General features: G+C 73.2%; 21 protein-coding genes (1 of these 21 running past the window's edge). 13 read left to right on the top strand and 8 right to left on the bottom strand.

Annotated features, from left to right (window positions below):
- Together ACWGKT_RS23190 and ACWGKT_RS23185 are read right to left on the bottom strand one after the other, a co-directional pair.
- Nucleotides 1-930: Gfo/Idh/MocA family protein (locus ACWGKT_RS23190; RefSeq protein WP_453275180.1), on the bottom strand; the 930-nt coding region annotated here is incomplete at its 3' end.
- Between the two features lie 61 nt (nucleotides 931-991).
- Nucleotides 992-2086, bottom strand: coding sequence for a baeRF3 domain-containing protein (locus ACWGKT_RS23185; RefSeq protein ID WP_453275179.1), 1095 nt, complete (start codon nucleotides 2084-2086; stop codon nucleotides 992-994).
- Nucleotides 2087-2520: 434 nt separating this feature from the next.
- On the opposite strand from ACWGKT_RS23185, the gene ACWGKT_RS23180 reads away from it, so the two are divergent.
- From ACWGKT_RS23180 to asnB, 6 genes are all read left to right on the top strand, one after another.
- Nucleotides 2521-4245, top strand: coding sequence for a fatty acyl-AMP ligase (locus tag ACWGKT_RS23180; RefSeq protein WP_453275178.1), 1725 nt, complete (start codon nucleotides 2521-2523; stop codon nucleotides 4243-4245).
- A gap of 174 nt (nucleotides 4246-4419) precedes the next feature.
- Complete coding sequence (locus tag ACWGKT_RS23175) at nucleotides 4420-18621, top strand: SDR family NAD(P)-dependent oxidoreductase (RefSeq protein ID WP_453275177.1); 14202 nt, start codon at nucleotides 4420-4422, stop codon at nucleotides 18619-18621.
- Between the two features lie 60 nt (nucleotides 18622-18681).
- Nucleotides 18682-21228, top strand: coding sequence for a thioester reductase domain-containing protein (locus ACWGKT_RS23170; RefSeq protein ID WP_453275176.1), 2547 nt, complete (start codon nucleotides 18682-18684; stop codon nucleotides 21226-21228).
- Nucleotides 21225-22367, top strand: a complete 1143-nt coding sequence (locus tag ACWGKT_RS23165) for an alpha/beta hydrolase (protein WP_453275175.1) — start codon at nucleotides 21225-21227, stop codon at nucleotides 22365-22367. The genes ACWGKT_RS23170 and ACWGKT_RS23165 overlap by 4 nt, the downstream gene beginning before the upstream one ends.
- 63 nt (nucleotides 22368-22430) lie before the next feature.
- Nucleotides 22431-23210, top strand: a complete 780-nt coding sequence (locus tag ACWGKT_RS23160) for an alpha/beta fold hydrolase (RefSeq protein WP_356153178.1) — start codon at nucleotides 22431-22433, stop codon at nucleotides 23208-23210.
- A 288-nt stretch (nucleotides 23211-23498) separates the two neighbouring features.
- Nucleotides 23499-25340: an asparagine synthase (glutamine-hydrolyzing) gene (asnB, locus tag ACWGKT_RS23155; protein ID WP_453275174.1), complete on the top strand. Its 1842-nt coding sequence runs from the start codon at nucleotides 23499-23501 to the stop codon at nucleotides 25338-25340.
- A gap of 44 nt (nucleotides 25341-25384) precedes the next feature.
- Here asnB and ACWGKT_RS23150 read toward each other — a convergent pair whose 3' ends face one another.
- Entirely contained in the window at nucleotides 25385-26989 is a 1605-nt protein-coding gene (locus tag ACWGKT_RS23150) for an alpha/beta hydrolase (protein ID WP_453275173.1), read from the bottom strand.
- Nucleotides 26990-27255: 266 nt separating this feature from the next.
- Between ACWGKT_RS23150 and ACWGKT_RS23145 the strand changes: the two genes are divergently transcribed.
- Nucleotides 27256-27936 carry a chaplin family protein gene (locus tag ACWGKT_RS23145; RefSeq protein ID WP_453275172.1) on the top strand — a complete coding sequence of 227 codons (681 nt, stop codon included), beginning with the start codon at nucleotides 27256-27258 and terminating at the stop codon, nucleotides 27934-27936.
- Nucleotides 27937-28138: 202 nt separating this feature from the next.
- Complete coding sequence (locus ACWGKT_RS23140) at nucleotides 28139-28993, top strand: GNAT family N-acetyltransferase (protein WP_453275171.1); 855 nt, start codon at nucleotides 28139-28141, stop codon at nucleotides 28991-28993.
- 211 nt (nucleotides 28994-29204) lie between these two features.
- On the opposite strand, the gene ACWGKT_RS23135 is transcribed toward ACWGKT_RS23140, so the two are convergent.
- Entirely contained in the window at nucleotides 29205-30524 is a 1320-nt protein-coding gene (locus tag ACWGKT_RS23135; RefSeq protein ID WP_453275170.1) for an MFS transporter, read from the bottom strand.
- 59 nt (nucleotides 30525-30583) lie between these two features.
- Here ACWGKT_RS23135 and ACWGKT_RS23130 point away from each other — a divergent pair, with 59 nt between their 5' ends.
- Complete coding sequence (locus tag ACWGKT_RS23130) at nucleotides 30584-30970, top strand: MerR family transcriptional regulator (protein ID WP_453275169.1); 387 nt, start codon at nucleotides 30584-30586, stop codon at nucleotides 30968-30970.
- 40 nt (nucleotides 30971-31010) lie between these two features.
- On the top strand, nucleotides 31011-31787 hold the full coding sequence (locus ACWGKT_RS23125) for a GNAT family N-acetyltransferase (protein ID WP_453275168.1): 777 nt from the start codon (nucleotides 31011-31013) through the stop codon (nucleotides 31785-31787).
- Between the two features lie 265 nt (nucleotides 31788-32052).
- Here ACWGKT_RS23125 and ACWGKT_RS23120 read toward each other — a convergent pair whose 3' ends face one another.
- Nucleotides 32053-32316: a GlsB/YeaQ/YmgE family stress response membrane protein gene (locus ACWGKT_RS23120; RefSeq protein ID WP_235458245.1), complete on the bottom strand. Its 264-nt coding sequence runs from the start codon at nucleotides 32314-32316 to the stop codon at nucleotides 32053-32055.
- A gap of 217 nt (nucleotides 32317-32533) precedes the next feature.
- Here ACWGKT_RS23120 and ACWGKT_RS23115 point away from each other — a divergent pair, with 217 nt between their 5' ends.
- Nucleotides 32534-33982, top strand: a complete 1449-nt coding sequence (locus ACWGKT_RS23115; protein ID WP_453275167.1) for a hydrolase — start codon at nucleotides 32534-32536, stop codon at nucleotides 33980-33982.
- A 40-nt stretch (nucleotides 33983-34022) separates the two neighbouring features.
- Here the strand turns inward: ACWGKT_RS23115 and ACWGKT_RS23110 are convergent, their stop codons facing one another.
- Both ACWGKT_RS23110 and ACWGKT_RS23105 read right to left on the bottom strand, forming a co-directional pair.
- Nucleotides 34023-36755 (bottom strand): glycoside hydrolase family 2 protein, encoded by a 2733-nt coding sequence (locus ACWGKT_RS23110; RefSeq protein WP_453275166.1) that lies wholly within the window; start codon nucleotides 36753-36755, stop codon nucleotides 34023-34025.
- A gap of 101 nt (nucleotides 36756-36856) precedes the next feature.
- Nucleotides 36857-38041 carry an ROK family protein gene (locus tag ACWGKT_RS23105; protein WP_453275165.1) on the bottom strand — a complete coding sequence of 395 codons (1185 nt, stop codon included), beginning with the start codon at nucleotides 38039-38041 and terminating at the stop codon, nucleotides 36857-36859.
- A gap of 118 nt (nucleotides 38042-38159) precedes the next feature.
- Between ACWGKT_RS23105 and ACWGKT_RS23100 the strand changes: the two genes are divergently transcribed.
- Together ACWGKT_RS23100 and ACWGKT_RS23095 are read left to right on the top strand one after the other, a co-directional pair.
- The gene (locus tag ACWGKT_RS23100; protein WP_453275164.1) at nucleotides 38160-39614 is read left to right on the top strand and encodes an APC family permease; all 1455 of its coding nucleotides are present in this window, start codon (nucleotides 38160-38162) and stop codon (nucleotides 39612-39614) included.
- Nucleotides 39615-39776: 162 nt separating this feature from the next.
- The gene (locus ACWGKT_RS23095) at nucleotides 39777-40544 is read left to right on the top strand and encodes an ArsR/SmtB family transcription factor (RefSeq protein WP_453275185.1); all 768 of its coding nucleotides are present in this window, start codon (nucleotides 39777-39779) and stop codon (nucleotides 40542-40544) included.
- A gap of 127 nt (nucleotides 40545-40671) precedes the next feature.
- Here ACWGKT_RS23095 and ACWGKT_RS23090 read toward each other — a convergent pair whose 3' ends face one another.
- Nucleotides 40672-40758 carry the end of an SPW repeat protein gene (locus ACWGKT_RS23090; protein WP_453275163.1) on the bottom strand. 360 nt of this gene lie beyond the right edge of the window, so only the last 87 of its 447 coding nucleotides appear in the window; its start codon lies beyond the right edge, outside the window — the gene reads right to left on this strand; it ends in the stop codon at nucleotides 40672-40674.

Here is a 40758-nt window from a genome sequence, read left to right as displayed (position 1 = left end):
CACCGACGCCGCGTAGCCGTCCCAGGCGCCCGGCCCGGTGACGCGGCCCTGCCGGGTGGCGTCGACCCAGGCCTGCACCTCGCGGTCGTAGGCGTCGGCGAACCGGACGAGGTAGTCCTGCGCGACCTCCTCGCGCGCACTGCCCCGCGCGGTCACCACCATGGTGTGCTCCTCGCCGATCCGGGCGCTGCCTGCCTCGCAGACGGCCTCGCACCGGACCTGGTAGCCGAAGCCGCAGTTGACGAACACCTCCACGTCCACCAGGGCGCCCCGCTCGGTCTCGAACAGCACGAACTGCGGGTCGATCAGCCCCGCCGGGGCGCCCCCCGAGGACGCCGGACGCAGCACGGTCACGGCGGTCAGCTCCTGCCCGAGCAGCCAGCGGGCCGCGTCGATCTCGTGCGCGACGGAGCTGTTGACCAGCATGGCGCTGGTGAAGTCGGGCGGCGAGGAGACGTTGCGGTGGGTGCAGTGCAACATCAGCGGCCGCCCCAGCGCGCCGCCGTCCAGCAGGGCCTTCAGACGCCGGTACTCGGCGTCGTAGCGGCGCATGAACCCGATCTGCGCCAGCCGCCGTCCCAGCCGGGCCTCTGCCTCCACCACCCGCAGCGCGCCCGTGGAGTCCGGCACCATGGGCTTCTCGCACAGCACCGGCAGCCCGCGCGTGAACGCGGCGAGCAGGGCCTCCTCGTGCGCGGGACCGGGCGAGGCGATCAGGACGGCCTCGACACCGGGCGCGTCGAGCGCGGACACCGCCTCCGTGTGCACCGAGACCCCGTCCAGACCCGCGACCGCCTCCTCGGCGCGTGCGGCATCGGGATCGGCCACCGCCGCGACCCTGGCACCGTTCACCACGCGATCGATACGTCGTATGTGGTCCGCGCCCATGTGTCCGGCACCCAGTACCGCGACGCCCAGCAGGTCACCCACCCGCGCACTCCCTCCCGGTCGACGATCACGCCGTAGCGTACGCCGACCGGAAGGGGCGTTCTCAGTAGCGCAGCACCCCCGCGATCCCGCGCGCGTCGTCCAGGGTGCCGTCGGGTACGAAGCGCACGGCGGCGCCGGTCTCCAGGCACTGCTCGACGATCTCGTCGACGATGTCCTCGCGGGCGTCGAGGTCGCCGCTCACGGCCGGAATCAGGTGGTCGCCGTCGTCGCGGACCGTCATCCGGTAGTTCTCCTCGACGGCGAGCAGCCGGACCCGGCCCTCGCGGGCGTTCTGCCAGACCTCGTCCAGGCCGGCGGCGAACGTCTTGCGGCCCCGGGCCGAGTCCAGCTCGCGGGCCACGGTGGCGGTGTCCCTGCGGGCCTCCTCGTCGAGCGGCGGCCGCAGGGCCTGCCACACGGCCTCGGGGGTGCCGTTCGCCAGACCGCCGTGCGGGACGTGCACGGCGTCCCGGACGACGCTGCCGACCTCGTCCAGCGCGGACAGGGCGGCCTGCTCACCGGTGACGTACAGCGGCCGCGGGTCGTCGCGCAGGACCGCCGCGAGCGCCGTGTCCGCCTCGCGCAGGAAGTGCCGGGTGTCCTCGTCGCGGAACGTGCTCGGGTTGTCGCCGATCTGCATCCGGCGCTCCGCGTCGAAATTCGTACGGCTGCGGGCCCGCGGGAAGCCGCCGACACGCGCCTCGGTGACCCGCTCGGGACCGCCGTTCCACAGGGTGACGTGGTCGGCGGAGACCGAGAGCGCCCAGAACGGTCGCTCGGCGGCCTGCGCGGAGACCAGGTTGCGGGTCAGGAAGGTGTCCGACAGCACCACGCGCTCGGGCACGGAACGGGGCAGGGACCACACCTGGTGCTCGCCCGGCGCGGCGAAGATCACCAGGCCGTCCTCGGCGTGCGCCAGGTCCACCTCGGTGAGGGCCCTGTCGAGCTGGTCGGCGACGTCGACGCGTCGCTCCCGGGTGACCGAGGGATCGGCCTCCAGCTGCTTCTTGGCCTCCGCCACGACATTGCGCAGCCGGACCGGATCCTGGGTGTTCTCCGGCTCACGTCGGTGCGTGGGCGTCAGCACGGACACCGCGGGATAGGGACGGGGGCGGCGCAGCTCGGCGAGGATCGCGGGACTCAGTGCGTGCTCCATAACAGAACGATAGGACTGATTCACGGATCGGGCATTTGGGGTAGTCCTCCGCATGCCGCGAGGGTGGCCGTGCCGCGCGCGGCAGGGGCCGGCACCGCGGGCGCGGCACGGCGGCGCGCGCCGGTGAGGGAATGATCCACCCACCCTGTTCATCCGGCTGTCACGGGCCGTCAGATCGGGTCGCTTTTCGGACACGCAGCGTTTACATGCGTTCGGCATTTCGATCAATCAGGCTTGCTATGGTGTTACTTGTCGGTAGCAAGCTGCGGCGGGGGAGCACGTGGAGTCGCCGGACGCGCGACGTCCATGACGGGGAGCCGTGTCGAACAGCCGGGCAAGGGGGCCGGGTTGGACACGACACGCACGCGCACACGAGCCGCGACCCTCGAACTCGGTTTCCTCGCCCACCTATTCAGACAGGTGAGACTCGTCACATGGCACGTTCCCTGGTCGACTTACTGACCACGCACGCCTCGAACCACCCTGATCGGACCGCCTACCGCTACCTCGTCACCGGCGACAGCGACGCACAGACCCAGTCGCTCACCTACGCCCGTCTCGCCGTCCGCTCCCGGGCCGTCGCCGCCTGGCTGCAGGAACGCGGCCTGGCCGGCTCCCGCGCCATGCTGCTGTACCCGCCCGGCCTGGACTTCATCTGCGGCTACCTGGGCTGCCTGTCCGCCGGAGTCGTCGCCGTCCCGGGCGTGCCCCCGCAGGGCCGGGCGCAGAACCACCGCGCCCTGACCCGGATGAAGCGCCTGATCGCCGACGCGGACGCCAAGGTCATACTGGGCGGCCGCGACGTGATCGCCGCCCTCGACGCCATGGCGGAGCACCTGCCCGAACTCGACGGGATCGCCCGCGTCGCCACCGAGGACATCCCCGACGAGACGGCCGCCGCCTGGCGCGAACCCGATCTCACCGCCGACTCCGTCGCCTTCCTCCAGTACACCTCCGGCTCCACCTCCGCCCCGCGCGGCGTGATGGTCACCCACGGGAACCTGCTGGACAACGAGCGGGTCATCACGGAGCGGATGGGCCACACCCCGGACACGCTGGCCGCGTACGACCACGAGATGTTCGTCAGCTGGCTGCCCGTGTACCACGACATGGGCCTCATCGGGCCGGTCCTCAACACCGTCTACCTCGGCGCCACGGCCACCCTCTTCTCGCCGCTGCACTTCCTCCAGCAGCCGGCCCGCTGGCTGACCGCCGTCAGCCGCTACCGCCCGCACACCAGCGGCGGCCCCAACTTCGCCTACGAGCTGTGCCTCAAGCACGCCGGCCCGGACCTGCTCGACGGCCTCGACCTGAGCAGCTGGAAGGTCGCCTTCAACGGCGCCGAACCCGTCCGCGCGGCAACCCTGCGCCGCTTCGCCGAGACCTTCGGCGAGGCCGGTTTCCGCCGCGAGGCCCTCTACCCCTGCTACGGCCTGGCCGAGGCCACGCTGATGGTCACCGGCGGCACGGTGGACACCCCGCCGACCCTGCTGGAAGCCGCCGCGACCGGCCCGCACGCGGGCGAGGCGGACGCGGCCGCCGTGAGTTCCGGCCGCCCCGGCCCCGGCACGACCGTGGCGATCGCCGACCCCGAGCGGCAGGAGGAAGTGCCCGAGGGCGAGGTCGGCGAGATCTGGGTCGGCGGCGAGAGCGTCGCCAAGGGCTACTGGCGCAACGCCCTCGCCACCCGCGAGACGTTCCGCGCCACGCTCACCGGTCACGAGGGCCGCTTCCTGCGCACCGGCGACCTCGGATTCCTGCGCGGCGGCGAGCTGTTCGTCACCGGCCGGCTGAAGGACCTGATCGTCATCGACGGCCGCAACCACTACCCGCAGGACCTGGAGCTGTCCGCCGAACTGTCCCACCCGGCCCTGCGGCCCGGCTGCACCGCCGCGTTCTCCGTGGACTCGGGTGTGGAGGGCGAACAGGTCGTCGTGGTCGCCGAGGTGGCGCCCGACGCGGCCGGTGACTCCGAGAAGATCACCGATCTGATCCGCAGCGCGATCGGCGAGTCCCACGTGCTGTCGGTCCGCGACGTCGTGCTGGTCCACCCCGGCACCATCCCGAAGACGTCCAGCGGGAAGATCCAGCGCCGCGCCACCCGGGCGGCGTACCTCGACGGGATCCTCTCCCCGATCGGCGCGTCCGTCGCCGGATGACCGCCCGCCGCCGGCGCGCCACCAGCGCGCCGGCGGGGTGCGGCCCGTCGCGCCTTCCCCTTTGGTTCCGCGTACGGCGGTCCGTGCTGCCCGTACGCCGCCTTCGCCTTCGCCGTACCGCGCGCCGCCGTACGGAATCCGCCTGAGCCCGAGTTCACGAGGACACCTGCCCCGATGCCTGCGAACGAGTCCCCGAAGCAGTCCCCCGAGCCGTCCCCGGTGACCCCCGAGGACATACGGGCCTGGCTGACATCGGCCGTCGCCGAGGCGGCCGGGATCGACCCGACGGCCGTCGACCCGGGCCGCCCGATCGCCGAATTCGGCATCGGATCACGCCAGTTGGTGACGCTCGCCGCCGAGCTGTCCGAGCGGATCGGCCGGACGCTCGAACCGTCCCTGGTCTTCAACCACCCCACGATCGCGGCGATCTCCGAAGCGGTCCTGGACGAACGGCCCGCCCCGACGGCACCGACGGCCTCCGCGCCGGAGCGCGGCACGGTCCGGCCGGACGACGACGTGGCGATCATCTCCATGGCCTGTCGGTTCCCCGGCGGCGCCGAGGACCCCGAGGCGCTGTGGCGGCTGCTGGCCGCGGGCGAGGACGCCGTCCGCGAGGTGCCCGCGGGCCGTTGGGACACCCACGGGCTGCACGACCCCGACCCGGAGGCCACCGGCAAGGCCTACACCCTGCGCGGCGGCTTCCTCGACACCATCGACCGCTTCGACGCCTCCTTCTTCGGGATCTCCCCGCGCGAGGCGGCCGCGATGGACCCGCAGCAGCGGCTCCTGCTGCAGACCACGTGGGAGACGTTCGAACGCGCCGGGATCGTCCCCGGGACGCTGAACGGCAGTTCCACGGGCGTCTACATCGGCCTGTACGACAGCGGATACCTCGCCGCGGCCTCGCTCGGCCAACTCGACGGACACGTCGGCACCGGCTCGGCCGCCAGCGTCGCCTCCGGGCGCATCGCCTACACCCTCGGCCTCCAGGGTCCGGCCGTGACCGTCGACACCGCCTGCTCGTCCTCCCTGGTCGCGCTGCACCTGGCGGCGCGGGCGCTGGCGAGCGGCGAGTGCGACCTCGCGCTGGCGGGCGGCGCGACGCTGCTCGTCACGCCGCGCGGACACGTCGAGTTCAGCCGGCTGCGCGGGCTGTCGCCGTCCGGGCGGTGCAGCCCGTTCTCGGCCGACGCCGACGGTGTGGTGTGGGCCGAGGGCTGCGGCCTGGTCCTGCTCAAGCGGCTCGCGGACGCCCGCCGCGACGGCGACCGGGTGTTGGCCGTCGTCAAGGGCTCGGCGATCAACCAGGACGGCCGCAGCCAGGGGCTGAGCGCTCCCAACGGCCCGGCGCAGGAACGGGTGCTGCGCGCCGCCCTCGACGCCGCCGGGCTGCGTCCGGACGACCTGGACTACGTGGAGACGCACGGCACGGGCACCCGCCTCGGCGACCCGATCGAGGGCCGCGCGCTGGCCAACGTGTTCGGGCCGGGACGGCCCGCCGAGCGGCCGCTCGGGATCGGCTCCCTGAAGTCCAACATCGGTCACACCCAGGCCGCGGCGGGCATCGGCGGCGTCATCAAGACGGTGCTGGCCCTCGGCCACGAGCGGATACCGGCCTCCCTGCACGTCGAGACCCTCACCGAGCACATCGACTGGACGGACAGCGGTCTGCGCGTCGCGGACTCCGCGCAGGCGTGGCCGCGGGACCCGGACCGGGTACGGCGGGCCGGCGTGAGCGCGTTCGGCATCAGCGGCACCAACGCCCACGTGGTGCTGGAGGAGGCGCCGACCGAGCCGATCCGGGAGAACGATGCGGGGGAGCCGTCGCCGACGGACGTCGCCGGGGAATCCTCCCGTACGAGCCCCACCGAGGGATCGCCTCGTACGAGCCCCGCCGGGGATTCGCCCCGGGCGACCCTCTTCCCGCTCTCCGCCCGCAGCCTCCCCGCCCTCCGGGGACAGGCCGGACGGCTCCTCGCGGCGCTCGAAGCGCGGCCGGACCTGCCGCTGCCCGCCCTGGCCGGCTCGCTCGCCCACCACCGCACCCACTTCGAGCAGCGCGCCGTCGTCCAGGCCGCCGACCGCGAGGAGTTGGTCACCGCCCTGCGTGAACTCGCGGGGGGAGAGCCGGACCGCGACCGCACCGTCGGCCCCCAGGAGACCCTCCCCGCGGGCAAGGTGGCGTTCGTGTTCCCCGGGCAGGGTGCCCAGTGGTCCGGCATGGCCCGTGACCTGCTCGACCGGGACCCGGTGTTCGCCGACGAACTCGACCGCTGCGACGCCGCCCTGCGCCCCTTCACCGAGTGGTCGGTGACGGCGGTGCTGCGTGGTGACGCCGGCGCCCCGTCCCTCGACCGGGTGGACGTCGTCCAGCCGGTGCTGTTCGCCGTGATGGTGTCCCTGGCGGCCGTGTGGCGGGCCCGCGGCGTGCGCCCGGACGCCGTGATCGGGCACAGCCAGGGCGAGGTCGCCGCCGCCTGTGTCGCCGGGGCGCTCAGCCTCAACGACGCGGCCGCCGTGGTCGCCCTGCGCAGCCAGGCCCTGACCGAGGTGTCCGGCACCGGCACCATGGGCGTCGTCGCCCTGCCCCACACCGAGGTCGAGGCACTGCTCCCCGAAGGCGTCTTTGTCGCGGCGGTGAACAGCGGCCGGTCCACGGTGATCGCCGGTGCCGTGGCGCCCCTGGAGACCGTGCTCGCCGACCTCGAAGCACGCCAGGTCTTCGTCCGCCGCCTCGACGTCGACTACGCCTCCCACAGCGACCGCGTCGAACCGGTCCGTACGACGATCCTCGACGACCTCGACGGCGTCGTCACCTGCCCGACGTCCGTCGCCTGGTACTCCACCGTCACCGGCGAACCGGTCACCACGGAGCTGGCGGCCGACTACTGGTACACCAACCTCCGCGAGACCGTACGCTTCGCGCCGACCGTGGAGCGCATGGCGGCCGACGGCTACCGCCACTTCGTCGAACTCTCCCCCCACCCCTCCCTGCTCACCGCCGTGCGCACCATCGGCGAGGACGCCGGAAACGACCTGCTCGCGGTCGGCTCGCTGCGCCGCGACGAGGACGGCCCCGCCTGCCTGGACCGCGCCGCCGCCGAACTCCACGTCCACGGCCGGGACATCGACTGGCGCCGCCTGGTCGCCGGCACCGCTCCGGTGGAGCTGCCGACGTACGCCTGGGACCTGCAGCGCCACTGGACCGAGCCCGATTCCGGCACCGGCGGACCCGGCCTGTTCGACCGTGCCGCGCACCCGTTCCTCGGCATCCAGCTCCAGTCGGCGGACGAGACCCGCTGGACCTTCCGGGGCGAGTGGTCCCCGGCCACCGCCGATTGGCTGCCCGACCACGCCGTGTTCGGCCGCACCGTGGTCTCCGGCACCACCCTGATGGAGCTGTGCCGCGCCGCCCTCGACGTGGCCCGCCCGGACACCCCCGCCGACGTCACCGACCTGCTTCTGCTCAGCCCCCTCGTGCTGCCGGCCGCCGGCACGGTCGAGGTGTCCGTCGAGGTCGTCACCGCCGGTCCCGTACCGGAGATCACCGTGCACAGCCGGCCGCGCGGCCGGGGCGCCGACGGCTGGGCCCTGCACGCCACCGCGTCCGCCGCCGAGTCCACGCCGATCGCGGCGGGGCAGCCGCCCGTGTGGCCGGAGACGGCCGAAGAGGCCTGGAACCCCGGGACGTACGAGCGGCTCACCGCGCTCGGCCTGGGCTACGGCCCCGCCTTCCAGGGGGTGCGCTCGGCGGTCGTGACCGGCGACGGCGCCCTGCTGGCCCGCCTGTCGCTGCCGTCCGTGGCCCACGACGTGACCGACCCGTACCCGGTCCACCCGGCCCTGCTGGACGCCGCGTTGCACGTGGCCGCGGCCCTCGAAGGGGGCGCCGCCGACGGTGGCCGGGTGCTGCTGCCCGTCGCGGTGGGCCGCTGTGTCCTGCCGCCCGGCGGCGCCGCGGACCTGATCGCGTCGGTGCGGCGCACCGGCCGGTCCGCCACGGACCTCACGCTGGACGTGACCCTGTGGGACACCGACGGGCTCCCCGCCGGGCGCCTGGAGGGCGTACGTCTGCGGGCCGCCGACCCGGCCGACCTCGACGCCGGCTCGGAGAACGGGCGGCACCTGTACGAGGTGGCGTGGACGGCCGTGACGCAGGAGCCCGCCGCCGCTCCCGGCACTCGGTGGGCGGTCGTCGGCGACCGGACGGACCCGCGGGTCGAGGCGGCCCTGCGTGGCCTTGACGTGGCGGAGAGCGAGGCCGAGAACGGGACGGAGAAGGGGGCGGGTGCCGACGTCGTCCTGCGGTTCTGGCCCCGTCCGTCACTGGACGCCGAACCCGCCGCATCGGCCCGGGAGTTGGCGGTCGCCGCGCTGGACGAGCTGCACACCCTGATCGCCCTGCCCGCCGAACAGACGCCCGCACGGACCGTCTGGGTGACCCGGGGCGCCGTGGCCGCCGCCAGCGGGGACACGGTGCCCGGCCTGGCACAGTCGGTGCTGTGGGGCCTGGCGCGCAGCGCCCGCGCCGAGCACCCGGACCTCGGGCTGACCCTGCTCGACCTCGACGACTCCGACGGCGCGGGGGTGCCGGCCGCCGCCGTCGGTCACGCCGACGAACCCGAACTCGCCCTGCGATCCGGTGCGTTGCTCGCTCCGCGGCTGATCCGTGCCCGGCCCGCGGACACGCTGCGCGTCCCGTCCGGCGACCACTACGAGCTGTCCGCGACCGAGCCCGTCCTCAGGACCGCCGAGCGTCGGCCCCTGGCCCCCGGACAGGTCCGGATCCAGGTGCACGCCCTCGCGCTCCCGGCGCCCGACGGCGACGCCACGGCCGGCACGGTGTGCGCCGGTGTGCTCACCGAGGTCGCGGCCGACGTCGAGGGGCTCGCCCCCGGCCTGCGGGTGGCCGCCACCGCCGACACCGCGCCCGGTTCCGAGGCGACGGTCGACGCGGCACGGGTCACGGTGCTCGCCGACGAGATGCCGTTCACCGCGGCCGTCGCCGACAACCCCCGTGTCCTCCCCGTCACCGCCGCGCGCGAGGCGCTGCGCCGCCGCGCCGCCTTCGCCGGGCCCGTGGTCCTCGACCTGGCCGGCACCCCCACCCTGGTTCCCGCCGACGGCACGGTCCTGATCACCGGTGGACTGGGTGCCGTGGGCCGGCAGATCGCCCGGCTGCTCGCGGAACACGGCGTCCCTCGACTGCTCCTGACCTCACGTCAGGGCCCGGACGATCCCCGGTCCGCCGAGTTCGCCGCCGAACTGGCCGCGCTGGGCACCGAGGTCGAGGTGGCGGCCTGCGACGTCGCCGACGCGTCGGCCCTGGCCGACGTGCTTGCCATGGTCGATGACGCGGTGCCGCTGCGGGGTGTCGTGCACTGCGCCGGTGTCCTGGACGACGGGGTGGTCGCGGAGCTCACGTCCGAGCGCCTCGCGCGGGTGCTGGGGCCGAAGCTGGACGGCGCCGCCCATCTGCACCGGCTCACCGCGGACGCGCCCCTCGACCTGTTCCTGCTGGTCTCCTCGGCCGCCGGTGTCGTCGGCAACGCGGGCCAGGGCAACTACGCCGCGGCCAACGTCTTCCTGGACCAACTGGCCCACCACCGCAGGGCGCTGGGCCTGCCCGGCGTCTCCGTCTCCTTCGGCGCCTGGGCGGGCGAGGGCCTCGCCGCCGCCCACGCCGACCTCGACCGCATGGCCCGCCTCGGCCACCGCCCCCTCACCGCCGACCAGGGCCGCGACCTGGTGGCGCTGTCCCTGCGGCGCGGCGCCCCGCACCTGGTCGCCTGGGCCCTGGACCTGCCCCGTCTGCGCGACGGCGGCGCGGCCGACACCGCGCTGTGGCGCTCCCTGCTGCCCGCGCCCCGCCCCGGCCGGGACGGCGCCGACGGCCGGGGCCTGGCCGACCGCCTGGCCCGGCTGCCCGAGGCCGAACGCACCGACCGCGTCCGGGCGTTGGTGCGCGACGAGGTCTCCCGCGCTCTCGGCCTGCGCTCGGCCGAGTCCGTCCGCCCCGACCAGCCGCTGCGCGACCTCGGCATGGACTCGGTGACCGCGGTCGAGCTCCGCAACCGCATCGGCACCCGCATCGGAGCCCGGCTCCCCGCCACCCTCCTCTTCGACCACCCCACCGTGGACCGGCTGGCCGGCTACCTCCTGACCCACGTCCTCACGACGGACGGCCGCCCGACGCGGCAGGCCGCCCCCGCCCCGGCCGCCACGAGCACCGCCGCGACCGACGAGCCCATCGCCGTGGTCGCCATGGCCTGCCGGCTGCCCGGCGGGGCCGACGACCCGGAGGGCCTGTGGCGCCTGGTCGCCGAGGGCCGGGACGCGGTCGGCCCGTTCCCGGCGGACCGCTGGGACGTGGAGTCGCTGTACGACCCCGACCCGGACGCCCCCGGCAAGTCCTACGCCCGTGAGGGCGGCTTCCTCGACGACATCGAGTCCTTCGACGCGGGCTTCTTCGGCATCACCCCTAAGGAGGCCGCCGCCATGGACCCGCAGCAGCGGCTGCTCCTGGAGACGGCCTGGGAGGCGCTGGAGCGCGCCGCGATCGTGCCCGCGCGGCTGGCGGGCAGCACCACCGGCGTGTACGTCGGCATGTTCGGCAGCGACTACCTGTCCGGCTCCCGGCTCGACCAGCTCGACGGATACGTGGGTACGGGCTCGGCGTTGAGCGTGGCCTCGGGGCGCCTCGCCTACGCGCTGGGGCTGCACGGACCGGCGATGACCGTGGACACGGCCTGCTCGTCGTCGCTCGTCGCCACCCACCTGGCCACGCAGGCGCTGCGCTCCGGCGAGTGCGACCTGGCGCTGGCCGGCGGTGTGACGCTGATGGTGACGCCGCAGACCTTCGTCGAGTTCAGCCGGCTGCGCGGACTGTCCCCGACCGGCCGCTGCCGCTCCTTCTCCGACGACGCCGACGGCGCGATCTGGGCCGAGGGCGCCGGCATGCTCGTACTGAAGCGACTCGGTGACGCGCGCCGCGACGGCGACGAGGTGCTCGCCGTGCTGCGCGGCACGGCCGTCAACCAGGACGGCCGCAGCCAGGGGCTGTCCGCGCCGAACGGCCCGGCCCAGGAGCAGGTGATCCGCCGGGCGCTGGAGGTGTCAGGACTCCGGCCCGGCGACATCGACTACGTGGAGGCCCACGGCACCGGTACGACGCTGGGCGACCCGATCGAGGCGAACGCGCTGTCCGAGGTCTTCGCCGACTCGCGCCCCCAGGACCGCCCCCTGTATCTGGGTTCCCTCAAGTCCAACATCGGGCATGTGCAGGCGGCTTCGGGCGTGGCCGGGCTGATCAAGGTCGTCCAGTCGCTGCGGCACCGGACCCTGCCGCGCACCCTGCACGCCGGTACGCCCAGCCGGCACGTCGAGTGGCAGGACAGCGGGCTGCGGCTGCTCCAGGAGGACGTGGACTGGCCGTCCTCGGGGGAGCGGGTCCGGCGCGCCGGGGTCAGCGCCTTCGGGATCAGCGGCACCAACGCCCATGTGATCGTCGAGGAGGCGCCCCCGCCCGTCGCGACCGAATCGCCGCGGGAACTCCCGCCGGGCAAGCGGCTGTTCGTCCTGTCCGGGCGCAGCGAGAGTGCCCTGCGCGGTCAGGCGGCCCGACTGGCCCACCACGTGACCGCCGAGACCCCCTTCCCGGACCTCGCCCACACCCTGGCCCGCCACCGCAGCCACTTCGAGTGGCGCACGGCGGTCCTGGCGGGCGACCGGGACGAACTCCTCACCTCCCTCAAGGTGCTGGGCAACGGGCGCAAGCCGCTGACCCCGCCCCGCGAGGAGCAGTCCGGCAAGGTGGCCTTCGTGTTCGCCGGGCACGGCGGCCAGTGGACCGGCATGGGCCTGGAGCTGATGTCCCACTCGGAGGCCTTCCGGCAGGAGCTGACGCGGATCGACGAGGCCGTCCAGCGGCACGCCGGCTGGTCGGTGCTCAACGTGCTGCGCGCACCGGAGGAGTTCTCCCCGCTCGACCGCACGGAGTACCTCCAGCCCGTCCTGTTCGCGATCAACGCCTCCCTCGCCGCCGCCTGGCGCGAGCTCGGCGTCACCCCGGACGCGGTCGTCGGACACAGCCTCGGCGAGATCGCCGCCGCCTACAGCGCGGGCGCCCTCACCCTGGACGAGGCCGTGACCGTGGTGACCGGACGCGCCCAGGCGGTCGTGCCGCTGGTCGGCCGGGGCGGCATGCTGTCCGTGGAACTGCCGCGCGCGCAGGTCGAGCGGCTGCTCGAACCGTACGCCGGGCGGCTGTTCGTCGGGGCCGTCAACAGCGCCCGGGCCACCGCCGTTTCCGGCGAGTCCGAGGCGCTGGCCGAGCTGCGGGAGCTCCTCGACGGGCGGGGCACCCCCGCCCGCGTCCTGTCGACACCGTTCGCCTCGCACACCCCGCTCATGGACCCGCTCCGCGACGAACTCCTCGACCGCTTCCGTGGCGTCCGGGGCACCGCCACGCCCACCCCGCTGTACTCGTCGGTGCTGGCCGAACCCGTCGCCGGGGACCGGCTGGACGCCGCGTACTGGTTCGCCAACCTCGGGCAGCCGGTCCGCTTCGCGGACACCGTCCGGCGGATGCTGGACGACGGCTACCGCTACTTCGTCGAGCTGAGCCCGCACCCCTCGCTCCTCTCGTCCGTCGAGGCGGTGGCGGCCGAGGCCGGCATCGACGCGGTCGGTGTCGGCTCGCTGCGCAGGCAGCGCGACGGACAGGACGTACTGCCGGGCAGGCTGGGCGAGTTGTACACAGCCGGGTACACGCCCGACTGGACGGCGCTGTTCCCGCGGGGCCGCAGGCTCGACCTGCCCACCTACGCCTTCGCCCGCGAACGCCACTGGCTCGCCCCCGTCCAGCAGACCGCTACCGGCACCTCCCCGCTCCTCGGCACCCATGTCGAGGCCAGCGACGAGCCGGACAAGGACATCTTCCAGAGCGAGATCGACCTGCGCGACGCCCGCTTCGCCTACCTGACCGACCATCAGGTCACCGGTGAGGTGTGGCTGCCGGGTGCCGCCTTCCTCGACATGGTCATCGAGGCCGCGTCCACACTGGCCGACGGCGCCGGGGCGCGCCTGGCCGACATCGCCTTCGTCCGGCCGCTGCGGCTGACCGAGGACCGGCCCGTGCGCCTCCAACTGGTCCTGCGGCCCGCCGAGAACGGCTTCCGGGACTTCACCATCGCCTCCGCCCCCGCCGGTGAGCGCTGGGAGCAGCACGCCACCGGCCGGATCGCCGTCACCGACGAGAACGAGCACGAGAACGAGCCCGACGCCGGGCGGGGCGAGGGCCTCGCCGCGCTGCGCGAGCGGTGCGCCGAGCGGGTCGACGTGCCCTCGGTGTACGCGGGGCTCGCCGCCCTCGGCATCGAGTACGGCCCGTTCTTCCGGGGCCTGGAGGAGGGGCACCGCGCGGATTCCGCGGCGGTCGGCCGACTCGCCGCCAGGCCCGCCGCCGGTCATCTCCTGCACCCCGCCGTCCTGGACGCGGCCTTCCACGCCGCCGCGCTGCCCGCAAGCGCCCCCGAGGGACGGGCGTTCGTGCCCGCGGGCGCCGCACAGGTGCGCTTCACCGGGCTGCGCTCCACGCCGGCCTGGGTGACCTGCGCCCTGCGGTCCGTCGACGGCGACACCGCCACCCTGGACCTGCGGCTGTGGGACGAGGACGAGCAACTCGTCCTGGAGATGCGGGAGTTCCGGCTGGCCGCGCTGTCCCCGCTGGACGGCGCGCTGTTCGAGACCCGCTGGCAGCCGCGCCCCGAGGCCGCGGAGCCGCCCGACGGGGGCAGCTGGCTGATCCTCGCCGACGAGACCGGGGTCGGCGACGAACTCACCCGCCGCTTGGCCGAGTCGGCGCCGTGCGTGATCGCGCGCAGGGGCGGGACGTACGGCGTCGAGGGGCCCGGCCGGTACGTCCTCGACCCGGCCGATCCGGCGCAGCTGGCCCGTCTGCTGGACGAGGCCTACCCGGACGCGCTGCCCGAGCGGGTGGTTCAGCTGTCCGCGCTCGACGCCCCGGCCATCGGCGACACCCGGACGGCCGAGGAGGCGGCCCGGCTGGGCTGCCTGAGCACCCTGCACCTGGTGCGGGCCCTGGCCGAGCGCCCGAGGGGCCGCTCGCCCCGGCTGTTCGTGGTCGTCCGCGGCAGCCAGGCCGCCGGTGACAGCGCCCGGGTCGTCCACCCTGAGCAGGCGCTCGCCTGGGGCTTCGGACTCGCCGTCGCGCAGGAGCACCCCGAGCTTGCCACCACGCTGATCGACCTGCCGCCGAGCGGCGGCGGCGAGGAGCTGTGGACGCAGCTGTGGCACGCGGACGACGAACGCCTGGTCGCCCTGCGCGAGTCGGGCCGGCTGGTGCCCCGCCTGGCCCGCACCCGCCCGGACGACACCGAGCCCGTCCACACCGACGGCGTGCACCTGATCACCGGTGGCCTCGGCGGCCTCGGCCGGGTCGTCGCCGAACGCCTCGTGCGCCGCGGTGCCCGCACCCTGGCCCTGATGAGCCGCGGCACGCCCGACGCGGACGCCGCCGCCTGGATCCGCGGACTTGAGGAGCGCGGCGTCACCGTGCACCTCGCCCGCGCCGACGTCGCCGACCGCGCCGGTCTCACGGCCGCCCTGGACGCCGTACGTCACACGGCGGGCCCGATCACCACGGTGGTGCACGCGGCCGGTGTCCTCGACGACGCCACCGTCGCGAACCTGACCGACGAACGCGTCCTGCGCGTCCTCGGCCCCAAGGTGCTGGGCACCGCCCTGCTCACCGAACTGGTCCCTCAGGCGCGGAACCTGGTGCTGTTCGCCTCGGTGGCCGGTCTGCTCGGCTCGGCCGGACAGAGCCCGTACTCGGCGGCCAACGCCTTCCTCGACGCCTGGGCCCACCACCTCTCCCGCACCGAGCGGCGGGCGCTCAGCCTGGACTGGGGCGCCTGGGCCGGGGTCGGTATGGTCGCCGAGTCCGGCACCAGGGCCGCCGAGACCAGCCGCACCGGACTGGTCGCCTTCTCCCCGCAGGACGGCGGCGAGCTGTTCGAGCGGGTACTGACCACCGCCCGCCGCCAGCTCGCGCCCGTCGCCCTCGACTGGGACCTGCTCGCCCTCGACCCGGACGCCGTGCGCAGCCGCCCGATCCTGGGCGACCTGATCACCCTGCCGACCGGCGGCGCGGACACCGACGACCTGGTCAAGAAGGTGTTCGCCGCGACCACGGACGAGGACCGCGCCGAGTGGCTGGAGGCGTACGTACGTGCCCGGGTCGGCGAGGTCTCCGGCGGCGCCGTGGACGTGTTCGCGACCACGGCCCTGAAGGAACTGGGCCTCGACTCCCTGATGCTGGTCCGGCTGCGCAACGCCTTCGCCCGCGAGTTGGGCGTCGAACTCCCGGCCGCCGACGTGTTCTCCGCCGCCGACATCCGCGGCCTCGCCCGCGCGCTGGGCGCGGTCCTGCCCGAACGGGACGTAGCGGTGCGGCCGGAGCGGGCGGAGCCCGCGGCGGAGGTACCCGCGACCGAGCTGCTGCCGGTCACCCGGGACGTCGTACGGCTGCTGCGCAGTGCCCAGCCGGGCATGCCCGACGCGGCCCACGGCGTCGGCCTCGCCGTCCGGCTCACCGAGCCGACCACCCGCGAGACCCTCACCGCCGTCCTCGACCGGCTCGCCGCCCGGCACGCGGCCCTGCGTACGGCGATCGTGACCGGGGACGAGGGCCGGCGGCAGCTGCGCGTGGACCGGGAACCGCCCCGGCCTCTGCTGCGCTGGACGGCCGACGCCGAACCGGACGCGGCCGACCGGCTGCGCCTGCTGCTGGAGCCGCCGTTCGACCTGACGAGCCCGTCACTGTGGCGGTTCGAACTGCTCGACGCCGGGCCGCGCGGCCAGATCCTGGTCTTCGGCGCGCACCACGCGGTGAGCGACCTGCAGTCCCTGCTGCTCGTCGCCGGGGAGATCGACGCCGAACTGTCCGGCACCCCGCTCGACGCCACCGTCACCAATCGGGACGTCCACCTGCTGATCGAGGCCCAGGAAGGCGGCGAGGGAGCCGACGCCGAGTGGCGCGAGAGCTTCCACGGCTGCGAACGCCTGGACCTGACCCTCGCCCGGCCGCGCCCCGAGACCCGCTCGTACCGGGCGGGCAGCGTCACCGTCGCCCTGCCCGAGGGGCTGATGCGGCGGGTCTCGGCGGCCGCGAGCCGGCTCGCCGTCACCCCGGCCGCCTTCTGCCTCGGCACCCTGACCGTGCTGCTGGCCAGGAAGCGGGAGCGCGAGCGGTTCGCGCTCGCCGTGCCCGTGGACACCCGTATCCACGCCGACGCGTTCGGCGCGGTGGGCTTCTTCGGGGTGCCCGTGCCGTTCCCGGCGCAGGCCGCCGCGGGCGAGACGGTCGAGGAGGTGCTGCGCCGCACCGACGGCCGCCTGGAGCGGATCCTCGCGAAGGGCGCCATGTTCTCGGACGTCCTGGCCACCCTGGCCAAGCAGGGGCTGCACCGGTCGAACGCGCCGCTCGTCGAGGTGTACTTCAACTTCGTCCGTTTCTCGGGCCGGTTGAACACCCTGGAGGTGCTGCCCGCCGGGATCGGCTACTCCGACCTCGACCTGATGGTCACCATGACCCCGGACGCCGGAACGCTCCGGCTCGACCACAACCTCGACATCCTGGACGCGGACACCGCCACCGCACTGGGGGAGGAGTTCCTGCGGCTGCTCGCCGAGACGGCCGAGGACGCCACGGCGGTGGCACTTCAAGCGTCCCGCACCCCGGTCGCCGAGGCGCCCGTCGAGGTACGGCGCTCCAGCCTCGCCCTCGCCGCGACCTTCGCCCTCGGCAACCTGCCGCTGCTGTGCGAGGCGGCACTGAACCAGGGCGGGGCGGACGGCGTGAGCGTCGCCGAGGCGCCGTACCACCAGGTGCTCGCCGCCCTCCAGGACCCGTCCGGCGTCTTCGCCGACCCGGCCACGACGGTCGGCGCGGTGCTGCTGCGCGCGGCCGACCTGGAACGCTTCGGCCCGGTCGACGACGCGCTGCTGGCCGAGCTGCGCACCGCCTACCCGGCCGCGCTGCGGACCTTGGCCGAACGGACCGGAAAGCCGCTGCTCGTCGGCTTCCTGCCGGCCGCCCGCGAGGCGGAGCGGTTCACCGAGTGGGAACGCGGGATTACCGCCGAACTGGCCGAAGCGCCCGGCATCGCGGTCCTCGGCCCCGACGACTGGACCCGGTACCACGCCGTCGCCGACCTCTTCGACGCGCGCACCGAACGGCTGGCCCACCTGCCCTTCACCCCGGCCTTCCAGGCGGCCGTGGCCCTGACGCTGGCCGAGGTGGTACGAACCGTGCGGCGCCCCGCGCCCAAGGTGATCGCCGTCGACGGCGACGAGACCCTGTGGGGCGGCGTGGCGGGGGAGGCCGGACCGGAGGCGGTGGACCTCACCGGGCCGCGGGCGCTGCTCGCGCGCAGGCTGCTGCAGTGGCGGCAGGCGGGTGCCCTGCTGGCCCTGGTCAGCAACAACGACGAGGCCACCGTCCGGGCCGTCCTGGACCGCCCGGACAGCCTCCTGAAGGCCGAGCACTTCAGCGTGCTCTCCGCCGCCTGGGGCCCCAAGCCGGCCCGGATCGCCGAGGCGGCGCGCACGCTCAACCTCGGCGTGGACAGCTTCCTGTTCCTCGACGACAACCCGGCCGAGATCGCCAAGATGCGCGCGGCGCTGCCGCAGGTGCTCTCGGTGACCTGCCCGCCCGCCCCCGAACTCGACGCGTTCCTGGCCCGGTTGTGGCCGCTGGTCCCGGCGGCGGTGACCGCCGAGGACGCGCTGCGGGCCCGGTTCTACGAGCAGGAGCGCGAGCGGGAGGCGGTTCGCGAGCAGGGCGGGTTCGAGGAGTTCCTGGCCCAGCTGGAGCTGAAGGTCGACATCCGGGCCCTGGTCGAGGGCGACGTCCAGCGGGCGGAGCAACTCGTACGCCGTACCAACCAGTTCACCCTGCGCGCCCGCTCCGCCGACGGCGGCGACCTCGACCGGTGGCGCGAGCGCGGCGAGGTGTGGACGGCGGCGGCCCGGGACCGGTTCGGCGACTACGGCCAGATCGCGCTGCTCGCCTTCCGGGCCGAGGCCGGCCAACTCGACGTACTCGCCTGGATGATGAGCTGCCGCGCGCTCGGCCGGGGCGTCGAGGAGCGCCTGCTGGGGTGGCTCGCCGACCGTGCCGAGGAACTGGGCTGCGCCAAGGTCCGGTTGTCGGCCGAGCGCACACCGCGCAACGTACCCGCCCGGCGGCTGCTCGCCGCGCTCGGCGGCGCCGACCCGGACGACGAGCGGCTGGACGTCGTGGTCACGCCCGACCATCTGCGGGCGTTCCGGTCCTGGGAGCAGCAGTGACTCAGACAGAGCGAGGGACAGCAGTGAGGGAGAGGACAGTGCACAAGGTGAAGGGCTCTCATGCGTGATCTGAACGACGACGCCGTCCGGCGGTCGACCGCCGAGTCCATCGAACGGGGCGGCGGCGCGCTGAGCGTGACCGACCTGCTGGCCAAGGTGGCGGTGGGCGCCGTAGCGGAGCCCGCCGCCGCGGCCCGGACGTGGGACGTGGACGCTCTGGCCGCCACCGTCGCCGACGCGGCGGGCCGCTACCTGCCAACCGGCACCCTGGCGCCGGACACCGACTTCTTCGACGCGGGCGGTACGTCCGTGCACGCCGTGGAACTCGTCGCCGAGCTGGAGGGCGAACTGGGCATCGAGGTCGACCTCGACGACGTCTTCGCCGACGCGAGGCCGATCAGCCTGGCCCGCCGGTGGCTTCCGGAGGTGACGGGTACGACCGCGACGCCGGCGGCGACCACGACGGCCGCCTCGGCCGGCCCGCCCGCTTCCGGCGAGCCGGGTGCCGCGACGGCGACCGTGACCGCGCCCAACGTGACCGCGACCGCCGGGACTTCGGTCTTCGGTACCACGGCCCCCGGCATCGCGCCGACCGGCACCGCGCCCGCCGCCACCACGACACCCCCGGCCCCCCTCCCGCTCTCCGCGGCGGGCACCCGCCCCGCGTCGGCGCCGGGCACCCGCCCCGCGTCGGCGCCGGGCACCCTTCCCGTGCCCGCGCCTCGCACCCCACCGGCCGTGTTCGGCGACGCCCGCCCGGCCGCCCCGCACACCCGGGCCCGGCAGGAGGATCTCGACCAGATCCTGGCCGACCTCGCCCTCGCGGACCGGCTGCCGTTCGTCGACGTGCCTCAGCCGCTGCCGCCGCGCCGGATCCTGCTCACCGGAGCGACCGGCTTCCTCGGCAGCCACATGCTGCTCGACCTGCTGCGGCACAGCGACGCCCACGTCTACTGTCTGGTCCGCGCGGCCGACGAGGAGGCGGCCACCGAGCGGCTCGGGCAGCAGCTGCGCAGCTACCGGCTGCCCTGGTCGTCGGAGGTGCGGCGCCGGGTGACCGTACTGCCCGGCGACATCCGCCGCCCCCGCCTCGGCCTGGACGACGAGCTGTGGCACACCCTCGCCCACGAACTCGACAGCATCGTCGGCGTGGCCGCCGCCGTGGACTTCCTGCGCGGCTACCAGTCTCTGCGCGGCAGCAACGTCCTCGGCGCGCTGACCCTCGCCGAACTCGCCGCGACCGGCCGCCCCAAGCCGCTGCACCACATCTCCTCGATCGCGGTGTTCAACGAGGTCGGCATCACGTCGATGGGCGAGGACGACCCCCTCGCCCACATCGACCGGCTCATCTCCGGCTACGACCAGTCCAAGTGGACCGCCGAGGTCGCGCTGCGCCGCGCCCGCGACCACGGCCTGGTCGTCACCGCGCTGCGCCCCGGCGGCATCGGCGGTCACACCAAGACCGGCGCCTACAACCCGCAGGACCTCAGCAGCGGTCTGATCTCGGCCTTCGGCCGCTTCCGCACCGTACCGGCGTTCCGCTACCTCAACGCGGCCCCGGTCGACTGGGTGAGCCGGGTCGCGGTCGCCGCGATCTGCGAGCCGGACGCCTGGGGCTTCGACTACAACCTGACCGGCGTCCCCAACCGGCTCGTCGACGTCGTCTCGGACATGTCGCGCGGCGGCATGCACGTGCGCGTCCAGGACTGGGACGAGTGGCGCACCGACACCCTGGCCCGCCTGGAGGCCGAACCGGTCCCCGAACTCACCTTCCTGAACCGGGTGTTGCAGAGCCCCACCGCCCTCAAGCTGTGCGAGGCCACGCTGCAGGGCCCGGCGGCCGTCGCCGAGCGCACCGACGCCCTCGTCGCGGCCCTCGGCCTGTCGCCCGCCGCCCGCTACGACGCCGAGGCGCAGCTGAAGACCTTCGAGAAGCTCGCCGACGACGGCCTGGCCCGGCTGCCCCAGAAGGACGACCAGCCCTACCTGTGGTTCGCCGAGACGACCGAGGGCACCGTCGGCCCGGTCGGCGCCGCGGCCGAGACGCCCTGCTCGATGGCGCTCACCCTGTCCATCGCCGGCATGTACCAGCTGGTCAAGGAACGCCGGGTCGACGTCACCGGCGAGGTGACCTGCGCCGCGATCCACCCGCTGCCGCTGACCGTCGAGCGCGGTGACGTCTGGGTCCGCCCCGAGGAGGGCATCCCGCAGCAGCACGGCCTCAGGCACCAACTCCTGCGCTATCGGCTGCGGTTGCGCGACGCCGACGGCGGCCAGTGGTGGCTGGAGGGCCGCAAGTACGCCCGGGCCCGCCGTGACCTGTGGCGGCAGACCCGCGCCCTGACCGTCGAGATCGGCCGTGAGGGCGAGGCCGCGAGCCTGCTCGGCGAGGTCGTCGTCCCCGCCGACTCCTACGTCCGCGACCAGATCGACGGCATCAAGGTCGACCCGCGGCTGACCGGCCAGGAGAAGCGGGCCGCCAAGCTGACCTGGCTCGCCTGGTTCGGCCTGGAGATGGGCCGCGGACTGGTCGGCCCGTTCGCCCGCGTCGCCGCGGACCTGCTCGACCTGCGCCGCACCCCCACCCTCACGGAGCAGCACCGATGATCTTCAGGACCAAGACCTCCCGGGCCCCCCGGCCGACGCTGCGCCAGGTGCGCACCACCGCGGCCCTGCGCCCCCTGCGCCACCGCCTCGACCCGACCCGCGTCGAGGAGATCCCGTTCCGGACGAGCGACGGCTTCCGCCTGGGCCTCACCCGCGTCGACACCGGCGACAGCGGCCGGCCCGCCGTGCTGCTGCTGCACGGCCACACCGCGTCCGCCGACATGTTCCTGCAGCCCGAGACCCGTAACCTCGTCGACGTCCTGCTCGACGACGGCTACGAGCCCTGGCTGCTGGACTGGCGGGGCAGCTGCCGGCTGCCCTACAACGAGACCGGCCGCCGGTACACGTACGACGACGTGGCCCTGTACGACATCCCCGAGGCCGTCGCCCACATCCGCGGCCGCGTCGGAGACGACCGGCCGCTGTTCGTGGTCGCCCACTGCATAGGCTCCCTGTCCCTGTCGCTGAGCATGACGGCGGGGCTGGTGCCGGGGCTGGCCGGAGTCGTCTCCCAGGGCGTGTTCCTGACCCCGAAGCTGGCCGGCCGGACCTCGCTGCGCATGTCGGTGGCGGGGGAGCTGCTGAAGAAGCGGATCGACCACATCCCGGTCGACTTCCGCAAGGCGGGCCTGCGGTCGAAGTACACCCCGCTGTTCGCCCTGGCCTCGCGGGGGGCGAGCTGCCCCGACCCGACCTGTCAGATCCTGCACAATTCGGCCTGGGGCACGGGTGCCTCGCTGTTCGTGCACGAGAACCTGTCCGAGACCACCCACGACCGGCTCGCCGAGCTCCTCGGCCCCGCGCCGCTGTGGATCCTGCCGCACCTGCGCCGGATCGAACTGGCCCGCAGCGTCGTCCGCTGGCACGACACCGACCACCGCTACCGAGCGCTGCCGCCCAACGCGCTGGACGCGGCCGGGAGCATCGACACCCCGGTGCTGCTGCTCTCGGGCAGCGAGAACGGCCTGTGGCTCGACTCGCAGAAGCTCTGCCACCAGGTGCTGGCCCACCGGCAGTCACAGCTGGACGTGTCGTACACCGAGATTCCCGGCTACGGTCATCTGGACACGTTCCTGGGCCGTGGCGCCGCCCTCGACGTGTTCGGGCACATCCTCGATTTCCTTGGCGAACGACGGTGACGGCAGGGTGCCCGGCCGGTTACCGTACCGGGCAGTAACCGGAGCGCATTCCAGGAGGCCCTCATGCCGCAGCTCGAAGTCGACGGAGCGGTGCTGACGTACGACGACGAGGGCCCCCGCGACGGCGACGGCGCGCCCCTGGTGTTCATCCACGGCTGGACGGCCAACCGGCACCGTTGGGATCACCAGGTGGCGCACTTCGCCGAGCGCCGCCGAGTGATCCGGCTGGACCTGCGCGGGCACGGCGAGAGCAGCGGGGCGGGGGTGCGCACGATCGCGGCGCTGGCCGAGGACGTGCTCGCGCTCCTGGACCACCTGAAGGTCGAGCGCTTCGTCCTGATCGGCCACTCCATGGGCGGGATGATCTCCCAGACCATCGCCCTGGCCCATCCCGAGCGGGTCGAGCGGATGGTCCTGGTCAACTCCATCAGCCGGATGACCTACAGCCGGGGCCGGGGCCTGCTGCTGGGCGCCTCCGCCCTGGTGCCGTTCAAGCTGTTCGTCGCCGCCAACATCCAGCGGGCCTTCGCCCCGGGCTATCCGCGCGAGCAGATCCGGGAGTACGTCCGCGCCTCCGCGGACACCCCGCGCGAGGTCGTCATGACGCTGTACGGCGCCATGCGGGCCTTCGACGTCCTCGACCGGGTCGGCGAGATCCGCACGCCCACCCTGCTGGTCCACGGCTACCACGACATCCAGCTGCCGGTGCACCAGATGCTCCGGATGGCCAAGGCCTACCCGGACGCCGTGGTCCGCATCATCGACGCGGGCCACGAGCTGCCGGTGGAGAAGCCGGCGGAGCTGACGTCGGCGGTGGAGCGTTTCGTCGCCGTGGAGGCCTGACCGGACCCCTCCCGGTGGTCCTTGGGGAAGATTTTGCCCGTGGCCGGTTCCCGGGGGGACCGGCGCGGTGCGACGCCGATCCGCGGGTCTCGTGCGGGTAAAGCGCGGCCGGGAACGCGGGGAGCGTGGGCCGGTCGCGCGACGGTCGCGTTGACGGCCCGGAGTGCCTGACGGACGCTCGTCATATAGATGCTCGATGCAACCGGTTCGGTTGGGCATCGGCACACACATCCGGGACGTCGCAGGTGAGCGAGGTCCCGCCGCCGGGCCGGGGGCGGGAGGCACGACATGTGCGGCATCACCGGATGGGTTTCCTTCGACCGTGACCTGCGGACCGAGGCCGCGGTGGTGGACGCGATGACCGAGACGATGGCCTGCCGGGGCCCGGACGAGCGGGGCACCTGGATCGAGGGACCCGCCGCCCTCGGCCACCGCAGGCTCGCGATCATCGACCTGCCGGGCGGCCGCCAGCCCATGACCGCGGACACCCCGGACGGGACCGTCGCCCTGGTGTACTCGGGTGAGGCCTACAACTTCACCGAACTCCGCCGCGAACTCACCGGCCACGGCCACCGTTTCACGACCGACTCCGACACCGAGACCGTCCTGCGCGGCTACCTCGCATGGGGCGACGCCGTCGCCGAGCGCCTCAACGGCATGTACGCCTTCGCCGTCTGGGACGGCCGCCACGACAAGCTCGTGATGATCCGCGACCGCATGGGCATCAAGCCCTTCTACTGCTTCCCCACCCCCGACGGTGTCCTGTTCGGCTCCGAGCCCAAGGCGATCCTCGCCCACCCGCTGGTCCGGGCCAGGGTCCGCCTCGACGGCCTGCGTGAGCTGTTCACCCTGATCAAGACGCCCGGCCACGCGGTGTGGGAGGGCTTGCGGGAGGTCGAGCCCGGCACCGTCGTCACGGTCGACCGCGCGGGACCGCACACCCGCTCGTACTGGCGGCTGGAGACCCGGGCCCACCCCGACGACCGCGCCACCACCGTCGCCACCGTCCGCTCCCTGCTCGACGACATCGTGCGCCGCCAGCTGGTGGCCGACGTCCCCCGCTGCACCCTGCTCTCCGGCGGCCTCGACTCCTCGGCCCTCACCGCGCTCGCCGCCCTCCGGCTGGCGGAACACGGCGAGAAGGTCCGCAGCTTCGCCGTCGACTTCGTCGGCCAGAGCGACCACTTCGTCGCCGACGAACTGCGCGCCACCCCGGACACCCCCTTCGTGCACGACGCGGCACTCCTCGCCGGGACCGCACACCAGGACATCGTCCTCGACGCGCAGACGCTCGCCGACCCCGAGGCACGCGCCCGGGTGATCCGCGCCCGGGACCTGCCCGTCGGCTTCGGTGACCTGGACACCTCGCTCCTGCTGCTGTTCCAGGCGATCCGGGACCGCTCCACGGTCGCCCTGTCCGGCGAGTCCGCCGACGAGGTCTTCGGCGGCTACCAGCACTTCTTCGACGAGGAGGCGCGCCGCGCCGACACCTTCCCCTGGCTGGTGGGCTTCGCCCGGCGGACGGGGGAGGACACCAACCTGCTGCGCGCCGACGTGATCGAGACCCTGGACCTGGACTCGTACATCGCCGACGGCTACCGCACCGCCGTCGCCGCTGTCCGCCGCCTCGACGGCGAGAGCGACTTCGAGTACCGGATGCGGCAGATCTGCCACCTCCACCTGACCCGCTTCGTGCGCGCCCTGCTCGACCGCAAGGACCGGATGAGCATGGCGGTGGGCCTGGAGGTCCGCGTCCCCTACTGCGACCACCGCCTCGTCGAGTACGTCTACAACGCGCCCTGGTCCCTCAAGTCCTTCGACGGCCGCGAGAAGTCCCTCCTCAGGGAGGCGACGGCGGACATCATCCCCAGGACCGTCTACGACCGGGTCAAGAGCCCCTACCCGTCCACCCAGGACCCGCGCTACGGCCTCGCCCTGCAGCAGCAGGCCCAGGACCTCCTGGCCCGGCCCTCCCACCCGGTCTTCGACCTCGTCGACCGCGACAAACTCCACCGGGCCGCCCACCGCCCCGCCCCGGCGAGCACCCAGACGGCCCGCCGCGGTCTGGAACACGCCCTGGACCTGGCGGTGTGGCTGGACCTGTACCGCCCCGAGGTGTCCCTCGCCTGACGCGTTCCCCCTTCGGGCACGTACGGCCACGGCGGGCCGAGGGCTCACCCCATCGTGTTCGGCGTGTCCGGTCCGCAGGAGCTCCCGCTGGGCGGCAGCGAGCCGTACAGCAGGAAGTCGTATACCTTGCCGTGCACGCACTTCGAGGAGGAGTACCCCGTGTGCCCCTCGCCCTTGTTGTCGAGCACCACGGCGGACGGGCCGAGCCGCTCGGCCGTCTCCACGGTCCAGCGGTACGGCGTGGCGGGGTCGCCACGGGTCCCCACCAGCAGGATCTTCGGCGTGTCGAGGTTCTTGACGTGGTCACGGACGTAGTCGGTGCCCTTCGGCCGGCCGTAGCACATGAGCACCTCGGTGAGCCGGTACTGGCCGAAGACCGGCGACGCCTGCTCGTACTCGGCCTTCAGCCGCTTGAGGTCCTTGGCGATCTGCCGTTCGGTCGGGCGGTCCGGGTCGTCGGCGCAGGTGACCGCGATCAGCGCGGCCGAAAGATTGTCGGAGGGGACGTCCCCCTCGTCGACGAGCCCGCCACCGTTCGCCCGCACCCTCGTCCCCAGACCCGGAAGCGCGATGCCGCCGGACGAGAAGTTCTGGATGGCCGTGGTGTCGCCGTCGTCCACCAGCGAGGCGATCGCCCGCTCCAGCGAGGGCCACATCTCCTTGCTGTAGAGCCCCTGCGCGATCGCGCCCACCAGGTCCTGACCGGAGAACCCGGTTCCCAGACCCGTGGCCACCGGATCCTCGTCGAGGGAGTGGATGAGCCGCACGACCTGGTCCCCGGCCTGGCGCCGGTCCTGCCCGAACGGGCAGGCGATGTCCGTGGCACACCAGTCCAGGAAATCGTCCAGCGCCGTCTGCTGCCCGGCGGCACCCACCACGCCCTGGTCGGCCAGCGACTCGGTCAGCGTGTCCACCCCGTCCAGCACCATCCGCCCGACCTTGTCCGGGAACTGGGCCGCGTACACCGCCCCGAGCCTGCTGCCGTAGGAGAAGCCCAGGTAGTTGAGCCTGTCGTCGCCGAGGGCCTGGCGGATGACGTCCATGTCGCGGGACACGTTGATCGTGCCCATGTGCGGCATGACCGGGCCGGAGTGCCTGGCGCACTCGGCGGCCGTCCTGCGCAGCAGCGTCAGGGCGGACTTCGGATTGTCGAGGTTCACCTCCGTCTCCGTCTCCGACAGCGCGGGGGCCTTGCCGATGCCTACGCCGCAGCTGACGGGCGAGGACCTGCCGACGCCGCGCGGGTCGAAGGAGACCACGTCGTAGCCGTTGGTCAGGTCCATGAACTCCTTGCCGCCGGAGCCGAGTTCGCTGACACCGGCCGCGCCAGGACCGCCGAAGTTCAGCAGCACCGAGCCGCGCGACTTCCCGGTCGCCCGGTAGCGGGCCAGCCCCAGGTCGAGCGTGCCCGCCCGGGGTCGCGCGTAGTCGATCGGGACCGTGACCTTGCCGCACTCCATGTCCTTGGGCATGCCCTGGCGCTCGCAGGACGACCACGTGATCTTCTGGGTGTAGAAGCGGGTGAGGTCGGGCTGCGGCGGGGTGTCGGCCGCCGCCGCGGGCAGCCCCGCGCCGAGCAGGGCGAGCGTGACCGCCCCGGCGCCCCCGCAGCGCCGTAGGGCCGGTCGCCGTGACAGCTTGGCCAGCATCGATGCCTCCAGGGACGCCGCGGACCGGGGTCGGCGCCCTCGCTCACCATAAGCGGCCCCCTCGGGGCCCGCCTCCGGGCGAGCGAGGCGGTACGGGGTGTCGTATCCTGCGCACGCTTCGTGATCATTCGATGGCTTTACCGCTGGTTCGAGAACCCTGCCACTCGATGGGGTGAAAGGCAGATAAGCCATAACTCCGATGGTTCGCCTGCGTTTAATCCGGTGCGGGCGAGTGCCCGCGACCATGTCTGGAAGGCAGGGAACCTATGAAACGGGTTACCCGAAACGGTGTGATCGCTGTTGCCGCCGCCTCGGGGGCGATGGCCATGACGATTCCGGCGTTCGCCGACTCCGGTGCGGACGGATCGGCGGTCGGCTCGCCCGGGGTGGTCTCCGGCAACACCGTCCAGCTCCCGGTGCACGTTCCGGTGAATGTGTGCGGGAACACCGTGAACGTGGTGGGTCTCCTGAACCCCGCCGCGGGCAACGCCTGCGCCAACAAGGGCGGTTCCGGTGGCGGTACGGCCTCCTCCGGTACGGCCTCCTCCGGTACGGCGTCGTCCGGTGCGGCGTCCTCCGGCGGCGCGACCGCGCACGGCGGCGGAATGGATTCCCCGGGCGTGCTCTCCGGCAACGGGGTCCAACTCCCGATCCACGTACCGGTGAATGTCAGCGGCAACGGCGTGAACGTGGTCGGCGTCGGCAACCCGGCCACGGGCAACTCGTCCGTGAACACCTCCGGCCACCCGGACCAGCCGGCGAGCCCCGTCCCGCCCCGGTCCCACCCCGTCCCGCAGGCGCGCCACCACGTGGCGCCGCCGGTCCGGGGCGCCACGCTCGCCCACACAGGAGCGGACCTTACCGCGCCGACCATCGCCGCGAGCAGCGCGCTGCTGATCACCGGCGTGGTGTTGTACCGACGGTTCCGGCCGAAAGGGGACCGCTGACCCCGGTCGGGTCGACAGTGCGGGAGGCCCCGCCGGGCATGCGGCCGGCGGGGCCTTCGGCTACGTCAATGCCGCTGCAAACAGGACTTGTTGAAGCCTCGACGGCTCGAACCCGTCGTGGCGCGAGGCCGGTTGATCGGGAAGGATGCTGCGGGCGCGGTCGATCACCGCGCCCCCGCAGCTACGGAATTGGAGCGCACCGATGACCTCTTTGGCCCCCCAGGACCTCGTCGTCACGCGGGCCACCATCGAGGACTGGCCGGTGATCAGCGGGTGGGCGGCGGACGAGGGCTGGAACCCCGGGCTGTCCGACGGCCCCGCCTTCTTCGCCCAGGACCCCGACGGATTCTTCCTCGGCCGGATCGACGGGGAGCCGGTCTCGGCCATCTCCGTCGTCAACTACGGCCCCGACTACGCCTTCCTGGGCTGCTACCTGGTCCGGCCGGACCAGCGCGGCCGGGGCCACGGCATCACCACCTGGAAGACCGCGCTGGCGCACGCCGGGAACCGCACCGTCGGCCTCGACGGAGTCGTCGCCCAGCAGGACAACTACCGTCAGTCCGGCTTCGAACTCGCCTACCGCACCATCCGGTTCACCGGCCCGGCCCCCGAGGCCGCCACGCCCGAGCGCGTCCGCCCGGCCGGCCCCGCCGACCTCGCGGCCGTCACCGCCTACGACAGCGCCTGCTACCCGGCCGACCGGCCCCGCTTCCTGGCCGCGTGGCTGACCGGCGACGGCCACCGGACGTTCGTCCGCACCGACGGCGAACGCCTCACCGGCTACGGCGTGATCCGCCCCGGGCGCGACAGCCTGCGCATCGGCCCGCTGTTCGCCGACGGCCCCGACGACGCGCGGGCCCTGTTCGCCGCCCTCACCGCCGAGGCCGCCGGACGCGAGGTCGCCGTCGACGTGCCCGAGACGAACGCGCCGGGCATCGCCCTCGCCGAAGCGGCCGGCTTCACCGCCTCCTTCGAGACCGCCCGCATGTACACCGGCCCGGTACGCGACTTCGCCCAGGACCGGGTGTTCGGCGTCACGACCCTCGAACTCGGCTGACGCGTACGGCGGTTCACGTCGACGGCGCGACAGCGGGCGGCCGTGCCGCCGCTGTGCTGCTTGGCGTTGGTGCGGCGGCGGGGGTATCCGGCCGCGCTCGTACGGGCGCCTCCCGGCTGCCGCGCCGGACGGGAGAGGTGTGCCGTCGTTTCCCGGCCGCCGTGACGAGCGCGGCCGTGATCACTCGAACTCCGCTGACCCACCCGGCGGTTCACGTCCGCGGTGCGGCGCCGCGAGGTCGCGCCGCCGCCGAGCTCTCCGGCGTTCGTGCGGCGCCGGGAGTCGGGGACTGGCCCGGGACATCCGGTCGCGGCCGCGACCTGCCGGGCCCGGCAGGGCCGCCGCGCCGGACGGGGAACGCGTGCTGTCGTCCCCCGGCGACCGTGACCAGCGCGGCCGTGACCAGTGGCAGCGCCGTCCAGGGCAGGGCGCCGGGACCCGGGCCGTCCAGGGTCAGGCCCCCGAGCAGTGAACCGGCCGCGATAGCCGCGTTGTACACGGTGGTCTGCAGTGAGGTCGCCACATCGGCGTCCGCGGGGCCGGAGGCGTCGACGAGCGCGGTCTGGATCAGTGTCGGCGCGCCGCCGAAGGCCATCCCCCACAGGGCGACCGCCCCGACGAGCGCACCGGGCGTACCGGCGGCGAGACCGAGCACCGCCAGCACGGCCGCGAACAGGGTCAGCGCGGTGAGCAGGGCCGCCCGCAGATGGCGGTCGATCAGCGCCCCGGTGACCCAGATCCCGGCCACCGTCGCGCATCCGAACACCGCGAGCAGCGGGCCGGTACGACCGAATCCGGCGTGCGCCGCGAACGGGGCGACGTACGTGTACATCACCTGATGGCCCAGCAGCAGGAACAGCGTCACGGACAGGACCGGACGGATCCCCGGGCGCACGGCGACCCGGAGCAGCGGCACGCGCGCGTGCGCGGGTTCGCCCGGGAAGGCGGGCACCCGCCATCGGACCCAGCCCGCCACCAGGGCCGCGAGCAGGGCCGGCAGAACGGAGACCGTGCGCCAGGGCAGTGCCCCGCCCAGCGCGGTGGCGGTGGGGACGCCCAGGCACAGGGCGAGGGTGATGCCGGCCAGCACGATCGCGATGGCCCGGCCGCGCCGCTCGGCGGGCACCATCCGGGCCGCGTACCCGACCAGCATCGCCCACAGCGTGCCGCCCATGGCCCCGGCCAGCAGGCGGGCCGCGAACGTGAGGGCGTACGACGACGAGACGGCGACCAGGGCGTTCGCACAGGCGAGACCCAGCAGCGCGCCGACGAGCACCGGTCGGCGCGGCAGCCCGCGCAGGGCCGCAGTGAGCGGGACGGCGGCCAGGAAGGAGGCGGCCGCGTACGCGGTGACCAGGAGGCCGACGCGGGATTCGGAGACGCGCAGCGCCGGGGCCATCGACGGCAGCAGCCCGGCCGGGAGCAGTTCGGTCATGACGGCGGTGAAGGCCGCGGCCGACAGCGCGAGGAGGCCCGGCCACGGCAGCGGAGCGGGCAGGGGAGTGCCCGTGACCCGGGAAGCGGTGGACATGCGAGCATGGTCGGAGCCTCACATCAGTGTGAAGGTCAAGCGCGGCCCCGGAGGGAGCCATGAGGATCGGCGAGCTGTCCCGCCGCACCGGCGTCCCCACCCGGCTGCTGCGCTACTACGAGGAACAGGACCTGCTCCACCCCGAGCGGACCGGCAACGGCTACCGCGCCTACGGCGAGTCCGCCGTCCAGGACGTCCAGCAGATCCGCGGACTGCTGGACTCGGGCCTCACCACGGAGATGATCCGCGCGATCCTGCCGTACCTCTGTGGCCCCGGCGAGATCCATCCGCCCCCCGAGTCCGTGACCCCCGGGACGGCCGCGCTGCTGCGCGATCACCTCGACCGCATCCAGGCCCGCATCGACTGCCTGGCCCGCAACCACGACCGGCTGAGCGCCTACCTGGCCGCGGTACGCCCGGCCGACGGGAAGAGCGCCCACGGGTAATCCCGTTGCCCGGGCCCGCCCAGGATGCTGGAGTGAGCGCATGGATCACGCCTCGGTGCTCGCCCTGTACGACCGCGACATGCGCGAGGGCGCCCGGCCCGACGGCCCCGGAGCCCGGATCGAGCGCACCGGCGACGTGGTGCGGCAGGTCGCCGACGCCCATGGCTGGAACGGCGTCGTCTGGTCGGGACTGGACCGGGCGGGCGCGGACCGGGCGATCGCCGAGCAGATCGCCCGTTTCACCTCACTGGGCCGCGACTTCGAGTGGAAGCTGTACGGCCACGACCTCCCGCACGACCTCGGCGCGCGGCTCACCGCCGCGGGATTCCGGCCGGAGCCCGAGGAGACGCTGATGATCGCCGAGACGGGCACGCTGACCGTCGAGGCACGACCGCCCGCCGGCGTCCGCCTCCTGCCCGCCACCGACGCGGCGGGCGTCGACCTCGCGGTGGACGTGCACGAGAGGGCGTTCGGCACGGACGGGACGCGGCTGCGGCACCGGCTGCTCGCCCGGCTCGCCGCCGACCCGGACACAATCGTCGCCGTCGTGGCGCTGGCCGGCGAGGAGCCGGTCGCCGCGGCCCGCCTGGAGCTGATCCCGGGCGCCCGGTTCGCCGGGCTGTGGGGCGGCGGCACCGTCGAGGCGTGGCGCGGCCGGGGCCTCTACCGCGCCCTGGTCGCCCACCGCGCCCACACCGCCGCGGCCCTCGGCTACCGTTACCTCCAGGTCGACGCGTCCGCCCGGAGCCGCCCCATCCTCGAACGCCTCGGCTTCCAGCCGCTGGGCACGACGACGCCGTACGTGTACGAGCCGTAGCCCGGCAGGCCGTCCGCCCCCCTCGAAGGGGCCCAACGGCCCGGTATGCAGGGCCTGTTGGCCCAGGCGCCGACGCCACCGCGCTGCGACCCTGAGGGTGTGGGGGTCGCCACGACCCCGGGGGACAGCCTCCCGCAAGCGCCCTTCCTCCCCCGTGTTCGGCGCTCGGTCGAGGCTGTGGGCCCGCCGACGTCGAGGGGAGCCGCGTCGGCGGGCCCGCACCGTGTCGCCCGAACGGCAGGGCGTTTGTGGTGTTTCCGACGGTTCAGCGGCGTGACAGCGCCCGGTCCAGGGACGCCACACCCACCGCCGCGAGTCCGATCTGGATGAACCACTCGATCCAGTCGGGCCCCTTGGTGTCGGCCACCCCGAACCCGGCGGCGATCGCCGAACCCAGCAGCGCGGCCACGATGCCGACGACGATCGTCCAGAGGACGCCGATGTGCTGACGGCCGGGGACGACGAGGCGTCCCAGTACGCCGATGATGATGCCGATGACGATGGCACTGATGATGCCCGAGATTTCCATCTCCGCCCCTCTTCGTCGCGGTACCCGCTGATATCCAATGTGCCCCCGAAATCCGGGGCCAGTCCGCTCCGGTCATTGCCGGGACTTTCTGTTCACCGACCCGACACGTCATGTACCTTTCAATCAATCGACGCGTGTAGAACGCTCAACCAGGTTCTACGCGCGCAGACTTGGCGCCCGCCCCGCCTCTACCCCACCGCTCACGGAGGTTCGCCGGATGCTCGGTTCCAGAAGATCCCCCCGCAGATTCGCCACGGCCCTGGCCGGCTTCGGGCTGCTCGTCACGGGAGCCGCCCTGCAGCTCGGCACCGGTGCCGCACCCGCCCACGCGGCCACCACGCACCGCATCCTGTTCGACAACGCCCATGCCGAGACGGCCGGCAACGCCGACTGGATCATCTCCACCAGCCAGCCCGACCCGCTCGGCCAGGACTCCTCCCCGTCCGCCGAGACGGACTGGACCGGCGCCCTGTCCTCCTGGGGCGTCTCCCTGCAGAAGACCGGCGGCTACAGCCTGAAGACGCTGCCCTCGGGCTCCAGCCTCAGCTACGGCGGCTCCTCGACGACCGACCTGTCGAACTTCGACACGCTCGTCCTGCCCGAGCCGAACACGCTGTTCACGACCGCCGAGAAGACGGCGATCATGAACTTCGTGAAGAACGGCGGCGGTCTGTTCATGATCTCCGACCACACCGGCGCCGACCGCAACAACGACGGCCAGGACGCGGTCGAGATCCTCAACGACCTGATGACCAACAACAGCGTCGACTCGACCGACCCGTTCGGTTTCTCCATCGACTCGCTGAGCATCAGCTCCGGCTATCCGGCCGCCATCAGCGACAGCTCCGACCCGGTGCTGCACGGCTCCTTCGGCACGGTCACCAAGAGCCTGATCGCCAGCGGCACCACCGCCACCCTCAAGCCCGCCGACAACTCCTCCGTCAAGGGCCTTCTCTACCGCAGCGGTTACTCCGGAAACACCGGTGCCTTCTTCCTCACCAGCACCTTCGGCAGCGGTCGTGTCGCCTTCTGGGGCGACAGCTCGCCCATCGACGACGGCACCGGCCAGTCCGGCAACACCCTGTACGACGGCTGGAACGACTCCGGCGCCACCAACGCGGCCCTCGCCCTCAACGCCACCGCGTGGCTGGCCGGTTCGGGCAGCACCGGCGGAGGCGGTGGTGGCTCCACCTGCACCGCAGCCCAGCTGCTCGGCAACAACGGCTTCGAGTCGGGCAGCACCACCTGGAGTGCCAGCAGCGGCGTCATCACCAACTCGACCGGCGAGGCGGCGCGTACGGGTTCGTACTACGCCTGGCTGGACGGGTACGGCAGCGCCACCACCGACACCCTCTCCCAGCCGGTGACCATCCCGTCCGGCTGCACCACCGCCACGCTCAGCTTCTACCTGCACGTCGACACGGCGGAGACCAGCACCAGCACGGCGTACGACACGCTCAAGGTCCAGGTCCTGAACAGCTCCGGAACGGTCCTGGGCACCCTGGCGACCTACTCCAACCTCAACGCCGCCGGCGGCTACACCCAGCGCAGCTTCAACCTGGCGAGCTACGCCGGCCAGAGCATCACCCTGAAGTTCACCGGCACCGAGGGCTCCACCCTGCAGACGTCCTTCGTCCTCGACGACACGGCGCTCAACGTCAGCTGACGCCGAAGGGGCCCGGCCTCGTCGGCCGGGCCCCACCGGGTCACGCCGCCGGGACCGTCGTCTCCGGCGTGTTCCAGCCGGAGATCCTCACCCGTGGTGCGGATCCGTGCAGATCGGCCGTCCGATAGGTGGCGGTCAGCGTCACCGACTCGCCCGGCCACAGGCTCACCTGGTTGTCCGACCAGCGCACCGGCAGCACCGGCCGGCCCTGCGCGTCGACCAGATGGGCGTCCGTCAGCAGCGCCGGGGTCTTTGCGCCCCCCGTGGCCCGCAGTGTCACCGTGGTGGTCGAGGTCCCGTCCGCGGAGCCCGTCGACGTCGTCGTCGCGGTCGCCGACACCGGCGCCTGGGCCATCGACGTCAGCCCCTTCAGATCGGCGTAGCTCGTCGTCGGCGTGTAGTACCAGTCGGTGCCGGCCCAGTCGAGGGTGTCCGGCTTGGTGGAGAGCCAGTACACGTTGCGGCTCACCTCCTTGCCCGAGGAGTCGGTCAGGACCAGGCGGACCAGGTACGTCGTCGACAGCCCGCTCACCGACGCGGGCAGCGTCAGCGCGGTGGTGTGCGCCCCGTCCCCGTCGACCGTCACCCCGGTGACGGTCTTGTCGTACTTCTGCGTGCCGTCGGGGTTGAACAGGGTGGCCCGCGCGGTCAGTCCGGTCGCGGAGCCGTGCCGGTTGTCGACCACGACGACCGAGCGGTTGTCGTACGAGTACTGGATGTGCAGCGGCTCGTTGGCCTTCTTGGCGCCGAAGTAGGCGCCGCCCTGGTCGAGGTAGCGGTCCATCAGCTGCCAGTGCAGGGACGTCCAGCCGCTGTTGAACATCCAGTAGATCACCCCGGTGGACGGCTTCGAGGCGTCCGTCTGGTTGCGCTCGTAGGCCTCGTACTGGGCGCGGACGTTCTCGTACTGCGCGAGCTGCGCCTTGCGCACGTAGTCGGTGAGGCCGGTCGGGGCGCCGTAGCGGCCGGCCAGGGCGTTGTCGTAGATCTTCAGCGTGCCGAAGACCGGCGACGGGGAGCGGTGGTACTGCTTGGTGCCGGGGTTCTTCCAGAGCGTGTCCAGCTCGGCCGGTGACATCATCCGGCGCAGGGTGTCGAGGGTGGGGATGTCCGGGCCCGCGCTGGTCTCGGAGTTGAAGCCGGTGGCCCCGCCCTCGCGCTTGGCGTACCAGTAGTTCGGCGGGATCCAGTCGTAGGGGCCGGTCATCTTCATGCCCGAACTGCCCAGCTGCGGCGAGGACTTGTCGGAGGCGGCGGAGACCACCGGGGTCGGCCAGTCGGCGGCCCGCAGGGCGTCCAGGTAGTTCTTCTCGATCGTCGCGTCGGGTGCGAAGTCGCTGCCGATCAGGAAGGAGATCACGCTCGGGTGGTCACGCAGCCGGGCGGCCTCGGCGGCCATCGACGCCTTGGCGACCGGGTAGTCGGCCGGGGTCCACTTGTCGCCGGACTCGCCGCTCCCGTTGACCTGGCCCTCCCACTTGTCGCAGCACTCCCAGCCCGGCAGGGTCAGGACGCCGTGGCGGTCGGCCAGTTCGAAGAACTCGTCGGGCTCGATGTGCCCTTCGAGACGGATGGTGTTGAGGCCGAGGTCGAGTGCGTACTTCAGCCGGTCCTCGACATAGGTCCGGTCCCAGCGCAGGAACTCGTCCGGCGACCAGCCGCCGCCCTTGATCAGCAGCTTGCGGCCGTTGATCCGGTACTGGCGGGCGCCGTCGGAGTTCAGCGGCGCCTGCACGTCACGGATGCCGAAGGTCTCGTGCGTGGAGTCGGACACCGTGCCGGCGACGGACGCGGTCAGGTCGAGGCCGTACAGGGGCTGGTCGCCCATGCCCGCCGGCCACCACACCCGCGGCGAGGTGAGGTGCAGGCCGGGGGAGTCGGCCGGGGTGAAGGTGACGGTCTTCGTCTCGTGCGCGGCGAGCGTGACGGTCCTGGCGAAGGACGTTCCCGCGACGCTGCCGGAGACCTCGGTGGTGACGGGGGCGTCGGAGTCGTTGCGGGCCTGCGCCCTGACCGTCAGGTCGGCCGTGGCGAGCGAGGGGACGGCCAGCTTGCTCACCACGTGCGCGTCGCGCAGCGCGACCGGGCCGCCGCGGCGGACCAGGACGTCCCGGACGATGCCCATGTTCTCGTCGGGCGGCGGCTGGAGCCAGTCGATCCAGCCCATGGTGAGGTTCTTGTTCGGCTCGTTGGGCCGGATGCGGAAGGCGACCGTGTTGGTGCCGGACCGGACCAGCGAGGTGACGTCCAGTTCGTGCCGGGTGTAGGCGCCGGCGACATCGGCGGCCTTGGCCACCTGGCGGCCGTTCACATAGACGTCGGCCGCCGAGATCACGCCGCTGAAGTCGAGGTAGGTGCGCTCGGCGGTGTCGGCGACCGTGAAGTCGGTCCGGTACCACCACGGGACCTGGAAGTCGGCCTTGGGGATCTTCTGCTGGTCGGTGGAGTAGAACGGGTTCGCGTACAGGCCGTTCGCGAGCAGTGCCGCGAGGACGGTGGAGCGGGGGCCGGCCGGGTACCAGCCGGTCGCCGGATAGCCGGGGGAGGAGACGGCCTCCGGGGAGTCGCCGACCTTCGCCGTCGACTGGATCGCGTAGCCGGACAGCGGGGTGCTGCTGCCGGCGGCGGAGGGGACGCGGGTGACCCGGGCGTGCGCCCGTGCCGGGGCCGGATCCCGGGACCCGGCCCAGGCACTGGTGGACAGCGAACAGAGCAGGCCCAGAGCCACGGCCGCGGTGGCGAGGCGGCGCCTGGGGGCGGGGCGAGGGAACACAGCGGTCTCCAGCCTCGTAAAGTTAGGAAACTTTACTAACCTGCCTCAAGCTAGGCCGCCCGATGGGCGGTGTCAATCACCGTGGCCCCGGCGGCAGATGTTCAGGACACGGCCGTCCTGTGCTCGAACACCATCTCCCGCGCGGTGCCCAACGCCGTCGCCACCGCGCCCAGCAGGACCGCGTCCTCACCCAGTCGGCTCGGCGCGATCTTCGGGCGCAGGGGGGTGAGCGTGCGCAGATGCTCCCGGACCGGCCGCAGCAGCAGGTCCACGCTGTGGCCCACCCCGCCTCCCAGGACCACCAGATCGGGGTCGAGCACCGCCGCGGCGGCCGCCACCGTGTGCGCGATCCGCTCGCCCTCCAGGTGCACCGCCTTGACCGCGGCCTCGTTGCCCTGCCGGGCCGCGTCGAACACGGCCTTGGCGGTGAGCTGCCCGCTCATCCCGAACCGGCGCGCCGCCTCGACGACGGCCACCCCCGACACGGCGTCCTCCAGCCGCTCCGGCTTGAGCTGCCCCGGCCAGGGCAGGAAACCGATCTCCCCGGCCAGCCCGTGCGCGCCCGTGAACAGCCGCCCCTCGCTGACGACGCCCATGCCGAGACCGGTCCCGATCAGGATGTACGCGAACAGCCGGCTGCCCGCGCCGACCCCGAACGTGTACTCGCCCAGGGCGGCCAGATTGGCGTCGTTGTGCACTTCCAGCGGTATGCCGAGCTCGGCGCGCAGCCGGTCGAGCAGCCCCGCGCGGCCCCAACCCGGCAGATGCATCGCGTACCTCACGCGCCGCTGCTTCTCGTCGTAGACGCCGGGCGTGCCCACCACCCCGTGCGCCACCTGCGCCGGGTCCACCCCGGAGTTGGCCACGACCTGCCGGGCGGTGCCGACGAGCAGGTCGGTCAGGGCGTCCGCGCCGCGAGCGGGGTTGCGCACGTCGGAGCGGGCGACCACCGTGCCGTCCAGGTCGGCGAGCGCGACCCGCAGCCAGCTGCGGCCCATGTCGATGCCGAGCGCGTAACCGGCGGCCGGGTCCGGGGCGTACAGGACGGCGACCCGCCCGCGCTCGGGGGCGTGGGTGCCCACCTCGTGCACGAGCCCGGCCGCCTCCAGCGAGGCGAGCGCGCTGGAGACCGTCGGCTTGGACAGACCGGTCTCCCGGGCGAGCTGGGCGCGGGACGCGGCGCCGTGGTCCCGCAGCCGGTCCAGGAGCAGCCGTTCGTTGGCGCTGCGCAGCCGCTGACGGCTCCAGGGCTGTTCGTGCTGCTCTATGGCGTCGCTGGCGGGCATCGCACCATTCTCACGTATTCCTGTCGCATACTTGACGCATCTAGTAAGGCTCCTTAACTTTATCGGCCATCCCGCCTCCTCCGGCAGACCTCGCCGTGCAACGCGTCAGGAGCCCCCAATGTCCGGTAGTCCGCCACCCTCGGGTGGCTTCGTCCGTCGCGTCGGCCTCTTCCAGGCCACCGCCATCAACATGAGCCAGATGTGCGGCATCGGTCCGTTCGTGACGATCCCGCTGATGGTCGCCGCGTTCGGCGGCCCCCAGGCGGTCATCGGGTTCGTCGCGGGCGCGGTGCTGGCGCTCTGCGACGGCCTCGTCTGGGCCGAACTGGGCGCCGCGATGCCCGGCTCCGGCGGCAGTTACGTCTATCTGCGCCAGGCCTTCCAGTACCGCACGGGCCGGCTGATGCCGTTCCTGTTCGTGTGGACGGCCATGCTCTTCATCCCGTTGATCATGTCCACCGGCGTGGTCGGCTTCGTCCAGTACCTCGGCTATCTCGCCCCCGACCTGGGCCGGACCCCCGGCGACCTGATCGGCCTCGGCGTCATCGCGCTGGTCGTGATCCTGCTCTGGCGGGGCATCGAGCACATCGCCCGCATCACCGCCGTGATGTGGGCCGTCATGATCGCCTCGGTGCTCCTGGTGATCGTCGCCGCGGCGACGGACTTCAGCGCGGACCTGGCCTTCACCTACCCGGCGCGCGCCTTCGACCTGACCTCGAACCACTTCTGGCTCGGCTTCGCCGCGGGCCTGACCATCGGCATCTACGACTACCTCGGCTACAACACGACCGCCTACATGGGCGCCGAGATCAAGGACCCGGGCCGGACGCTGCCGCGGTCCATCATCTTCTCGATCCTCGGCATCATGGCGATCTACCTGCTGCTGCAGATCGGCACGCTGGGCGTCATCGACTGGCAGCGCATGACCGACCCGGACGACATCGCCGCCACCTCGGTGGCCTCGGCGGTCCTGGAGAAGACCTGGGGCAAGGGCGCCGCCGACACGGTGACCGTACTGATCCTGATCACGGCGTTCGCCTCGGTGTTCACCGGACTCCTCGGCGGCTCGCGGGTGCCCTACGACGCCGCCCGCGACCGCGTCTTCTTCCGCCCCTACGAGAAGCTGCACCCCCGCCACCGCTTCCCGATGCTGGGCCTGGCGACGATGGGTGTGATCACCGCGATCGGCTTCCTGATCGGCCGCCACACGGACCTGGCCACCCTGATCCAGCTGCTGACCACGGTGATGGTGATCGTCCAGGCGCTGGCCCAGATCGTGGCCCTGTCCGTCCTGCGCAAACGACAGCCGACCCTGCGCCGCCCCTACCGCATGTGGCTCTACCCCCTCCCGAGCGTCGTCGCCTTCGTCGGCTGGTGCGTGATCTACGGCTACGCCGACAAGAACTCCCCGGGCCGCCACCCCATCGAGTGGTCCCTGGCCTGGGTGGCCCTCGGCTGCGTGGCCTTCGTCGTCTGGGCGCGGCTGGAGAAGGTGTGGCCGTTCGGGCCGAGGGAGATCACGGAGGAGTTCCTCACCGCGCCCACGCCGGACACGGAGCCCGCCGGCGCCTGACCTCGACCGTCCCGCGGTGCGCCGCGGTCCCCGTCGCTCGCGAAGCCGTCCCGGCCGGACACACGTCCGGCCCGGACGGCCCTTTCTGCCGCCACCCGGCTTGACATGCAAGTAATCGACTGCATAACTTCGAGTGTGCGATCAGAGGACGACGACAGCGGGATGGACAAGGTCTTCAAGGCGCTGGCCGACGAGACGCGCAGACGGTTGCTCGACCGGCTGCACGAGCAGAACGGCCAGACGCTGGGTGAGTTGTGCCGCCGCATCGAGATGACACGCCAGTCGGTGACCCAGCATCTCGCCCTCCTGGAGGCCGCCAACCTGGTCAGCACCGTGCGGCGGGGCCGGGAGAAGCTGCACTACCTCAACCCCGTCCCGCTCCACGAGATCCAGGAAAGGTGGATCGACAAGTTCGAGCGCCCGCGCCTGCGCGCGCTCGGCGCACTGAAGCGACAAGCCGAGGAAGCCATGACCGGCAAGCCGAGTTTCGTCTACGTCATCTACATCGCGAGCACCCCGGAGAAGGTCTTCGAGGCGCTCACCGACGCGGAGCTCACCGCCGTCTACTGGGGGCACAGCAACGTCTCGGACTGGAAGCCCGGCTCCCGCTGGGAGCATCTGCGCACCGACGGCTCCGGCATCGCCGACGTGGTCGGCACCGTCGTCGAGAGCGAACCGCCGACCCGCCTGGTCACGACCTGGACGTCCCCCGAGACCGAGGGGCAGGAGGACAAGTACTCCCGGGTCACCTTCGAGATCCGGCCGCACGAGGACATCGTCCGCCTGACCGTCACCCACGAGGACCTCGGCGACGAGGGGGAGCGCGCGGACGTGGCGCAGGGCTGGCCGGCGGTGCTGTCCAACCTCAAGTCGATCCTGGAGACCGACAACCCGATGCCGCAGGCACCGTGGCAGGTGCCGGCGCACTGAGCGGCCGCGGCGGGGCCGGAACGCCGACCGGCTGCGGCGAGGCAGGAACGTCGTCCGGACACGGCGAGGCCGGTTCGCTTTCGCGCACCGGCCTCGCGGTAATTTTTCCTTTCCTCGTTGTTCTCTTCTATGGCATGGGGGCCATGGGGGTGGCCTTCGCCGCCGTCATGGCGCACAGCAACCCGAGGACCACGGCCAGCGCGCCGATGATGAC

This window comes from Streptomyces sp. NPDC054794 (assembly GCF_053611585.1).
The sequence above is the reverse complement of the archived record's forward strand: the minus strand, read 5'-3'. Positions and strand labels throughout refer to the sequence as shown.

Coding starts and splice junctions, on each gene's coding strand:
- ACWGKT_RS23105 (WP_453275165.1), bottom strand. CDS start 38,041: ATGCCCGCCAGCGACGCCATAGAGCAGCACGAACAGCCCTGGAGCCGT.
- ACWGKT_RS23120 (WP_235458245.1), bottom strand. CDS start 32,316: ATGGAAATCTCGGGCATCATCAGTGCCATCGTCATCGGCATCATCATC.
- ACWGKT_RS23170 (WP_453275176.1), top strand. CDS start 18,682: ATGCGTGATCTGAACGACGACGCCGTCCGGCGGTCGACCGCCGAGTCC.
- ACWGKT_RS23100 (WP_453275164.1), top strand. CDS start 38,160: ATGTCCGGTAGTCCGCCACCCTCGGGTGGCTTCGTCCGTCGCGTCGGC.
- ACWGKT_RS23145 (WP_453275172.1), top strand. CDS start 27,256: ATGAAACGGGTTACCCGAAACGGTGTGATCGCTGTTGCCGCCGCCTCG.
- ACWGKT_RS23130 (WP_453275169.1), top strand. CDS start 30,584: ATGAGGATCGGCGAGCTGTCCCGCCGCACCGGCGTCCCCACCCGGCTG.
- ACWGKT_RS23115 (WP_453275167.1), top strand. CDS start 32,534: ATGCTCGGTTCCAGAAGATCCCCCCGCAGATTCGCCACGGCCCTGGCC.
- ACWGKT_RS23125 (WP_453275168.1), top strand. CDS start 31,011: ATGGATCACGCCTCGGTGCTCGCCCTGTACGACCGCGACATGCGCGAG.
- ACWGKT_RS23175 (WP_453275177.1), top strand. CDS start 4,420: ATGCCTGCGAACGAGTCCCCGAAGCAGTCCCCCGAGCCGTCCCCGGTG.
- ACWGKT_RS23150 (WP_453275173.1), bottom strand. CDS start 26,989: ATGCTGGCCAAGCTGTCACGGCGACCGGCCCTACGGCGCTGCGGGGGC.
- ACWGKT_RS23095 (WP_453275185.1), top strand. CDS start 39,777: ATGGACAAGGTCTTCAAGGCGCTGGCCGACGAGACGCGCAGACGGTTG.
- ACWGKT_RS23185 (WP_453275179.1), bottom strand. CDS start 2,086: ATGGAGCACGCACTGAGTCCCGCGATCCTCGCCGAGCTGCGCCGCCCC.
- asnB (WP_453275174.1), top strand. CDS start 23,499: ATGTGCGGCATCACCGGATGGGTTTCCTTCGACCGTGACCTGCGGACC.
- ACWGKT_RS23165 (WP_453275175.1), top strand. CDS start 21,225: ATGATCTTCAGGACCAAGACCTCCCGGGCCCCCCGGCCGACGCTGCGC.
- ACWGKT_RS23140 (WP_453275171.1), top strand. CDS start 28,139: ATGACCTCTTTGGCCCCCCAGGACCTCGTCGTCACGCGGGCCACCATC.
- ACWGKT_RS23180 (WP_453275178.1), top strand. CDS start 2,521: ATGGCACGTTCCCTGGTCGACTTACTGACCACGCACGCCTCGAACCAC.
- ACWGKT_RS23135 (WP_453275170.1), bottom strand. CDS start 30,524: ATGTCCACCGCTTCCCGGGTCACGGGCACTCCCCTGCCCGCTCCGCTG.
- ACWGKT_RS23160 (WP_356153178.1), top strand. CDS start 22,431: ATGCCGCAGCTCGAAGTCGACGGAGCGGTGCTGACGTACGACGACGAG.